Here is a 57,671-nt window from a genome sequence, read left to right on the forward strand (position 1 = left end):
TGATCTGGAGAGGAGAACAGGTAGCTGTTCACTGCCCCCGCTGTCAGGGTCAAGCTTTTATTTCCAAATCCAAAGAAGACTGTTATTACGTTGTTCGCTGCTCTCATTGTTACTACACGTATCAGCAGCCCGAATCTTATACATTCTATGCACGCGGCGTATGCAACCATTGCGAACGGTATTTTAATATCGAAATCCATGATGACCGAACGAAGCTCCATAAAAATACGAATATAAACTGTCCGCACTGCGAGACACGCAATCAGGTTCCGGTGCATCGTGTTCAATCACGCGAATGGCATACGGACGTGATCCAAAACGGAAAAGACCCTATTTTCCAGCTCCAGCTGTACTTCCTTGATTACTATCGGGGTAAACCTGTCTGGGCTCTTAACCGGATACACCTGAATTACCTGCTCTCCTATATCTCTGCCGAGTTGCGGGAAAAGCCTACATCCGGTATGATGCGTACGGCTTCCCATTCCATTCCCAAGTACATTAAGGATGCGAAGAATCGCCAGGCCATCTTAAAGATATTACAAAAGCTACAGCATAAGCCAGCGGCTAATAGAGGAGCCTCCATACATGAGCATACAAACTTTTGACAGCCTTGAAGCACTAGTTCATGCCGTTGACCAAACAGAAATCAATGAATGGGTATTTGCCAATCTGGAACGTGTTCAAAGTAATCCGCTCAATTCTACCTACTACATCATCCCCGAGGAAGAATTGTGGGAGCTGGAGGATGCGGGTCTCACCGTCACCAATCATCGTGATGAAAGTATCCCTGCATCTCTGCCAGACCATCACGTGCAATCTTGGCTGGAGGTAGCGACTGTACAGGATGTTATTGAAGTGTTACGCCACAGCGGAAGCGAGCCGGATATTGAACGCATTGCGCAGGGACTGCGATATTATCATGAATATGATGCTTTTATGGAATAAGCGTCTCCAGCAACTCTTTTACCTCAGGGACAGCCTGCTTCAGGCTGTTTTTTAGTTTCTTCGCGCCACCCCATATACGATAAACAAGCACCTCTTGTTCGTAGTCCTCCAGCTTCTCAAGCTCCTCCACCAGTACCTGTGCCTGCTCTACAGTTTCGATTCCAGATGACTTCAGGGGTTTGGCAGACTCGTTGCTTGCCAGTAGAATCCTCGTCCAAACGGGGATCGTGTCAGGTGTTAGCCCATGCGCTTCGGCAAAAGCAGCCGCGTAACCATCCTGTACGGACTGATGCTCACTGTCCACCAGCTTCATATAACGATTCACTAATGGGAAATAGTTCGTTCCTTTCAGTCCTAATCCCATTACCGCATAGGTTCCCGGCATCGCCGACTTTTCACCGGGCTCTACATCGTTATACCATTTGAATTCCTCCATCACGGTTTCGGCATATTCAGCCAGCAACGGATGCAGCGACGGATACTCAAGTGCATTGGCGAAGAAACGATGTAACGTAGATTTAGCCAACTTGGGTACAGGCAGGTAGTTTTTCACCTTGCTTTTGAACTGCATCCGATATTCCTTGGTAAAGCCCTTCTTTAAAATATCGCATAAATATACAAGTGCTTCTCTATAGCTTTCTTCTTCCTCTGAACGAATCTGAACCTCCAGCGTTTGCAAAATATCATTGGCTTGGCAGATGACTCGCTCGCTTGTATGTAGCGCTGGGATGCTTCCTGATCCGCTCTCAAGCCACACGGAAGCCTGCTCCGAGTCTAGCTGTGCAGCAATCTCCAAATATTTCTGCCGTGCATCGGCATCGGTCGAACCCACCCGCATCGCGGTAAGCAGGAACATCTCCATGGCTGGCGTGGGAATTTCCGAAGGGAGAATATCGGGCTTCACTTTATAATCCAGCCCATAGCTTTTTTCCCGATCCGCATACTTCAGCAAAAATTCATCTTCAGCCCAATGCTTTAAGCCACTGTTGAGCTGATACCTCCATGCTTCCTCACGCTTGCGGCTGACCTTCACTTTGGCATCCATTATATGGAGCAACTCATCCACCCGCTGGGCATCTATAGCGTACAAATGAGGATCAAGCAAGTGTCTCACTAAGAAGAAATCGTCCTCTTCCTTCGGGATAGCTTTACTGGAGGGGTTGAGCTTCTGCTCCACAAACTGCTGGATAGTGGCTAACAGTTGCTGCCGTTTATCTTCATTTAGGAGTGAGAATGTAAAATGATTGGCCTTATTCTCCAAGACCACTTCCAGATGAAAATCCAGCCGATAACGAAAGAACATGGAACTGAATTGTTCCGAATTAAATAGCGCCTCTATCCGTTCCCTAAACACAGGCATCCATTCGTCCTGAACCTGCTGCAGTGTTACCCCCTCCGTAAAACCAGAAATCTCCATGTCCGGTCTACGATGATCCCAATCAAACGGTTCGTAGGTATCCACCCACAGCCCATCCTTCTTACAGGTAACTTTTAAGTATTCATGAATCCCTTCGTGAAGGACACTTTTGATTTGGAATTCGGCGATGCGCTTTTGCTCAGAAGCGTACGCCTCATCAATCGCCTCAAAAATTGGATCTATGTAGGCTTGTACCCCTGATGTTGTCATAAGATGTGTTCCTCCTTCGTCCCCTCACAAATTGTAGTTCCTATGGAATTAAGATAGACTAATCTATAACTATTTTATTTCCTAATTATAGCATATCTCTCATTTACTTTTGATCTCTATCCCTATAGATAGAGTGCCGGAAAGCAGGTGTATCCTACATGTATTGGGTTTTCACACAACATACGACGGTGGCTGCCGATGAACTGACAACTTTTGAACATACCTATGGATTAACTTTACCCCCTCCCTATGTAGCATTCCTCACCCGCTACGGGCCGGGCACCTATTGCGGCCTGCTAATGATTGAAAGGCCTGATCCTCAACTATTGCAAGCCTATGCGGATTACGAACTGTGGACGCATGATGATAATTGCCCAATTACAGCGCAGCAGCTGGGTGAGTGCGTGGTCATTGGCAGCTCCATAGATGGTGACTTCCTATCGATTCACCCTCAGGTCGAAGGCTTGCTGTGGCTGCCACGACACTCGGAGATCATTACTACGAAGACTTTAGATGTTCAAGTCCCATTCACAGAAACACTGGAACATATTTTACGGGATGAATTCGGAAAGATGGAACCATTTCCCCGTTATTTCGAACCTGTCAGCCCAGACAAAGCCTCAACATTCCTACTGTTTAATCCCCCGGATACGACCGAGGCCTACAATCCAGCCCATCCGAACGAGCAAGCCCTGGATTTCGCTCCGGCATCCATACAAGCATTGGCTCAGCGTTTTAAACAGCATTTTGACTCACATCTATGGATTGAAAACGAGCATATCTGCATGGCTTTTCTTCAGACTCTAGGCGGATACGTGCGTTTTAACTATGCATATGGACGCGAAGTGGCGATCATTTATGAACCCACAGCGATAGCACTTCGTGATGAAATTCTAGCATTCTTGCAAAAAGAGCATTGCCGGGTTGTAGAGTAAGAGGAGGACAAATACGAATGACAGTACATTTTGAACGAACCTTAGAAAAGCTGGGACAGATCGCCGATCGTCTGAGACAAGGTGGGATGTCTGACGTGGTATACCAATGGTCGAAGGGGATTTCTACAAGTGAACTAACTGAGTTGGAGGAACGGCTGCAGATGCCTTTGCCTGCCTCCCTGTCTGAGTTGATAAAGCGGTGTGGCAGCTTACATTTGCTATGGTGCCTCCCCCAACACTGTATTGTAGCCGACGGACCAGAGTGTTCATATAAAAACAGCGATGATCTTGAACAAGAGCAGAGTATCCTGGACGATAGCACAGGAGAATTTGGCTGGAATCATGAGTATATTGGCTATTTTACATCCTATGGGGAAGATACCGACTCAGCTGCGGACGAGAAACGATATCTGATCCTTAATTATAATGGTGCGGGTGATCCGATACTGCTTGATATGGCGACATCCACTACAGAGCCAGCGGTGTTCTGCTATCATCACGAGTTGGACCAGTTCACGCTGCTTGCGGAAAATCTACCTGCCTATATAGACACCATGCTCACCTTGCATGGGCTATGGCTATGGGATTGGTTTAAAGTAACCGATGAGCAAGGCATTCAGCTAAACAGCCCACCACTGCAACTCTGGCTACGCTGGTTGAACATGTTTTGCACGATGAAACTGGAGGATGCGCAATCGTTGGAGACGCTGATCCATTACACCACCATGCATGGCGTAGATCATCCTGCTGTGTTGCAGGCTTTTCAAGCCTATGATCCAAAGGATATTTTTCTTGCCTGGGAGCAGCACTGGCAGAACATTCAACATAGCCAGGTTCCATTCTCTACTTGGGCCGTTTTGGTAGGGGAGACCGCGGGGATTGGGGCTGCTGATTGGGCCCGCTCCTTGTGGGAACCGGAAACCGCGCAAGCATGGACATCTTTAGCTCAAAACAATACCCTACATGCTAAGGGTGCATTTGTGTCCACACGTGCCTATCTGAGCGCCCGTTGCCTACCCGAGCAGGAAGGCTTGGTATGTGTTTGCAATCACCTGCTACAGGATTCGGTTGCAGAAGACAAATTAGAAGGATACACCGCTAATGGGCAGCTACAGCATTTTCGTTCACCACAGATCATTAACTGGATGCGGGATAAAGTCAATCATCCGGTGGATGGCTGGGCAATACTTTTCGCTCACTCCCGTCCTACAGCTGAGCAGTTGATTGAATGGCTATCCGATAGCGAGCTTCATCAGAAAATTGCAACGGAGGCGCTGGATATCATGATTCATCGGGATCTCCTTCCCGCTCTGGAAGCAGACGCTTGGGCCAATATCTCAGATCTGCTTCTTGCTTCTTTGCAGCTCGTTATGCTCAAAAAAGATAAACGTCGCATTGAAGCCGTGCTTAATCAGATTTCAGACGCGGATTCGCATGTACAGTGATGCGAGGTAAAGAAAGTTAGCCGCTGCGTCAGCGGCTTAACCCTCTGAGGAAAGTATCTATAGTGAATGCGATCAATTCATCATTGGATTTTGCCATAGGAAGTTCAAAATTCAGGAGCAAAGAAGTCAATCCGTGCAGCATGCTCCATACGGATCTGGCGATCAGGCGCTCATCTCCTTGCATGATGCAGCCTTCCTCCATAGCGGCTTTGAGCCCAGTTTCAAGCAACTCAAAGCCTTTAAAACGCCCACTGTCTATAAGGCTGACCAAGCTTACAGATTCCAGGTTGCTGATAAACAGGATGTTGTAATATTCCGGGTTAGCCGTTCCAAAACGAACATACGCATCAGATACCGTTTTCAGTGTGTCCAGAGCGTTCAATCCCGCTGCCTGTGCTTCATCCACACGCTGCTGAAGAGCCTGCAGGAACAAGGTATTTCCTTCTACCAGCAGTTCACGGACCACGGCTTCCTTATTGGCAAAATAATGATAAATAGTTGTTGGTGAATATTCGATCTGATCCGCAATTTTGCGCATGGAGACTTCGGCATATCCTTGATTCAGGAAAAGCGACCGGGCGGCCTCAATGATTTTCCGGCGGATCTCACTGCTTTCACGTTCTCGGCGTTTGATATGTTTCATGAGTAGATGTACTTGCCCTTTCTGCCTACCCCAATTTGGCGGCGATACGATCAGCTTCCATTATACCCGAGTTCATAACCCCTTGAAACCCGCCCCCAGGCTGTGTCCAGGCCCCTACCAATGACAGACGATTCACAGCTGATTTGTGCTTCAGTCTTTTTATACCGGACTGCCGGACCGTTTGTGCGTAGCCATAAACGGCCCCGTCGGGATTAGCGGTATAACGCTGCATCGTGCGCGGTGTGCCCAACTCGGCCACCACTACCTTGCTGCGAAAACCCGGATACAGCTGTTCTAGACATCCCAGTATCTGCTGTGTCACGGCTTCTTTTTTGACTATATATTCGGGACGTGCGGCAGGCCAGTTCTCCAATCTGTCCAAAAATGTAATTGCAATGACACCCTTTCCCGGTTCATTGAGCTTAGGGTCCATGGCGTTATAATTCGTGAGCATCCAGTTGCCTTTGGTATACTGGCCGCTCATCATAACTTCATAATCTATTTCCGAATCCGGCTCATTGCACAGGATTAAGTCTTCTTCGGTGATGCCAAGCTCATAAGGCTCACATGATAATCCCAGATATAGCTGGGTGAGAGACGTGCCAGTCTCCAGACTGCTGACAGCTTCCAGCTCACGACGGGCAGCATCATGGTTTTCCAGTAGGCGGCCATACGTATGATGGGGACTGATACCAGACACAATCCAGTTGGCTTTATATACATCGCCTTTTTTCAGACGGACTCCAACTGCTTTACCGCGTTCGAGTATAATCTCAGATACTTGACTGCGCAGGTGAACTTCTCCTCCCGCTGACTTAATAGCGTCAACCAATGCATTGGATAAAGCCTGTGCGCCTCCCTCAATGTAGTACGTCCCCTCCAAATGATAGCCGATCCAGGGAATAAAAAAATACAAGGCCGCAAGCCGCTTTGGAGGCAATCCATAATAGGCCCACAGCGCGGTAAAAAATTCCGTGAATCGTTCGGACAACCCGAATTGTCTTACAGCTTCCCAGGTCGTCATTTGCGTCCAGCGGAAGAAGGTTCCTGCTTTGAGCAGGCCAACCGCCTTGCGCCAGGAAGTGAGAGTAGAAAAAGAAGAAAAGCCTGTTTCAAAACGGCGAATGCCCGCGAATAAACTGTCAATGCCTGACACCTCAGCAGGAAACATATTTTTGAGGAGCTGCACATACTCCTGAACATCGGACGGAATATCAATGGTCTGTCCTTCCCAACGAATGGAGTAAGGGTGCTTTTTACGGAGGGGAACAATTCGCTGGTCCGCATTGCAGTCCTTTAACAGCCGACCGAAGCTGCCCTCCTCGAGTCCGCCGACACCGTGCAAGGAGACATCAAAGGTATATCCCTTTCTTGTAAATTCAGTTGCGAAACCGCCAGCTAAAGTATGGCTTTCAAAAACAGCTGTTCGGTAACCGAGCGCGGAAAGTCTTGCTGCACAGGACAAGCCACCCAGTCCTGCACCGATGACAATAACATCGTATTGGTTCATGATTTCATCCCCCTTTGTTAACATTGTTATATAAGTTAACACTGTTAAGTTAAGGAGATTATATACCACAATATTACCGTTGAAAAGCCCCTATGACTTGGTTTTCCTGCTATAGATGAATACCATGAGTTCGACATATCCACTTCTAATTGCAAGCTGCTTTAAGGATTTTTGTAGAATCCTACGTTGCGGAAGTAAACTTTTTTTATAAAAAAACACCCAAAAATGTAGCGCTTTCACTTGTCAAATTCCAATGAAGGTGCTATCCTTCAAGTGGGATTGTTACTGAAAAGGCAAAACCCGAGTGCACACGTGTACCCGGAGTTTGCCTTTTTTTGATTTGTATGAATTCTACAGCTTACAGTCAACCATCCCGAACATGTAGTAAGCGCTTTAAAAAATGACACCAAAGGAGATTAATCTCATGCAAAGAAGACGTTTTGTCCTTGTTTTATTATCTTTCGTGTTCCTGCTTACGATCTTTTTCCCATCCTCCAGCTCTGCCGCAGCAGCTGATGTCCCAGCGCCACAGGCTACCCTGCTTACTCAGGTACAGCCTTTGGGTGAAGTCGTTTCTGCTGTCGTACTGAAATACAGCACCAATATTGACGGGGCATCCTTATCCACGTCCAGCTTTCAGGTTCAATCTGTACTCAATGATGTATATACAGACAGAACCGTAACCGGTGTATATACCAATGATACTGGAGCCATCACCAACCGCAGTACTTATGGTAAATATGTCGTGATTGAGCTGGATACGCAAGATAAAAATGCAAGTACCCTTACTTACGATGCAACAAGCGCAGTTAACCGCATCAACACGTTGAATTATACGATTAGTCAAAAGAAAGATATTGCAACTTCAAAGAAAACAGTCATCCCAGCCTCTACACAGACTGTAAAAGCAACGGATAAAATTACACCAATCGTGGACGATTTCCAAAAAAACACCTTTGAAAATAAAGAAGGCTTCAAGCTGAACTACTTTACGTTTGAGCCTAAGGTAGAGCCTGACAAAACCTACCCGTTGGTTGTATTCCTGCACGGAAACGGCGAACGCGGTGATGGAAACGGAGTCAACCTGTTAGCGAATGCTGGTGCTGTCACTTGGGCTTCTCCTGAGCAGCAAGCCAAACACCCATCCTTCGTCATCGCTCCACAAAGCCCGATTGACCTGGAGCATAAATTCATTTGGGCGGATGAGCCACGCAACAGCGCTGTAGCCGATTTGGTACGTGATACGGCGTTAAAATACCCGATCGATACCAACCGAATCTATATTGTTGGTATTTCTCAAGGAGCCATGGGAACGTGGAGATTGTTGGAAAAAAATCTGGACTTGTTCGCTGCAGGTGTGCCGATTGCTGGTTTGACCAACTATGAAAAAGCCGTTAACATGTATGCGCCTGTTGAACCTACACACGTCGAGGCATTGAAAAACGTTCCTATTTGGGCCTTTCATGCTGCAGACGATACCACAGTAAGTCCTAAAAACTCGCAAGAAATGGTCGCTGCCATTAAAGCACAAAACGGAAACCTCATTCACTTCACTGAATACGAAGCAGGGATTATCAAACCTACAGGACACTTCTCCTGGGTTCCGGCTCTGCAAAATCAGGATATGATTGAATGGCTGTTTGCACAAAAGAAATAAGTGTAGTTTTTGTATTAAAACCGAACTTAAAAGTTTCATATTGTGCCACTACGCAGTCGGATAGTACTTCCCATCGCCACCGCCCCCGGATTTCTTGAACAAAGCCTTTTATAGAGTAGTAATCCGGGGACAAAAGTGATCGCTTCGCTTGTACAGCACTATTCCGTCTACTCCGTTTTTATGTTCATTTTGAGTTTGGTTTTTTATATCTCCAAATAATGCGCCAGAACGGTTCGATACCCGCCTGGCGCTTTTTTATTATTCAAAAAAAGACACCTACTTTCCTGTGTACCATCATCAGGAAGGCAGGTGCAATATCAAAACGAGGAGACTAAAAAATTTGACACTGGTATTGCCATTTGCAGTTAACTTGGAACCTGCTACTTCGCGCGTTTCGCAGCTTTGATCGTTCTCAAAGCTCGTCTGCGAGTTACCTTATTCGGACTCCGAAGCTGTCTTCTGGCAGTTGCCACATCTGCTTTAGCCATGTGTACATCACCATCCTATTCACTTAGGCTCATCATGGGAGTCTGCGCCTAAAGACTTAAATGATTATGATTCTCATTATCATTTAAGATTATATAATGAAATCTACTAGCATGCAAGAGCTTTGGGGGAAGTATGTATCTTTATTACGGCAGTGTCCATTTCACCCTTTTAGGCTTCTGTGTTACATTATATAAGTAAAACGAGAACAAAAATTCGAATCAGAATTTACGTTCGCCATTTTTCATAGTCCTTTATTCCGAACTAAGTCAAAGTCTATATCTTCCCGACATGTGTTCCATAACAGTTCATCTGTAAGAAAACTTAATGCATCCATGTTGCGCAATCGTTCGACCAACTCAGTAATCACATCTATGTCTTCACGTTGTACATGTCTTGCAAGAGTGATTCCTCCCGTGTCACCATCAACATATAGATGCGAATAATGCCTTTCCTTTTTTACATGTCGAAGAGTAAGTACGCTATTGTCGATCATCATGACGTATCGATCCTTGATCAGATAGCCTTCAAAAAGCTCATACATATGCGGAAGATCACAGGGACCAAGAATGACACTTACTTTTTCAAAATTACTTTTGTTCATTTAGATTTAGCTCCCTCTTATGATTTTAATTATTCAAAGCAAGAAAACTAACAACTATTCACTCGAAAAAGCGGAATTCAAACCACAAGTTTTACTCCTGTAGTTCTATTTTATTACTTCTATAGTAAAACTTCAATAAATTTTATGATTTTCTTGTACTATGAAACAAAAGGAGAATCTAAATTATGGAGATTCAAAATAGATATCATTTTAAACTTGGCGATATTTTAGAAGAACTTGATATTTCCCGAAATAAACTGGCCGTAGAAGCAAAAATACGTCCGGCAACTGTAATAGATATGGTAAATGGCAAAACCAAAAGACTTGAATTAGAAACACTTGTCCATATCCTTGATGCTTTGAATAGATTCGCCCGCCAGCGTAGATTTACAAGGACTATTACTCTTGCTGATATTGTAGAGTACATTCCCGAAGATGGAATTGAGGGACATTGAGACTACCAAGGCATGACCTCAATTATTTTTGTAATTCGTTAGAACATGGGGGTTCTGTTCAACATGAAAATGTCAAACGCACAGGGAATTGCTTTCAAACTTGAAGAATTGCTTCGAGAAATCGGGATTACTAAAAATGCCCTCGCTCGTGAGGCTAAAATCAGACCTAATACTATCTACGAAATGTGTAACAATACATCCAAGCGGATCGAGTTTAAAACGTTTAATACAGTGATGGAAACGTTAATTCGCCTTTCTGGTCGCCCGTTAACCCTGCACGATGTTCTCGAGTACATACCTGAAGATGAGGTCCATGAATATTAATTCTGCGTAGAGTGTGACGTTATTTTCAATAATCCTATACAAAGCAAAAAGACCCATTTTTTTAGAAATTTGGGTCTTTTTGCTTTAAAGGAATCCATTATGCAAATATATAGATTTACAGCACTCAGAACTTAATTACATTCCAAAATGATCATATAAACGTGTCAAACACTCTTTACTCACCCCAGATTAATCCACTTTGCCGCCCTCTACGACCAGTTGATCTGTAAAGCCTTCTCCGTAAACAGAGGTCAGTGTGTCCTTGTAGGCTTGATGCACAAAGTTTTCCTTGCCTAATGTAGCCAGCTCATTGTTGATCCAGTCTAATAACTCCTTATTTCCCTTTGCTACTGCGGGTGCAATCGTATCTTGACCACCAAAGGCCGGGATGGTTACGGTAAAGCCAGGGTTGGCCTTTGCCCAGGCGATCAGCTCTGTATTATCGTTGGCAATGGCAGCCCCGCGTTTGTCTTTGAGGGCTGAGAAGATTTCTGTATATTGGTCGAATTTAAGCAGCTTGATATCAGGGTAATTTTTCGTGAAATAGGTTTCAGCCGTTGTTCCCTTTGCGACAATCAGCTTCTGATCCGAATTCTTCAATTGGTCAATCGTGGTGATTGGAGCGCTATCAGGCGACACAATGCCAAAGGATAATTTCATATACGGGTTGGCAAAATCGACTTTTTCCTTACGCTCATCCGTCACCGTAAAGTTAGCCATGATGATATCTACCTTGTTGGATTCCAAATAGGCGACCCGGCTGGCAGCATCCACCAGAACAAATTCCACCTTGGACTCGTCACCCAAGAGATCTTTGGCAAACCGCTTCGCAATATAGACGTCAAAGCCTTGATTCTTCCCTTCCGAATCCACGTAGCCAAAAGGCGGCTTATCTGCAAATACACCTATTCGAATCTTGCCATTCTTTTTAATGTCCTCAATCGAAGCAAATTTAGCCGAGCCTGAACTACCGTTGGTATTTCCGCCTCCTGCACATCCCGCCAAACCAACAATCAGCAAGCTCAAAGCCAGTAATAACGTCGTGAACTTCATTCCTTTTCTCATCTGTATTCATCCCCCTGTTTATATCGTTTCGTACTGAAATATATCCAGAAAGTGCTGGGCACGCTCTGTTTCCGGTTGGGTAAAAAATTGCTGTGGCGTAGTCATTTCGCATATCTGTCCTTGATCCATAAAAACGATACGATCCCCTACCGACTTGGCAAATCCCATTTCATGCGTCACGATAATCATGGTCATGCCCTGCTGTGCCAGCTCTCGCATGACATCCAGCACCTCTCTGACCATTTCCGGGTCCAAGGATGCGGTGACTTCATCAAAGAGCATAATTTCTGGGTTCATACACAGGGCGCGCACAATTGCAATCCGTTGCTTTTGCCCACCTGATAATTGTCTCGGGTACGCATCTTTGCGATCCAGCAGACCCACTCGCTCCAATAGCTGCTCCGCTTGCTCAAGTGCCTCCTGCTTATTTCTCCGCTGAACTTTAAGCGGGCCAAGCAATATATTTTCTAAGACCGTCATATGCGGAAACAGCTCGTAGTTCTGGAACACCATTCCAATATGCTGCCGCACCTCACGCCAATTCACTTTCTTATCCGTCAGGTCCTGCCCTCTATAACGGATATCTCCACTCTGGACCGGCTCCAGACCATTGAGACATCGGAGGAGCGTGCTTTTTCCACATCCCGAAGGACCGAGAACGACCACGACTTCCCCTTTCGTTACGTCCAGATTAATCTGTTGCAGTACTTTTCGGTCTTCGAAGCTTTTGTGCAGCCCTCGAATTTCGAGTAAAACCTCCACAGCCTCTCCCATGACATCCACCCCATCCTGCTAATTTTGCCATCTGCGTTCAAATCTTTTGGAAAGTCTGGATAACGGATAGCATACGAGAAAATACAATATGAAAATAAAGCCGTACACCCAGAAGGATGCCGAGGGCGCCTTGATTACACCAAGCTCAATAATCTGCTGCCCCACCTTGACCACTTCCACTACACCGATCAGCACCACTAATGAAGTGGTTTTGATCATCCGTGTCGCCAGATTAATAGAACCGGGAAGCATTCGGCGCACCGCCTGGGGAATGAGCACATGGCGGTATAACTGTCCATATGTCAGTCCCAATGCTTGCCCGGATTCCACCTGATGCTTGGGCAGTGATTCCAATGCACCACGAACGATGTCACCAATCTCGGCCGCTCCCCACAGGCTGAATACGATAATTGCTGTCAATTCCCCGCTGATATTCACATTCAACAAAGGAGTAAATCCAAAATATACGACATACAACCACACCAGAATTGGAATAATGCGGAATGTCTCCAAATATAACCTCAGCACAAACCGAATCGGTCTTGATTTTAAGGTGCGCAGCAACCCCATCAAAATGCCTAATAGAGTACCGATAATAATGGAAAGTAGCGCAATCTCCAGCGTAACGAGCAATCCCCCTAATAGACGCTCGAAATTGGAACCTTCAAAAAGTACATTAATCCCCGAATTCAGCATATCTCACCTTCCTTTCCACCCATGTCAGCAGTATCGACAAAGGTAAAAGCAGAACGAGATATGCCAATACCAGCAGAATTAGGGATTCTGTCGTTTTGTAGTACATGCCGATCAGGTCTTTTGCCACATTCATCAGATCTAATAAAGCAATGGCGCCAACAATGGAAGTCTCCTTGAGCAAAAAAATCGCATTCGCTCCCAGAGACGGAACACTGATGGCAAAAGCCTGTGGCAAAATAACATATCTCGCCAGTTGTATCTTGGACAGTCCGAGACTCAGCCCGGATTCCGTCTGGGTTTTACTCACTGCTTCCATTCCCCCACGGAACGCCTCAGCCATATAACCCCCGCCCAAAAAGGTCATGCCCACAATGGCACACGTCATTTCGCTCATATGCAGACCTATTTTCGTAAACCCGTAATACAGAAAATATAACTGTACAAGCAGCGGCGTATTTCGGGAAAGCTCAATATAGGCAACAACGATGCCGCTAATTCCCCTTACCTTGTAATACAGTACTGTGCTGCACAGCAAACCGACGACTAATGAAAATAGAATAGCAAAAAAGGCGATCTTCAACGTCAACCACATAGCTTCTCCATATAACGGCAAGCTCTCTACAATAAACTCCCAGTCTAAGTTCATATGTGTATACCTTTCGATTTTCAATTATTCCTATGTACTTGCTCTGCTTAATAACAATGATTGTATTCCTGCCCAATTATTACGTCAATACTTTGATGAAAATTTGTCATATTTATCTATGATTCAGGAAGAAAAGTATTGTTTTATTTCAGAAATAAATAAAAAAAGCTTGAAATGAATAAATTTCATTTCAAGCTTTGATTTATGCTATACGATTCATCATACGAGCGGCTCGGTAACAAGAGGGCCGCCGAGCTTCTCTACAATTAAACGGCTCTCCTCATTTAATCCCCGCAGGGTGATGGATTTGCCGGATTTCGTATACTTTTGCAACACCTTGCCGATGGCAGTAACTGCGGAGTGATCCCAAATATGAGAATGACTGAAGTCCACCACGACACGTTCTGGATCATCCGAAGGTTCGAAATGATCGACAAAATGAGTCGTTGAAGCAAAAAACATCGGACCCCTGACATGGTACACCTTTTCGTCGTTGTTCTCCGTTGCGCTGATGCGAATTTTAGCCATTTTCCAGCCAAAATGCAGAGCACTCAGCAGTACGCCTACGATCACGCCCTTGGACAAATCATGCGTAGCCACTACAATGATCACCGTGACCACCATAATAAACGTGTCCGCCTTGGGTACCTTAGCAATGTTTCGGAGCGATTTCCAGTCTACGGTTCCGATACACACCATAAACATGACTCCTACCAATGCACCCATTGGCACTTCCTTTACAACCCCGCCAAGCACGAGCAGCAGAAAGGCCAAGAATACCCCAGCCGTAAAAGTGGACAAACGCCCTCTTCCACCTGAGCTGACATTAATGACGGATTGTCCGATCATGGCACAACCACCCATACCACCAAAAAAGCCATTTACAAAGTTGGCAATCCCTTGCCCGCGGGCTTCCCGGTTTTTATTGCTCTTCGTTTCGGTCATTTCATCCAAAATACTGGCTGTCAGCAGCGATTCCAGCAGTCCAACCAGTGCCATCGTAAAGGAATACGGCAACAAAATCCGCAAAGTATGCCACGACCACTCAATTTGCGGCAAATGGAATGAAGGCAGCGAGCTGGTTAGCGTACCGATATCTCCTACCGTTTTCACATTCAATCCAAATACATACGTAATGATCGTCATGATGATGATTGCCGTCAATGGAGCAGGAATGCTTTTCACAAATCTCGGTAAAATATACACAATGAGCAGCGTCCCCGCTACCATCGCGTACATGATCCAATTAGCTCCATGGAAGTGGGTGAGTTGCGCCATAAAGACGAGGATCGCCAGCGCATTCACAAATCCGGTCATAACCGGCTGCGAAATAAAGCTGATAAAGCGACCTATTTTCAAAACACCCAGCAGCACTTGAATGATTCCTGCCAAAATGGTAGCTGCAAACAGATACTCCACGCCATGATCCTTCACCAGGCCAACGACCAGTACAGCTACGGCCCCGGTTGCTGCCGAGATCATGGCCGGACGTCCACCTGCAAAAGAGATGACAATTGCCATCGAAATGGAGGCATACAGTCCGACCATGGGATTGACCCCCGCAATGATCGAGAAGGCAATCGCCTCGGGAATTAGTGCTAGCGCCACGGTCATGCCCGCAAGTATATCGGCCCGGATATTACCGAACCATTGTTGTCTAAGATTCATACTGTCTCGTTCCAGCCTCCTATATTTACGGAGAGTAGCGTGTTGACTCGTACCCCGTGTGTTTCGGGTCTCCGTCCAGCGACCAATCGCCAAGGCTCTCCTATCATTCAGCTCGTCTCTCTCAAACGAACCCGGTCCGTTACATTCAGTCCACCATTATAACGTAAGGAATTCGCAGAGACGAATGAGTTAAGAGGCTGTTTACAGAAAGAAATCATCTATTTCCTTGAAATATCGATCATTATCTTCATCTTATTCGTTTTCTTATAATTAAAATTTTCGCAATTCCTAAAATTCTAACCTGCTAAAGTTTATCACCTTAACTTCATACTCAGACTCCGCGAACTGTAGATCTTGATCCGCCGTAACCAGTACCAATTGGTTTATAATAGCTGTCGCAAGAATCAATGCATCTGGAGTCTTGAGCTTTCTTGCAAACTTATCTTTTTGTTCCCTTCTGATACGCCCCGCTTTAACTGCGATGTCTGAATTAACTGCAATAAATTCCCCGCCAAGAAAAGGTACTGAATCTAAGTCAGTATCAGTGGGCAACCCGGCTATAAACTCGGACTGAGTTATAACAGAAAAGAAAATATTCTCTTTGTCTTTCTCAGCTTGTCGTATTACTCTATCCAAAGATGAGTCAAGTCTATGAAGGGCAATAGCTGCATTCGTATCAAATAAATACCCCATCTAATCCCAATCCTCTCTGGATTGTTTAACACTCTCTTCGATCTCAAGTAATTGCTCCTTACTTAAGCTGCCTCGGGAATTTAAAACAGCTTGCAACCCTTTCGGTAACGGGGACTCTAAATCAATAACCTCAGTTTCCCCCTGTTTATTTTCTATAGTAACTTTTGATGGTTCAAACCCAATATCACGAAGGAGATTTAAGAGACGTATTCGATGTAGATCAGTTAATTTTTTTGCCACTAAAATCACTCCTTAGCAAAAGATTAGTTTCCTGTCATAGCTCATTTGATTCGTTTTCTTATGTTTAAAATTTTCGCAATTTCTGTACAAGCTCCGATAGGGATTCAGCAATCTCAGAGTCCGCATGCTGCTGAAGTAAGCCTTCAAAGTCAGGCAGTGCTTGCTTCAATAATCGATAACTATAGTCATAATAACTCCAAAAAGCTACCGGATCATAACCGCGTGCTTCTTCCTCTTCCCACTCCAGTTCATCTTCTTCTGGATCGCTGTCTGCCGGCCATAGATATTTTTCGTCCAGCAGCATGGTTAGGGATTCTACAGACTTCTGTGAATCCTCTTGTGCGTTTTCCATGTCCAATGTTCCAACAACCGCATGGTACAGTTCCAACTCACTCCGCGTGATATCATCCGAATTTCTCATATGCATATTACGCAATAAGAAAAGTAACACCCATGGCGTAACCTGCCACAATGTGCCTTGATGCTCTATCAGATCAGCAATTGCTGCGTACTCCCCGTTGGATATCAATTGTGGCAACTCCGTGCCCCTACCATAAGGAGTAGTCAGGCGGTGCCATGGCACATCTGCAATTTGGAGATTATTCATCTTATGTGTATCCATAAGTTTTCCTTTCTGGTCAGTATCTAGAATCTTCCCGATTTAAAAATGGAATATAGTAAAAAGGCAACCATTAAGAGAGCGACAACAAAGCCGATTTCAATGGCAGGTACATTCCACAGCATGGTCACCTGATGATTCAGCGATGAACCGATAATCAGTCCGACCATAATAATGCTGAACGCTAACAGCACGATACTGAATGACAGACGGTTGCTGATCTGATCCAGCCTGCGTAGAAGCATTTCCAGCTCCGGCACAGTAACCTCCAGCTTAAGCTTGCCCTTGCTGATAATCGAGGCCAAATGCCTCGCATGTCCTGGTAGTTCCATCAGCGTCTCCACCAGCTCAGTCGCACCACCCAGCAGCTTGCCTCGGATACGACGACCGCTGAAGCGTTCCTTCAACAGCTTGTTACCAAAGGGCTCAGCCAAAGCGATAATACTGAGATCGGGGTCCAGGTGCTCCACGACCCCCTCCAGTGTCAGCAACGCCTTGCCTAGCAACAGGACGTCCGACGGCAAACCAATCCGATGGCGCTGCGCTGCGCCAAATAGGTCGTTCAAAGCATCACCAATACTAATCTGTGAGAAAGGAACGTCTGAGTAATCTTCCCGTATCTTGTCCAGATCGGCACGCAGCGCATTCAGGTCGGTGTCCGGTTCGACCAGACCCAAACGTTCGATAGACCGAACCATGGCATCGGTATTTTTGCGCATCAGGGCAATAATGAGGGAAGCGAGATGATTCTTCATCTCTTCGCTCAACCTTCCCGTCATGCCAAAGTCCAAATAAGCGAGACTGCCATTTTTCAAAACGAGTAAATTCCCCGGATGGGGATCGGCATGAAAAAATCCCTCTATAAAAATTTGATGCAGCATGCTGTTCACCAGCCGCTGCGCCAGTTCTTTCAAGTTATATCCACGGCGTAATAGCTCTTCACGACTACCCAAGTGAGTTCCGTCTAGAAACTCCATAGTCAGTATACGGGAAGAGGTATGATCCCAGTATATTTTCGGAATATAGATATGTGGGTCCTGCTCAAATTGGAGCGCAATCTTCTCTGTATTACGGGCTTCATGGTTGTAATCCAGCTCCTGAATGAGCGATCTCCCCAGCTCCTCCACCATCTGGCGAAGCTGATATCGCTCTACCCACTCCCAGCGCTTGGCTGCCATAGCGGTCAGTTCCCGCAAAATGTCCAAATCTCGCCGAATAATGCGATTAACGCCAGGACGCTGGATTTTAATGGCGACCATTTCGCCGCTGTGCAGCTTGCCCAGATGCACTTGCCCGATCGAAGCAGCGGCCAGCGGAACATCGTCAAAACGAACCAGTATGTCCTCTAATGACGTGTCCAGCTCTTGCTCCAGAATGCCACGCGCCGTTTCAGATGAAAACGGTGGTACCTGATCCTGAAGCTTAACCAGCTCACGGATAATAGGCTCCGGCAGCAGGTCAGCACGTGTGCTTGCCAACTGTCCAAGCTTGATGAATGCAGGCCCCAGATCCTCCAGCACAAGTCGAATCCGTTCACCTAGCGTTTTGGACTCGGGAGTTTCTCTCGTCAGCCACTTGCGAGGCAATGACAGCAGCTGGAACAGTCCCATTTCTTCCACCATATAGCCAAAGCCATGACGCGCCAGCGCCATGGCAATTTCCCGGTAACGACCGGCGTGCTTCATACGAACCGCCATTTTAATCCAGCCGGTTCGCTTCTTCAGCGTCGCTCGAACCCGTAAGCGCCGCCTTTTCTTTTTCCAGCTCCGCTACCTGTTTTTCCAACAATGCCACACGCTGCTCCAAACTTGTAACATCGTTTTCGGTAGGGACTTCCAGCTCCTGCAAAATGCGGCTAACCTGTTCGCGGATCACTGTTTTGAATTGTCCCTGTTCCTCTGCCCCTCGTTCGATCAGACGATCGACCAGCGCTTTGGATTCCGAGGGCGCAAGTTCTCCCCGGTTTACAAGATCCTCGACGGCTTTCTCCACCTTTTCTTTGCTGACAACGGTGAGGCCCCACCCCAATGAGATGGCTTTTTTGAACAAATCGCTCATAATATATCCTCCCCTACCTGTGATTACCTATAGTATAACCTGAAAAGGGGAGCCGCATAAAGTTCGCAGCTCCCCTTCCTCAATGAATGGAATGATCTATGTTTAACCCGGAAAGCGTCCAGCCCACTTGGCAGCCTGAAGCAGCAGCTTGCGGTATCCCTCGTGTTGGAAGCTTGGCTGATTATGTCCAGGCATCAAATAGACGACCCGACCCAAGCCATAGGACAGTGACCATGCCGCCGGCCACCACTGGCCTTCGTGTTCATATTCCATCAATAGTGTTTTTTCAGTGAAAGGATCAAAATCAAAACGATACGGCTCCTCTTGCATCTCGAACGGCTCGATTCCTTCCATAATCGGATGATCCGGCTCCGTTACTTTGAAGGAAAGTGGACCTGCAGCCGGGTGTCGCAAGAAACGTGCCCCCATTAACTGTGCAATTTCATACCGTCCTTGCAATGTGATTCCGTTATGCAGCACAAGCAATCCACCCCCGCCACTAACATAAGACAGCAATCCTGCTGTTTGTTGAGGTGACAGAACCTCCTTGCGGCTATCGCAGTACGAGATACATAGATCAAATGAGGTTAGATTTTCCTTGAGCAGCATTTTACGATTCTCACTGCACTGTACGGTCATCCAATCCTGTAAAATATGGCTAATCTCTTCGTCCACCCCTTGCAGCGGGTGAAACTCCGGATACGAATAATCTCCTAACAACAATGCTTTTCTTTTTTCCATGATAAATCCTCCTTGCCTGACTTGTATATAAGGACTTTAAAGGCGGGGCCCGTGTCATTTATTCTTGTTTGTGGGGTCAAAACGCTCAGAAAATTCCGTTTGGCCCTTATCCATTTCTCATAACACCGCCATCATTGTCCGAGCTACGGCATATATAAATAATTCTACAGACGGCCTATTAAATCCTTTAGCAGACGATTATAGCATATATGTTCGCTCGCAATAAACTTATTAAAACTTATTCAAACTTTATAAATCTGAACGATGGCGATTCGGCCTGTTTATGGTATACTCGTAAGAAAAAAAGTGCGTCCATGCTTGATTAACAATGAAGGGCCGCTTTTTGTAAGAATTTATGCTTGCGGTTATAGAATTGATAAGAATTGCCTCAAACCTTATACATTCTATAAATCTTAAAAAACCGGGGAGGTTGCATGAATGAAAAGGACTGGAATGACCCGGCCCTTGGACAGCTTGGGGCGAATTGTGCTTCCTAAAGAGTTGCGCATGACGATGGAGATTGACATCGGCGATCCATTAGAGTTTTTTATTGAAGACCAGACACTCATGCTCCGTAAGTACAAATCAACCAACTGTATATTTTGCGGTGCGGTTGATACCAACACCTACTTTAAAGATCAGTTTATCTGCGATGAATGTGCAGCCTCGATGAAAACGGAAGATTTAATTCCGGTCACAGCGACTGAAACCCATTCACCTCCACTTAAGCAAAATATGCATATGAAAAAAATTTATCAGCGCACAGACGTTATTTTGGAGAAAATGAGAGAGCTTATGGAAGAACATCCAGCATCTTCACAAAAACAACTCGCCTCCATGCTTGGCGTGAGTCAGGGAAGGATTTCCCAACTGAAAAAACTCATGTAAGCGAATCACCAAAAAAGTAATGTATACGCTTCCATACTATGTAAGGTTTAAATCTATTGAATTTAGAAAAGCCGGGCCCTTTAGGGGACTCGGCTTTTTTCGTTTATATGAAGTAGTGGACTCGTTTGCAAACCTATTGACCGTAAGCCCGGCATTGTTCTACCCAGCGTGCTGCCGCCTTGGGAAGAGATGCAAGATGAATATGCGTGTAGGCTGCCAAAAGGTTCCCTTTCGCATAACCCTCACTCTGGAGACCACGCATCCCCTTGGTTTGATAGGCGTAGGAGTAGGGGGCGGATGATTCATCATAGTGCATGACAGAATAATGAAATTCATGTCCCCGAATGGTCTCTCCAGCCTCCAGCAGCAAGCAATCCTGCAAAGCGGTTGCTTCCCGGTATCCCAGTGCAGCCCGTTTCTCCTGCATGCGGACGTCCGACGGAATAACCCCGGCCATGTGATAGGCATTCCCCATACGATCCGTAAGTGTCCGTGCCAGTACCATATAACCGCCGCATTCGGCGAATACTGGCATATCCTGGCTTACCGCGTTGCGGATATCTTCCAAAAAGCCCGTATTTGCAGCGATATCTGCGGCAAACTCTTCGGGGAAACCGCCGCCCAGGTATAGGCCGCTTGCCTGCTCAGGTACGCGTTCTCCCGCCAGCGGACTGAAATAGACAATCTCTGCTCCCGCCTGACGTAGCAAATCCATATTTTCCGGGTAGTAAAAATTGAACGCCGCATCTCTGGCGACGGCGATGACGGGACGTTCCCCGGTATCAGCTTCATGCCCTGCTGATGGAAGCCAATCCGGGGAAAACAACGGTTGTGCGGGCAGAGACAACGGCGGAGCCGAATCCGCCAATGCCCGCAGGGCATCCAGATCCGTACCCGCGCGGATCAGCTCTGCCGCCCGTTGGAAAAGCGGCTCCAGCTCGCCGCGTTCCACAGCGGGTACTAAACCCAGATGACGCTCAGGAATATCCAGCCCGTCATCACGCTTTAACCAGCCGAGCACGGGGATGCCGCACTCCTGCTCAATCGCCTTTTTGACGATGCCATAGTGCCCTTGGCTACCGCAGCGATTCACAATTACGCCCACAATGCGCAGCTTGGGCTCCAAGCGCTGAAAGCCGAGCACAATAGCGGCGGCGCTTCGTGCCATACTGCGCACGTCGACCACCAGCAATACAGGGCTGTCCGTCAGCATGGCGATCTCAGCGGTCGAGCCGGTGTTACTGAGCGGGTCCTTGCCGTCATACAGCCCCATGACGCCTTCAATCACGGAAATATCCGCGCCTTCGGAAGCACGGATAAAGGTTTCACGCACCGTATCCGGTGAGGTCATCCATGAATCCAGATTACGGGAAGAGGTCCCGGTCGCGGCAGTATGATAGGTCGGATCGATATAATCCGGCCCGCACTTAAACCCTTGCACTCGCAGGCCGCTGTCGGCGAACGCCTTCATCAGCCCGAGGGTAACCGTCGTTTTGCCTGCGCCGCTGCCTGTTCCGGCAACAACAATACGGCTTCTGCGCGTAGCAGCAGACGGATCAGACTGTACAGCCTGCTTCATGATGTCAGTCATAGGAAACCCGCGCTACAGACAGCGTCATATTGCCGCTTTTTTTCTTCTCCAGCAGCCAATGGTCTGCACCAGAAGACAACAAGGCTGAAGGTTCACTGACCCCATATGCGCCAGTGTATTTGAAGACGGTTTCCGATGGATTGGGAAGCTGCACCGTATTCAGCTCTGACGGAGTATACGTCACCAGTTCCCAACCGTATTTGGCGCAAAGGGCAAGTAAGCCCTCTTCGTCCTTTTTCAGATCAATGGTGGCAATATTCCGTACGCTTTTCACGGACAAACGCAGCTCTTGCAAGGTGTCCAGCACACCCGCCTCCAGTTCCTCCAATGCAGTCCCGCGGTTGCAGCCGATGCCGAGCACCAAGCTTTTCGGACGGTACAGCACGCCATTAGAAAGAAGCTGCTCCTCTTCCTCCGGCTCCAATAAACGGTCACTCACGACCAACGCGGCGTTAAACGGTTCTTGTAATGCTTCTGCCGTCGAAGCATATACCTTGATATGTCCAGGTACAGGCTTGTCATAACGCCACCAGTTCCGTTCGCCTGTCTCTTGTATGAGCGCAACAGGCTCCTCGTTCACAACAGCGGCGCTCACAGGAGTGGCCTTGTCGAAGCTATCGACCACCCAACCCAATTCCCGACCAAACATGTCCACCGGGATCGTGCCCTGCACGTCCGATGCAGTCGTGATTACAGCACGTGCGCCTAGTACAGCCGCTACATGGCGGGTCAATTCATTGGCGCCACCCAAATGGCCAGACAATACGCTAATGACATGCTCGCCACGATCATCAATGACAACTACCGCTGGGTCTACCTTTTTATCCACCAAAATTGGTGCAATCATACGAACCACTGCACCGAGAGATATAAACAAAATAATACCGTTATATTGTTTAAATAAATCCGGCAAAATCAGCTTGACCGAGCCTTCAAACAATTGAATGCCACGCTGCTGCTCGTCGCCACGCTCAAACTTGGACATGTAATACACATCCGTGCCCGGAAAGCTGGCTCCCAAATTGCGGACCATTTCCACTCCATGCTTCGTGATCGCCACAGCGGCAAATGGATTACTCACCGGGCTTCACTCCCTTCCGGTAGCCATGGGTGAACGACTTGTCATACAGCTTGGAACGATGCGCGTCCTTATCCACCAGTCCCGGATCGAGCGCCCAGCCTGCCAAAATCATGGCATGCATCGTTATGCCTGCTGCACGCAAATCGGCGGGTAATTGACCAAGCGTCGTGCGTACGATCTTTTGGTCCGGCCAGGTCGCGCGCTGCACAACCGCTACAGGCGTGTCCTCACTCCAGCCTGCTGCCAAAAACTCAACGACCACCTTCTTTGCCAACGTTGCGCTGAGGAACAGTGCCACTGTACAGTGATGGGATGCCAAGTCACGCAGCTTTTCCCGATCCGGTACAGGTGTACGGCCTTCGGCACGCGTCAGAATGACCGTCTGCGTCAGGTCAGGCACAGTTAGCTCTGCACCCAGCACCGCCGCAGAAGCAAAGACCGAGCTGACGCCTGGTACGATTTCGTATGCTACTCCGCGCTGCTTCAGCAACACCATTTGCTCCAAAATCGCACCGTACACTGCCGGATCACCTGTATGTACGCGAGCTACACTGCGTCCAGCCTGCACAGCCTCGCTCATAATCTCGACCTGCCGCTCCAAATCCATGCCTGAGCTTTGCAGTACCTGCGCCTCTGGCTTGGCCGTGGCAATCAGCTCGTCGTTCACGAGCGAATCTGTGTACAATACCACATCGGCCGTGCGTAGAATCCGGGAGCCTTTGACAGTAATCAGCTCCGGGTCGCCGGGACCTGCTCCTACGATATACACTTTGGGCTCCAACGTCATTTGCTCACCACCATTAAACTCAAATATTCAAGCTCCTGTCCGCGCAGCTCACGTGCGTCGCGCCATACCATTTCATAAGGAGAAGTGACCTTGGTAATGACTGATGCACGGTCCCCAAGATGGAGTTCATCCAGCACATCCAAAATCAAATCCAGCACCTTGGCAACCTTGATAAACACGACCGTATCGTGATTCTCAATCGCCCGCTTCATCGCTTCCCGATCATCCGTAGCCGGAATAATACCGACCTGCTGATCTCCGTCTGCCAAAGGCAATTCCAGCGCTGCCGCCGCTCCCAACACAGACGAAATGCCCGGAATAGATACAATCGGCACCTCAGGATGGAGATCCTTCATGAGCCGTGCCAAATGAATAAAGGTACTGTACAGATTAGGGTCTCCCTCTGTGACAAAGGCTACATCCTTGCCTTGGCTCAGTGCCTCCCAGCAAGCAACCACCGTTTTGTTCCACTCACGCTCCAGTACAACCGGGTCCTTGGTCATTGGAAAAATGAGTCCCAGCATCTCCTTTTCCTCCGGGTTGACGTACAACTCCACGATTTCGTGAGCATACGACTTACCTCCCCGGCGTTTCTTCGGATAAGCCACAACTGCACATTCCTGAATCATGCGATACGCCTTGACCGTAATCAGCTCGGGATCACCCGGCCCCACGCCTACGCCGTAAAGTGTTCCTGTTGCTGCCGTATTCATGCTGTCTCTCTCCCCCTCTTGAATTACCAGCTTACTCCCCTGCTACTTCGTCAGCCACGTCCACCGACGGCTGTCCTGTAATAACATATATCGGATTGAGTCCGTCAAAACGAGTCATATTCAAAATCGGCTTGCTGCGCGCTGTTTGCAATAACGTCACCGAAGTATCGAGACCTGCTGCTTGCATCGCCTTCATCCCATCATGCAGCGTCTCAATCGTTGCAGCATTCACTACAATTCGTCCATCCTTCCGCAGACGGGAAGCACACAGACGAATCAGTTCGGCCAATTCTCCCCCGCTCCCACCGATAAACACCGCATCCGGGTCTGGCAGATCTTCCAGTCCGGCAGGCGCTTTGGCATGAATAACCGGGAAATCGGTACGGAATTTGATTTTGTTTGCTTCGACATTAGCCAGATCGCCTTCGTTCTTCTCAATGGCAAATACTTGCCCATACTTGGCCAGCCGCGCACATTCCACCGCTACAGAGCCAGAACCTGCGCCGATATCCCATACGATGCTTCGTTCGGTCAGACGCAGCTCGGACAAGCTGAATACGCGTACTTCACGCTTCGTGATCAGTCCTTTTTCTGGCTTACGCTGGTGAAATTCCGCATCCTCGAAGCCAAATCCCCGACGAATTGCAGGCACGTCTTCTCCCTTACGGCGGCGCAAAATAACCACATTCAGTGGTTGGAACGTTCTCTGCGCCATCTCATCCAACGTATAATGCTGATACGCCTCATCCGGTCCGCCCAAATGCTCGCCGACAAAGGCATCATATTCCGTCATGCCATAATGCAGCAGATAGGCAGCGACTGCGGCGGGATGATTGCGGTCGTCCGTCAGCAGCGCGACCTTGTTCTGGCCATCGATTCGCTGCGCCAGTCCGGTCATCGGACGGCCGTGTACGCTTTCCAGCACCGCATCCTGCCAACTTTCACCTAGACGCGCAAACGCCAGCTGAACCGAGCTGAGATGCGGCAAAATATCCAGATGTTTCGACCCTAGCTTGGCAGACAAATAACCTGCAATTCCAAAAAAAAGCGGATCGCCTGACGCAAGCACGACAATATCCTTGTCCTTGCGCAACCGTCCCAATTCTTCTACCACGGCAGATAAGCCGCTCTTTAATGTTTGTTTTTCCCCTGCGAATGCCTTGAAAAAGGCTAGCTGGCGTTCTCCACCAACCAGCAGGTCGGCACGCTCAATGTGCTCCAGCGTCTCCTGCGACAGACCTGCCGCTCCATTTTCACCGATACCAATGACACGAATCACTCTACTCACCGACTCTCGCCCTCCCCAGCACGTTCCCTTTCATCGTTACCAGTACCATTTCCACGACAATTCCACCACCTGCATGGTCCAGACAATGCTGACATCCATAGGTACACAGCTTTTCAAAAAAGCTAAGCGCATTCGCTTCGGTCATCATATCCGCCACCTGCGTAGCTGTATTGGCCTCTGCCACTGCCGCTGCAAGCGACTCATCCACCCCCGCTTCACGCGCGACCTCAGCCAAAAAACCAAAATCCACCGGAGCGCTCTTGGAGTGAACCATCATGACACCTTGAGCTACCTTCGACAGCTTGCCAGGCATACCGACGAGAATAATTTTTTTCATTCCCAATCGTTTGCCATGCTTAACTGCAAAGCCGACAAAGTCGCCCATCTGAATAAAGGCTTCTTCCGTCAGCTGATCATACATTTGCATGGCATATTTTTCACTGCTGCCGCCTGTGGTCAGGACTATTTCCTGGCAGTTCATCGCTTGTGCAACCGATATGGCCTGCACGACGCTGGCTTTATAAGCTGACGTGGAAAACGGAACGACCACACCGCGTGTACCTAGTATGGAAATACCGCCAAGAATGCCAAGACGCCCGTTCAGCGTTTTCTTGGCGATTTCTTCGCCGTCCGGTACGCTGATGACGACACGGACACCTTTGGCCGATCCGTGCTCTTCAAGCACGCCTGTCACAGCCTCCGTAATCATCCGTCGCGGCACGGGATTAATCGCTGCTTCCCCGACAGGCACAGGCAGACCGGGCTTCGTTACCCGCCCTACGCCGATGCCGCCATCCAGCACAATACCTGGCTCCTCACGCCAGCTAACAGAGGCGATAATTTTCGCCTGATGCGTGGCATCCGGGTCATCGCCACCGTCCTTGATCGTCGTGCAGGAAGCTTCGTCCGCATCCAACACAGGCTCGATCAGCTCAAACGCATGATCGAAGCCCGCGGGTAGCGATATCACCGCTTCCTTCGGCGGTATGCCCGTAATAAGCAGTTGTACCGCTCCTTTGGCTACTGCAGCCGCACAAGCCCCCGTCGTAAAGCCTGACCGCATTGGCTTGTCCGGCGCGGGAGCTTCACCACTTTTCATCCGTTTGGGCCTGTTGGCGGACGCCGCTTCCTTTTCCATGCCAATTCCTCCTTAACCTCTTCTGCTGATCATGTTCTAATTCATTTCATGATACAGCAAACGGACAACCGCATCTAGCGGACAGCCATTAAGGAGATCGCATTCAATGCTGCTACGACAATTGTACTGCCGCCCTTGCGTCCAATATTCGTAATGAACGGAATATCCAGCTTGCGCAGCTCGTCCTTGGATTCTGCTGCCGATACGAAACCGACGGGCATGCCAATCACCAGTCCGGGCTTAGCCGCTCCTTCTTTTACCAGACGGATCAACTCCAGCAACGCTGTCGGCGCATTACCAATGGCATAGATACCACCTTCGCCCGCCTGAATCGCTTTGCGCATGGAAATAATGGCGCGTGTCGTATTCAGCCTTTTCGCTTCTTCCATGACGTCAGGGTCAGATATGTACACATGCACATCCCCGCCAAATTGACGGATACGATCCTTACTCAGCCCCGCTTGAATCATCTGCACATCCGCCACTACCTGCTGTCCTGCACGAATAGCTGCAATCCCGGCTTCAATCGCCTTTGGATGAAACACCATGCTGCGGCCCAGCTCAAAATCAGCAGATGCATGAATGACACGCTGTACAACGGGATATTGCTCTGCTGTAAAGGGATGCTCTCCCAATTCTTCTGTGATCATCTCGAAGCTTTTGCCCTCAATTTCCTGCGGCTGCACCGTTAGCGGTTTAAATTCTGTTTTAAAATCCATCGTATCGACCACTCCCTTATGGAAAATTAGAAAATAGTTTAGGAAAATGACAATTCATTGCTACAAAATCATAGATACCTCTTAAAAACACCTGTTTTAAGATGACTATATTTTAAATACATGCCAGAAGTCGTTCCTGATGGACTGGACTCGCAGGGGTAAGGCTCAACTCAAATTGAAGTTCTCTCTTTTGCTATGCGCAGTGCGTCGATGACTCCGCCGAAATGATCAAATACTGTGCCAAATTCCACTTCCGGCCTGGAAATCAAAAGTACGTGAATCCCCAGCTCCAGGGCAGATTGAACCTTTTCATCCACTGCTCCCGTGCGTCCGCTTTCCTTGGTGACCATCACGGTCGTGCCATAGTGCTTGTACAATGCTTCGTTCATCTCGCGGGAAAAGGGTCCCTGCATGGCAATAATATTCTTTTGCTCCATGCCCAGTTCGCCGCATTTTTCCATATTGTCTAGGCGCGGCAGCATGCGTGCAACCAGACGAATCTCCGGGTCTCCGAGTAAATGCTTGGTGAACGTGCCGAGCGTCTTACTGCCTGTCGTAAGCATTACAGAGCCTTTGAGTTGCTTCGCTTCTAATGCGGCCTCTTCATAGGAAGACACGATGTGGAGCAATGGATGATTGTCATACACCAGTCCCGCCCGCTCGTAGCGAATATAAGGAACTCCGGATTCGCGAGCGGCTGTCATTGCATTCGCATGTGCTTCTTCTGCAAAAGGATGACTGGCATCAACAACCGCCTGTATTCCCTGCTCCCGAATCATTGCACTCATTTCATCGGCTGTCATTCGGCCTGTACGTACGTCCAGCCCTGCTTCGGACAAGCTGGCTGCCGCGCTTTCAGTTACAACCGAGGTCAATACGTTGAAGCCATTGTCACGGATTTGCAGCGCCAATTCCCGAGCATCGCTCGTTCCACATAGCATGAATATCATGAGCCCTTCACCTGCCCGCTTCCATTCACTACAGATGGCGTATGAGAATGCTCGTGATGGTGATCATGGTCATCATGGCTGTGAGCATGGACATGCTCATGAGTGTGATCGTGGCTGTGTGTATGGTGATCATGATGATCGTGCTCATGTGCATGATGATGGTGATGATGCTCATGATCGTGATGGTGGTCATGGTCGTGGTGATGATGGTGGTGCTCCTGCGCCTCCAGACGGAACTGGCAGTTATCACAATTGGCCGTAACCTTGCCGAACAAGCCTTCCTTAGCTCGCTCCAGCACCAGTTCAATCAATTGAGGATGAAAACCAAAATATCCTCCCATCTCCACTTGTAATGTAGGGTGAGCCTCGGCAAATTCCTGGGTCATTTCTCCGATGCGCTTAATCAGCACACCCGTGAACAGAAAATAGGGAAGCACGATAATCTTTTTGGCCCCCAGTCGTACACAACGCTCCAATCCATCGGGAAAAGAAGGCTGCGTCACACCGATAAAGCTGCTCTCTACCCACGTATAAGAAAGCTGTTCCCATAGCATACGGGTGATTTTGAAAAAGTCACTGTTCGCATCTGGATCGCTACTTCCGCGTCCTAACACAAGTACCGCCGTTTCTTCGTCGGATACCTCGGCAAATGCCTCTACAGCGCTATTCATTCCCGCTGGAACTGCAACCGGACGGGCCTCTTTCAAGCGGCTTTGCAGAATGCTGACGATTTTCTCGTGAACGCCAATCGGGCGTCCATATACAAATTCCACCTGTGGATATTTTGCTTTTGCCCGATCAATAGCCATCGGAATATCAATTTTGGCATGTACCGCTGCGAACAAGATAATCGGAATGAGAACGACACGCGTCGCACCTTTCTCCACACATGTTTGCATCCCATCAGCAATGCTGGGACGTGCCAACTCCAAGAAACAGGTTTCCACGCACATATCCGGTACCCGGTCTGCCACTGCCTGTGCAAATTCCAGCAGTTCCTGGTTCCCCTCCGGGTCCCGACTTCCATGTCCAACTAACAATATTGCATCCACTGCTGTTTTTTCCTCCTCTTTAATAGGGATAGCCTGCATGACGCCCTATTTTATATATATGCTTGTATCCAGTTCATCAGGCCTTCAGTCATTAATCACCACAAACCGCATTCACTTCTACCGTTGCTGGTGCATCTTCATGCCGGAAACCCGCAACGACGCCTACACGTTTAAAAAATTTATGAAAACGCTCGTTCGGATGCCCTTTTTCCTTATATTCAGCGATGACGTTCTCCACAATGTCAGTAATTTGATCACCCGGAATCCCTTCCGCTACGGGCTGAGCGGCATGAGCATTGCGACCGAATTTTTTGCCACCAAGGAAGAGATCGTATCCTCCCTTGCGATAGACGATGCCGATATCCTCCAGCACCGCTCCATAGCAGGCCATACCGCATCCGTTCAATGCAATGCTCGTTTCCTTGGGTGCCTGTAATCCGCCAAGTACAACCTGTAGATGCTCAGCCACAGGCACAGCGTCATCCTTCTCCATATTGCAGAAGTCGCACGCCTTCACCTTAAACACATCGCCAATCGGCATGACAATGAATCGTTCATCCCGCAGCCGTCCGACCAGTTCTTCGGGGTCTGCACACGGTACGCGCAGCACGATCTGATGATCTGGCGTGTATTCCAGCTCGCCGTCATCACCCGCTACCTCGGCGAGCAGCGCCATCTGGCGAGCGGTGAACTTCTTGTTTCCCACACCCGGGGAAACGCCCACCTCAAATAGCGCAGGCTTGCCAAAGCCGCCTGTCGCCATCCCGGACGTGGCCACCGCTGACGTTCCGGCGGTGCTCTCCGCGGCAGGCGCTTGCCCGCTCCAGCGAGCGTTGGCTGCGTCGGGCAGCTTGCCGCCAACAGCGAGGCGGCTTAGTGCCTCTGCCGCCAGCGATGCCGGGGTTGCGCCGGTTTGCACAGCGGTCGTTGCCTGCACGGCAGCCATCGCTTGCGGGCGTGCCTGCGTCGCAACCGCAGCGCCGCTCGCGGAGGATCCAGCGGGCGTAGTCGGGGCTGCGCCTGTCTGCGGTGCGGCCTCTTGCGCGCCCAGCGACCACGGCTCTGCTTCCGTACGGAGACGCTGATGCGGCTTGAGCGCTTGCTCGGTCGCATCCAGCGTGTATTTGCGCTGATATCCGCGCGGAGTCACGATCAAGCCGTCATACACCGTTGTCGAGGAATTGCCGATGATTACAGTTGTCAGCATCCCGATGTCATGATTCAGCATATCTTCCAGCGTCGTTACAATAACTTGCTGACGTTCACGATAAGCACTTTTCACCAACCCAACTGGAGTTTGCGGATCGCGGTAACGCAGCAAAATGGACTGCGTCTCCACAATCTGGCGGGTACGCCGACCACTGCGCGGGTTGTATAATGCAATCACAAAATCGGCCGAAGCCGCTGCTTCTACACGCTTCACAATCGTTTCCCATGGGGTCAGATGATCACTCAGACTGATCGTGCAAGCATCATGCATCACTGGCGCCCCCAACAGTGAAGCACAGGACTGAATAGCCGAGATCCCCGGCACGACTTCTACCTCAACCCCGTCCTCGCGTCGCCAGCCTTTTTGCATCAGCACTTCGTACACCAGCCCTGCCATACCATAGACTCCTGCATCTCCACTGGAAATGACAGCTACCTTCTTGCCCATCTCTGCTTGGCGAACCGCCTCCTGCGCACGGCTCACTTCCTCTGTCATCCCTGTGCGTACAATCTCCTGTCCGTTCAACAACGGACGGATCAAATCAACGTAGGTATTGTAGCCGATAATGACCTCACTTTCGGCCAGCGCATCCAGCGCCCGTTTTGTGATATGTTCCATATCTCCTGGTCCAAATCCAATCACCAGCAATTTTCCTAATGGGCTCATCGTGCTCCTCCTATTCACCCTTTTCAGGGTAGCTATCCTATCTATTTCAATGATTTATGCACATCGTGTAACTCAAAAAACCCCATCCTGCCCGGATGGGGTTTCTATGTACGTATCTCTCATCAGACGAAAAAACAGCGTAAGAAGACACTATTTGTCTTCCTCCAGCCTGCCGTTGTTTTCCACCTGTCTGTTTACGCTTCAAACGCTGCTGCACGTTCATATCCACGCAAACCTCTAACCAACATGGAAAAAGCAACGTGTGCCTGATTTCCTGATTTCGTACACCCATCCTCTCCGCGAAGGTTAACGGTGCATACAGATCAAGGTAGGTCTCCTGGCTTGGCATCAACAGATTCTTTCGTCTTCCCCGTTTTTCACGAGTGACCATTTAAAAAAATCCTCTTCCTTACAGTGGCGGGACCGCTCGGGATTTGCACCCGATTCCCTGTTACCCTTTGCTCAACCGCAAAGGCACCTTGTCTGTCCGCTATTTGATTATGGGTCTTATCATAACCTTGCCTCAATCAGTTGTGCAAGCACGAAAAACGCTTTATTTCAAGTTCTCTGCTTTATTTTTTAACATATGTAGCAATTCGTCCGGGTCCGCAGAGATACTTAATAACGCTGGATGCTCAGCCCCGGTAAACCCTTCTTGCACGCTATGACGCACCATTTCTACTAACGGGTCAAAATATCCATTCACATTCAGCAGCCCAATCGGCTTGCGATGAATGCCGATTTGCGCCCAGCACAATACCTCGAACAGCTCCTCAAAGGTTCCCAAGCCACCCGGAAGGGCAATAAACGCATCGGCCATCTCGCTCATTGCCGCTTTACGCTCATGCATGCTTGCTACCTCAATGAACTCGGTAACTCCCCGATGAATGATCTCTGCATCAAATAACAGGGTGGGCATAATGCCAGTGACCTGACCGTCACCCGCCAGTATTCCATCCGCCACCTCTCCCATCAGCCCCCTACTGGAGCCACCGTAGATCAGACGGATATGATGGCGAGCCATGGCTTCTCCCAGCTTGCCTGCCGCTTCAACATATACCGATGAATGTCCAGGTCTGGACCCGGCAAATACACAAATAGAATTCATTAACGTCTCAGCTCCTGTCCTAAGTATCATGCATCGAAACTTATTCATTATATTAGCTAAATATTTTCGCTATAACAAAAATCTTTGTCGATGCATGTCCAACAAAAAAAAAGATAAAGACCTCGCAGGCCCTTATCTTTATTTTACGCTTTATCCAAAAATATAAGTTCATTTTTAGCATACTATATTTATAATTTCTATCTCATTTCCATCTCATTTCAATGACCATTCATGATCTTCAGACCACAGCCATGCACCGAATCGTTATGCTCAAAATATTTGCCCAGCTCCACCATCATCGCGCCCATGCGTTCTTCGGTTGGAAACACGACTCGATCAATCCCTTCTTCCACAATGGACTGTGCAGTCACCTTCCCTACTGATACAGCAATCACATCCTCACGGAAAGCCTCCAGTAAATCCTCGATTCGATTTTGCTCTCTCGCATATTGGGCTAAAAATCGAATTTGCGGACCACTCGTGAACGTAACAGCATCAACATTACGATGGATAACATCCTCCAGTAACGCCTGCAATTTTGCTTCCTCAGGTGGGATATGCTTATAAGGAAGTACCTGGCGGGTCACTGCCCCCTGCTCGTCCAGCCACTTTACCAACCGTGGGGCTGGATCGCCATGCAGTTGCAACAATACTTCTTTTCCCTTCAGATCGTATGGGGCGAAAGCTCCTGTCAATCCGATCAAACTTCCGTCCTCGTCTCGTACTGCTGGCGTAAAGCCACGCTTTTTGAGTCCATTGACCGTCTTGTAGCCCCGCGCTGCAATGTTGGAAGATTGCAGCAGCTCCATAATCTGCTCAGCCACGCCCATATCCTCTGCCATATCGAACAGGGCATCCAGCCCCATACCTGTCGTGAAGATGTACCAGTCCGGAGGGTGCTTCACCCACGATACAACAGCGTTGCGCAGCTCGATATCATCCAGAAAAACGGTACCCTGGGCCGGGCGCTGTACTGGCTCACCCCCCATCTTCACAACTAGCAGCGCCATTTCTTCTGCTTTACGGGGACCAGCAAGAGCGACTCTCTTGCCTGCCATGCGTTGTGCCATTCTGTTGCCTCCCTTGTAGATGTCGTATTTCTTTCTACCAAGTATACAATCAGAGGGGTAAAAGACAAATAAGAATTACTTTTCCGATGAATACAGTAATCTTATAAGTGGCCGTGTCCTGTTCTGCCTTCATGCTGGCTTTCTTTCTGACTACTGCTATCCCGCTCTCCGTTAGATGCCCTATCATCTCCGCCTTTCCCTTTAGATTTGGGTCGGAGCAACATCCATAGCAACAAAGGCATGATAACAAAAAAAATAATCATCACCGCGGTCCACTCCCGGCTGAACTCATAAATTTGCACAATGTTGGAGAACAGCATAAACGAACAGACATAGCCTAACAAACCTACGGGCCAAACCATCAGGCTCCCCCAGGCTTGGGCAAACATCCGTTTTACCGCCAAACTGGTAACGTACAGATCAACCCCAATCTTCGTAAGAAAGGTCGGTACGGTCAGTACTGCCACGAACAAATCGAACCGATCCAGAAAGTCCGTTAGCTGCAATTGACGCACCAGTTCATACGCTGGATAAAACAGCCGTGACAAGATAGGAACACCAATAACCAACTCGGATAGCAGCACCAGCATGGTCAGAAAAGCGGTTCCGAGCAAATGCCCAAACCACGCACTACGCCCATTATAGCTCTTCCCAGAAATCACAAAGGGGACTATCATAATATCGGCCATATAACCCAGCATGCGCCAACTCCCCTTGATTACTCCCTCTACTTCTGGATGTAAGTAGGGTCTCAGCATCGAAAAATCCATATTACGCCCAAAAAAAAGCGGCATGGTCAACAGCGTCACAATCAACAGCGGTATAAAATTCTCGGTCATATTCACGATGGTGCTTATTCCGCCTTTAGCCATAAATACTAGAGTCAACAGCACAATAAGAGAAGTGACCACAATCGGAGTCAGCGGCAAAAGCACCACCTCCACCAGATCCGTAATAATCCTCAAATCCCGTGCAAAGATGATCAGGAATAAAATAAGGTAGATTGCAAGCAGCACACGGCCCAGCATAGGGTGAGAGCTCACCATCGCCTGCATCAGATCCTGATCAGGGAACCGTCGTTTAAGTTTCAACATCGCCCAGATCGGCAAGCATAGCACGATAGCCGCAATTATACAGGTCCAGTAAGCATGCTGATTCGCGTGATCCGCTGCCTGCGCCGGAGCATGTATAAGGGTAATACCGACCTCCATCAATACACCAAGCAGCACAATTTGTCTGGTTGTGAACTGTTTCATGCAGGTACATCCTCCTTTTGCCCGCAGGCATCCATTACACGATTTACAACGTAGGGGGGAGCCACATGTCAATAAAACGGGTTAGCCATGTAGCCACATAAACGGTGCTCTTCGTTGATGTTCCGTAAATCCAGATACCAATGCTAATAACATACATTACGCGGGAGACCCAGCGATTAATGGCTGGTGCATTGTGAATATTTTTACGGTCCATCAGATACATGAAGAGCATAACCAGCACCAAAGGTAACAGAAATACTTTATTCATTGGATTTGCTCCTTTTTGACCCCGAATGGTTTGGTGACCGCACCGATATTCTCAATATGCACGACCGGATTTATGGTGACCTTCACCTTGGGATACAGTTGTTCCCATTGGGGTTTGATCCGTTTCCATTCATCCGGTTGACTCGTAATAATAGCCCGGCCCAAACCAAGTACGTCTGAACGATACTTTTGCTGAATCACCTGAACAGCCTGTCCCAGCTCCCTCTTAATTTCCTCGGCTGTCTGCTGCTCCAGCCACTTCAAATTTTCCTCGTTGGAAATATCGAATCTCGTCTCATTTTCCTTCACATTCCCATTGCAGTTCATATGAATGGTCATTCGAATCTCATCCCCTTGAATATGGGGCTTAATTTGGACTTTATTTTCGATGAGGTGTACAGATATGTAACCTCTACCTTTGGGAGGGGGAATAAATATTTCTGTCTCCTTGGCTTGCTCCATACCCAAAAGCAGAAACCGACTGAGGTGGTTATCAATAATTCCTGTTAACCTGTCTTTGCGAAACACACCCAGTCCATCGACCTGAATATTCGTTTTCTTGTCTTTAAGGTTAGGGGGCCCATTCTTCACCAGAGACATTACTGGTACCACCGGGTCAACGCCTTCCAGCAGGACGGAATTCATCAACAGCTTAACGGAACGAGGTTTTTTCATATAGGAAATATTGAGCTCACGCACCATTTCTGCTGGATATTGCTCTATCGGAGCATCTGCCTGAAGCAATTCCATCGTTGAACCCTTCGTAATAACAACCAGGGACGACAGACGGTTCTGCGGAACACGTGCCAGTACATCCATCATTTTGCTAATCCCTTCTCGTGCCAGCGCCTCGCCGAACAGCAGCACCCGCCGATGGGAGTAATTGAGTGTTCGCGAAACTCCGCGCTGTTCCTCGGTACTTGCTCCTCGAAAGCTTGGGCCTATTTTGGACTCCAGATAGTAGGATTTCGTACCACTGGTACCTCCCCCTCCTCCTGTACTGCCCGAAGATCCGAGTTGTCCGGGTAGAGCGATTTGCATCGTTACCCGGTATTGATCGCCTTCCTTGTCCAGCCCGGTACCCATCACGAAAGCAACATCATTCACTTCACGGCGATCCCAGCATCCTCCCAAGAGAACAGAGCATAGCAGCAGACAACAGAGCACAGCGACTTTACGTATTTGTTGTGTATTCGATTTGGGCTTCATCACCATCCCTCCTCGCTTTTGGGCGTTCCATTCATCTTTTCCTTCGCTCGTTTGTTGTTGTCTTTACCAATCCAGGAAGGACGTTTGGTCATTTTCCACCAAGGCGCGCGGACGACGATATCCTTTTGATCCATATGGTTGTATGGGCTATATCCACTCATATAAGGGACACCAAACGAGGTTAGCTTGGTTAGATGCGTAGCAATCAGCGTTGTCGCAATAATGATCCCAAACAATCCGAATAAACCCGCCATCAGCATGATGGGAAATCGCAGCAGACGAACCGTGATGGCAAAGTTAAAACGCGGTATGGTAAACGACGCAATACCTGTGAGCGACACAACAATGACTATGGGCGCCGATACGATTCCTGCTTGTACTGCGGCCTGCCCAATGACGAGCGCACCAAGAATACTGACGGCCTGACCGACCGTTTTGGGGAGACGAATCCCTGCTTCCCGTAATGCCTCAAAGGAAATCTCCATCATCAATGCTTCCACCAGTGCTGGAAAAGGGATGGATTCGCGAGCCGCCGCAATACTCAGGATGAGCGTCGTCGGCAGCATATCATGATGAAAGGTCGTCACCGCTACATATAATGCAGGCAGAAAGAGAGCCATTATGAGAAAAAGAAAACGAATCCAGCGCACCATATTACTGATGAAAAAGCGCTCGTAATAATCTTCGCTCGCTTGCATCATCTGCCACATGGTGACTGGCCCAATCAGAGCAAAAGGCGTTCCGTCCACAAAAATGGCAAAACGTCCTTCCAGTAACTGCGCAGTGACGGTATCCGGACGTTCAGTGTATTCCATTTGCGGAAACGGTGAAAACGGATGATCCTCAATCAGTTCCTCAATATACCCCGTCTCCAGAACACCATCAATTTTAATATCGCTGAGCCGTTTTTTTACATCCTCCACCAGCTTCGAATCTATGATCCCTTCAATATAAGTAAGGACGACGCTCGTTTGAGTTTCTGTTCCGATGGTCATGCTGTACATCTTGAGCTTGGAGGTCTTCAGCTTGAAGCGTAACAGTGCCGTATTAACGCGAAGAGTCTCAGTGAAGCCCTCACGCGGACCTCGAATAACCGCTTCTGTCTGTGGTTCCTCTACGCCACGGCGAACGCCCCCCTTGGCGCTAAAAATATACGCACGAGGCGTGCCATCTACAAACAAGGCGGCATTGCCGTCCAGTATCGCTGCCGATACCATCTTCCATTCGTCCATCGTTTTGGTCTGGGACATGGAGATACGAGTTTCATCCAGCGGCTCCAATTTGCCGTTCACTTCAGGGTCCTTGAGCATCATACCCAGAATGACAGGCCGCAGGATATGATCCTGCAAATCCTCCGATTTTACCGTACCTTCAAAATAAGCCAACAACCCTTTGCGTTCAGGGGAAATCATGAGCTCTCGATAGACGATATCAGAGCAATCCTTGAAAATATCACGCAAAGCAATCAAATTGTCTTCCACACTGCTACGTAGCGGCTGTTCCAGCCACGAAGACTCAGGCAGTCCTTTAGGCACATTGGAATTTCGTGTCTTGCGGTCTGCGGCTGGAATCGCTCTCCGGCTCCACGGTGGCTTCGGCAACTTGGGAAAGCGCCCTTTCTTCATCGTTATTCCCCCTTTACGAATGAGCCGAACAGATAATATGACATATAGGATGTACCAGCCTGCAAAGGATTATGTATCCAATGAACTCAACATATTGAACGGATAACAAAAAGACCCTGCAATGATGCAGAGCCTTCGAAAATCCATCATATATCTGAAAATTTATGATAAAGGAATGATTAATCTCCCCAATACTCCTCGGGATGGTATTCAATCTCAGAACCAGCTTCGAACGTAAGCTTATCTGTCTGATCATGATATTCCACACTTTCCGGGGTGACGTAATACCAATGCTTCACCACGGGTCCGTCGTCTACCGGGGTTACAAAACGAAATACGTTCAACTCCCCGCTATAACGCACAATCGCCTCCGCCGTCTCACGCGGCAACTCTTGAAGCGTAAAGCGAAACACACCGTCCACCGATTCAAAATGACAATCGAAACTCTGCTTGCGGCTGTCAGCAAAGCTACGTCCCGTGACGGCATGCTTGATCAGCCATGTTTCCTGCTGCGCCATTGTGCGCACCTCCTTTTAGGGCAAATCAATCAACATATAAAAAACAGAATCTTCTGCTTTCAGTGAGAGCTTCGGCTCCTGCTCAATACGAGCGGAATCGCGTCCTTGCAGAATATGTTCACCGTTCACACGCAGCGAGCCTTCGATGACGAACAGGAACACGCGCCGACCCTCGGCCTGTGTGAATTCTACTTGTTCTCCAGGCTGAAGCTTGCTTAAATAAATCGTTAAATCCTGGTTGATTGCAGCTATTTCACCCTCCGTGCCTGGTACGCGCTTTCCGGCAACGACAGGCAGAAGCTGACCGTGAAGACGCTCAGGATTGAATGCTGTAGCCTCATATGACGGTTTCAGTCCTCTCGTATGCGGGCTAAACCACAATTGCAGCAGGCTGACATCCTCCGTTTGTGAAGCGTTGTGCTCCGTATGAATGATGCCGTGGCCCGCTGACATTCGCTGAATGCCTCCAAAACGGGTTACCGCTACATGTCCACGGTTGTCTTCATGACGCAGTTCCCCATACAGCACAATCGAAACAATCTCCATATCACTGTGCGGATGCGCCCCAAATCCCCGTCCCGGTGCGATGACATCGTCATTACAGACACGCATAGGACCAAACGCTGTATTGTTCTCATCCTGATACTCCGCGAATGAAAAGCTGTGACTTCCCCGCAGCCAGCCCTTATCGAAGCTGAATCGGGAAGCCGCCGGATATATTGTAAACATAATAGCCCTCCTTCAGGAAGAAAAATGAGATCAAATCCCTCTCATTGTAACTGAGCCCAAGCGATAAAGCTACGCCTCTGTCTGAGTGATAATCTCATCTATAAAAGACTGCAAAGTACTGGTAACAAAGGCTTCCTTACGCCGGATAAACACCGTTGTTACTTCATTGTACGGCTCAGGCATCGCATGACCGCATACAAGGCCTTGAGCCACCAGCCCGCTGATCGACGATTCGGGAAAAACAGTCATTCCAATACCGGCCGCCACACTGCCGATAATTGTCTCAAATGTCCCAAACTCCATAATCTGCTTGGGAATAATCCCCTCCATCTTGAGCCAAGTTTCCAGCCGTCCCCGGTAGCCGCAACCTTTTTTATACAGCAGGAGTGGACGGGTTGTAAGATCCTCGACAGAAAAGTCATCTCCTTGGGATACGAGGACCAGTTTTTCCTGAAACACATCAAACTGTTCAATCAGCGGATGCTTGACTGGCCCGGTCACAAAAGCTCCATCCAGCCGCATTTCTGCAACCTCCTGCACCAGAGACTCTGTAACCCCGGCCTTGAGGGACAAATCGACATCCGGGTACTTGCTATAGTAAGCATGTAAAATGGCCGGGAGGGCAATGACAGTCTCCACAATGCCAATCTCCAGTACCCCCGAAGGTGCAGAGGTATTCTGAAACGCATGTTTCATTTCCTCAAATTGCGATAAAATGCTTTTCGTATATTGCAGCAGACGCTTGCCCTCTGCATTGAGGATCATTCCCCGCTTATGTCTATTAAATAAAGGCGTTTGCAGTTCCTTTTCGAGCAGCTTGATTCTGGCCGTTACATTGGACTGGACATAGCTAAGCTCGGCTGCAGCCTTGCTGACACTGCCATGCGCAGCCACCGTCTGGAAAATGTTTAAATCGTTCAGATCCACTACTGCTCCCCCTTATTGTGAAGGACAAGGGGCCATCAAAATTGACGCGCCTTGTCACTTATTATCATTTTAAATGATCATAATGTTTATTTTCAATCATTTTACCAACAGCTTCCTATCCTTTATGATGTGTCCATAAGATATGTCCGCTGAGACCGGCAAGGAGGAGCTTTTGTACACCATGAACAGACAAATCATGACCGGATCTTTATTATGCCTAATCGCCAGTATGTCCTGGGGGGCGATGTTTCCGGTTTCGCACATTGCATTACAACATATCAATCCACTGTACTTTTCATTTTTGCGCTATTTATCGGTTACACTCATTTTAGTCGTGCTATTGTGGCTCAAAGAGGGACGGACGGCATTTCGCTTTGAGGGCAAGGGCAAGACGTTGTTATTCTTTGGGACCATGGGATTCACCATTTATAATATGGCCGTTTTCCAGGGACAGCACGCGATGGGGGCAGCAGGTACTCTGGTAGCTTCTATAATGGAAGTGCTAATGCCGATGATTTCCATTGCGATGGTGTGGATCATGACCCGTAAAATGCCTCCGAAATATACACTAATCAGCATGGTGATTGCGCTGGCTGGGGCTTTACTTGTGATCACGAACGGAAAATGGACCTTTTTCACACTTGCCGGACAACATTTACTGCCGCTGCTGCTTATTTTCGTAGGCGTCGTCGGATGGGTCGTATATTCCATGGGAGGCAGCCACTTTGCAGGATGGTCTACTCTTCGGTATTCAACCCTAACCTGCCTGCTGGGAACTCTCGTCTCCTTCGTAGTCGTCACATTTGCCTCTGCTTTCAACTGGATTGTGGTGCCGGACTGGCAGGCTGTGTGGTCAGTTAAATACGAAATGAGCTTTATGATCCTGCTTCCAGGGCTAGCTGCCCTGCTTAGCTGGAATGCCGGAATCCGAAAGCTGTCTCCACTGAACGGAATTCTATTTATTAACTTTGTACCGATTACCACGCTGGTACTCATGTACTTCCAAGGTTATGTCATTAGCCGTTTTGAACTATATGGGACAGTGCTAGTCATTTTCGCACTGATTCTGAACAATATGTTTCAGAGAAGTTCGCTGCATCCTTCCGACAGCTCACGGGATGTCCGTTTCCGCCTGGATCGCCGCAAGTCTTTCCAACGTTAACTTCTAACCCTGCAAACCAGAAATTATGCTAAACACATTAAAAGAAGCGCCTGGATACAGAGTACAATCTCCTGTATCCGGGCGCTTTTTATCATTTTAGGATTTTCCTTCAACCTGAAAACGTCCAACCAGTTCGCGCAATTCCTCTGCCATTTGGCTCAGGTCCGCTGTAGATGAAGCAATTTCCTCAATAGAAGCGAGCTGTTGCTCAGCTGCCGCTGAGATCGACTCGGTATTGCTCGCTGCCTCGTCCGAAATGTGGGCAATATCGCTCATAATATCTACGACGCCTACAGTCCCTCGTGCCATTTCCTGAGTCACTCCGGTAATGTCATTGATATGTACCATAGCTCGTTCCACGGCCTGGCTGATTTCCGCAAAGGATTGCTCAGACGTGGTTACCGAATCAATGCCTTCCGTCACCCGTGTCCGCGCTTGATGCATAGCACCCAGAGCATGATTCATATCCACCTGCATCGCTTCAATACGCTCCGAGATCAAGGTAGCCGATTTCGCTGATTCCTCAGCTAGCTTACGTACCTCCGTAGCGACCACGGCAAATCCCTTACCATGATCCCCAGCGCGTGCGGCCTCAATGGACGCATTCAGAGCTAACAGATTCGTCTGTTTGGCAATACCGGATATAACGCTGATAATATTCACGATTTCACCGGAGCGCTCATTGAGAGAGTCCATGGCCTGTCCGAGATCGTTAACGGTCTCATCGATGTCATGCATCTTCTGGACAGCCTGCGTAGCAGCCTTGCTGCCCTCCTGAGCCGACTCGGCGTTCATCTTCACATGTTCAGATACGCCCACCATACGCTCGGATACGTTCGCTGCTTGCTGAGCAAGCTCCTCCATATTTACGGAGCCGTGCTTGACGCTCTCCACCTGACGTTCGCTGCCCACAGCTACTTCCTGGATAGCAATGGTGACATGCTCAATCGCTTGGGTTGTCTGATCTGCACCCGCAGCCAGCTCCTCCGCTGAAGAACTTACCCGATCTGTCGTTTCGTGTACGCTTCGAATCATCGTGCGCAAACTATCCACCATGGTTTGAAAGTGAGCAGACAATTCGCCCACCTCATCCGTTTTTCCAGTTTCCAAATCGCCCGTCAAATCTCCTTCACTGATTCGTTCTGCTGATTTTTGCAGCTTACGAATCGGTACCAAAACAGAACGGGTAATCAGGAAAATCGCGATAAGCGCAATCACCAGTGAGGCAGCCAGCACGAAAATGGTTACATAACGCATGGCAGCGGTGGCATCGCTAATCTCGGATTGATAGAAGGTACCTGCAATTTTCCAGCCGGTATCCGTATTCGTTACATAGGTCAAATATTTCTCGCGACCTTCATGCATATAGTTGAAGTTCCCGCTCGGCGCAGTATACAACGTATCAAGCGAATTCTCCTGAGGAGATGAGCCCGCTTTAGCCGTAGGATGGACTACGAATTTCTTCGTATGATCCAAAATGATGATATACCCCTCCTGGCCCACTTTGATAGAGGCCAGTTTACGTACACTCTCCAGATTTAGAGAAATCCCGATAACCCCGGACTTGTCGGAAAGCGTCTGAGATACTACGACAACAGGAATACCCGATGAATTGATGATCACAGGCGTAATTGCAACCTTACCGGGCTGCTTCATCGCTTCGATGTACCATGGACGTGTGCGAGGGTCAAATGTCCCTTCATCCTCCTTGGGCACCCCCCGGATCATCAGCCCCTCCGGTGTACCAACAAAAATATCCGTTGCATCTTCGTGCAAACCCTTGTATTGGATCAACTTGGGCTGAATCAAAGGGCTGTTTCGACCATCTATCATCGAACCGTCCAGACGCTCCGCCAAATAACTCGCATCTTTAATTTTACTGGCGATTGCGTATTCAATAATGGAGTTAGCTGTCGCTACCCCCTGATTCGCACTCCCGTGGAGCTGTTTCTCCATAGCATTATATGATGATTTATAGGTCGCAGTGGAAATACTTAAGCTCGGAATCAGCAAAACAAGTAAAAAGCCTAAACTTAGCTTGCTCCTGAGTGTCCATATCGTTTTTCTCTTTCGCGTTGTTCCCATGTTTTTTCCCCTTTGCTCATAAAACAATATATTTGAATTACATTCCGTGTTAGTTATATCGGTTGAAAGTAGCAAATGATTTACAATAAAATTTCACAAAGGAGAAAAACAAAAACCGCGCCCTATAAGACTAAGGACGCGGTTATATGAATATTTAGACCTGTACGTTACTGTTTTCAGCCTTTTTGCGGCCAAATAACTGATCCACTGCCAGAAAACGTCCACCGACAAGCGCTTGCTGAAGGCTGGTGAACAGAATCAGCAGATCAAATTCAATCGAGCCAAAAGGCTGTCCTTTTTTAGCGGTTAGCAATACACCAATCATAACAATGGTCAATGCCGCTCCAGCCAGTCGTGTTCCGATACCCAGAACCAGTGCAATTCCCCCAACCAGCTCAACCGTAGCGACCACAGGGGCCATCCAACCAGGGAGTCCGATACTTTGGAAGAAGCCGGAGGTTCCGTCTAATCCCTGAAACTTTTGTGCACCGTGAACGATAAAAATAACCCCTGTAAAGATTCGTACCAACAATAATCCAATATTCATAAGCGTTTGATTCATTTGCTCATCTCCTTTTAAATTGTATAAAAATCCTGCAACAAACTACATAGTGTAGTGTATTGCACATCGAGAATCGGGAGCGCGAAAAGCGCCACCCGTAAGAAACATCTTGTCCAACTAGATTAGCGCCAGTGCGAACATAAGTGTCAGCATCACTAGCACATAGCTGGAAAACATAATCGAACGCCAAGGCATTTGAATGACAGGTTCTTGCTGAGGGTCTAAAATACGTGAGATACGATAATTAATGGACGTTTCTGCAAACGAGGAACAAGCGGCCGAGTTTACCAGGCGAGTATTGGCAGGTGTCATACTCAGAAGCTTGAGCAATGCGCTCCCAATCCCAACGGGTGAACCAGCTCGATGGATCGCTTCGTTATCAGCCAAAATTTCACGGGCCGTCTTATAATGATTGGTAATGTGACGCAGCACCGGCAAGTAAAACAGCTGTTTAGCACACACTTGCAGCAACCAGGTCTTCAACGGATCATAATGTTTCATATGATAGGCTTCGTGGTATATGACAGCCTCTTCCTCGTGCTTGTCCAGTACGGACAATAGTGCAGAGGACAATACAATGCGTGGCTTCCATAATCCCATGGTAAAGGCGGCTGGCTTGGCATAATCAATGACCCATATCCGATCGGTCCCGAGTTCACGATATCGCTCACCCAGTGCCTCGGTCAGAGAGAGGTCACGCATTCGGTGCAGTCTGCGAAAGGCTGCCCTGGTAGCCATACACTGTCTGACTGCTTCTCCTCCAGCGATAGCAAAGGTAACGAAAACCAGCCCGCTGAGCGCATCCACCATGTAGCCAATTCCGTAGTGCTGCAACAAACTTCTGCAAATTTGAAACACGTTATAATTCAATTTCCAGCCGAAAACATGCTGCCCGGCGTACATACCCATCTGTATAAGGGCGAAACCCGAAATCAAGGCGCCTGCTGTAAACAGTAATTTAGAACGTGTTTTCCACATCGCTACATATCCTTTTTCCATTGTTTAATTTTTTGTTCCAGACGTTCGATCAACTTCGGATCGGCCACCTCCAGAGCATCAATCATATGATTGACAGCAAGCGGACCAAATTCATCCACCAATTCGTGACTGAGTCCCTTGGATTGCTCATCCATGAACTCTTCCCTACTTAAAACTGGACGATATAAAGACGTTCTCCCACGTATACTCTTACTCAGTATCCCCTTGTCCACTAAACGGTTCATCACGGTCATTACCGTATTGAAGTTAAAGTCCCGATCCCCCTCCAACGCGGTCTGCACTTCTTTGATACTCCGATCCGAAGTGGACCATAAAATATCCATAATCTTGGCTTCCAGAGGCCCGAAAAATCGGTTAAGCCCAGTTTCGCCAGCTTTAAAATTCAGTCGTTTCATAAGAAGCACCTCACACTACCGATTGTAGTGTATATATCCGGCTAAAGTCAACCGTCACACCTAATGTCAGTTTCTTCATGGAATCATATACAAACCGCCGAATGTCTCCATCCGGCGGAAATTCATCGGTATTCATAACTTTCAGGTCAATCTGCCAATCTGTATCCTACACCTCTTACGGTTGCAATATATTCAGGTTCCGCAGGTCGATCATCTAGCTTCTTACGCAAACTTTTGACATGCACATCTACAACGTTACTGCCGCCTACAAAATCCGTCTCCCAGATATCGTGCATCATTTGCTCGCGAGAGATCACTTTGCCTTGAGCATCAATCAGCTTCAGCAGCAAATCGTATTCTGTTTTAGTCAGATTCAGTTGACTCTCTTCTTTATATACCAGCATTTTATCTCGGTCAATCCAGATGTCCTTGAACACCGTACGACGGCTGGCTTGCGTCGCCTGACGGGAAACGGCAGGATGGCGTACAATCATCCGTTCAATGTCATGCACCATATGATTGGAAGCCAGCGGCCACACCAGCACCTCTTCTGAAGGAAGCAGCTCATTCGCATGTACAGACACCCGATCCTGAACCACGTACATAACCGGTGTGTCTTTCATGTGTTCTACCTCCAGACGATTGCGGATATCCAGTAATTCACTCTGTGGTTCGGTGGCGGTCAAATCGTAAATCAACAGATCGCTTCCCAGATGACGCTGCACTTCAGGCTCCCAGCGATGAAAAACCATCACATCAAAACACGCATCTGACAACGTACTCACCAACCCGTGAACTACACCCGGTACCGAACTGATTAGAATGATACGACGTGTGGTCGGACAATACAAAGGCTCATTGGAGGGAACGGTCTGCACCGTAGGTGTAGAGGGAGCTGCTAACATCGATGTCCAACTCCCCTTCACCCTTCTAGGCATGTCAGCCACTTTGAAACGATTCGTTATCTGATTCGCTTGCTTTGACATTCCTTACACACTCCTCCGAATACGACATGGGCATGGGCAATAGTATACCCCGTTTCATGCGCAACCGTGTCAATCCAATCATGTGGGACTTCACTCATCACTTCATCTACCCGGCCGCATACCTGACAAATAATATGCTGATGATCGTCCATCCGTCCGTCATAACGACTAGCAGCTTCCCCCAGCTTCAATTCACGGATTAATTCCTTATCCGTCAAATAACGCAGTGAATTATATACCGTTCCATAGGCCAGATTATATCCGCGCTCCATCAACCGATTCATAACATCGGCCGCAGTAGGATGATCGTGGGCTTCACGAACCACATCATATACCGCTTGGCGCTGCGAAGTTAAATTTAAAGTTCTCATGCCGCATCTCCCTTAACCAACGCAGATTATATTAATTACAAACTTACAATCATAATAAAGATCAATTTAGAATAAGTATAAATCTTAATTTATTTCAAGTCAATGGGATCGGATAAATTGAACGGCTTTGCAACACAATGTATACATGGTACATCTCAGCTCATACACATCGGAGGAATATTTTATGAAAATACTGTGGATATTCACACTCTTTATGATGCTTATGCTTGGCACCAATCTGCTAGTGAACTGGCTATTCAGTACTCATACCCCGTGGGAGCCGATGGCATTGGCTTTTAGCACTATGCGTCCATCCGAATATATCGTCTTGGCAGGAATGCTGCTCGTATTCTTTGTGACCGTGGCAAAAAAACAAATTAAATACGGATTTCACTTCCTTTTTTCACGATGGTCCCGTTTTCTGAAAGTTTCCGCTTCTTCCTCGGGTTCTAACTCTGCTTCGATGCAAAAGAGCGGCCAAAAAGAGCAGCAAGGGAAAGATGTAAACAAATAACGGATGAATATAAATAAACGATAATCGTCCAAAAGCAAGGTGCTCAATCATGCTGGGTGTTTGTACCTGTGACCACAGTAAGACAATGATTCCGACAAAAAGTAGTGTTTTCCGGTAGGGGAGGCTAAAAATATCGGAGATCCCGAGCACCGCAGCATAGAAGAACAGGGCAATTTTGAAAAAATCGCCCACAATCATCGTCATCAGAACAATCACATCCAGACGTTGTAAATATTCTGAAAACTGTACATTCCCAAAGGTGCTGAGTAAAGGAAAGATGGAGCGCTGTGCAATGTCAGTGCCCATAACAGCCACATTTAGTATTGCGGCTTCAGCTAAAACGAAACCACCTACGATAATGCCCGCATAGCCTGTTCTGGCCATCTGCGACGTTTTTTCCAAATGGGGCACGAACATCATAAAACAAATCATTTCTGCGTATGGAAATGCCAAATGTTCCCGAATGGCTGAATGAAGCACAGATTTAAAACCATGCTCCATCACCGGCGTCAGCTCATGCAAATGAATGCTGTCCGATAAAATCAACAGTACATTTCCCACAAAAATGACGGTCACCACTGCAATAAGCATGATTTGTCCTGTTCGAGCTAATACTTCAAATCCTAACCAAAGGACATACATTACGCACAAAACCATAAGGAAGGCAACGACGAGGTTGGGCGTTTGCTCCAGTACGGAAATACGAATTAGCTCTGTCTCATCGCGCAAATTCCCGCCTGTTAGAAATAAAAAAAACAAAATATATAATACTCCCATGACTGTTCCACATGTATGACCGACCAATTCGCTAGCATAGGTTGTGAGAGGCTTACCAGGGAACGTTTCAGCTGTGTAGCAGTACATTCGGAACAATACCATACCCAGAATCATAGCAACGAGTTGGATAATCCAGGTGTCCCGCTGCATATAACTATCCATATTAATGGTAATTGCGTTGCCTGTAAGAAAATGAAACATAAGAATGAGCAATTGCCCCGTGCTGATGTATGTTTTGTTTTCAAGACGATGACTCACGAGGCATACTCCTTTCTTTTTTTGTTGCGAAACTTTTTCAGCCATGACACCATAAGCAACAAGAAAGGAAAGAACACAGCAAATATCGGAAACACCCATTTCAGTACAAACTTGCCTGTTGTAAGATGTTCTTGATAGCCCTGAGCCATCAACACGCAAGAAACAAGCATGATAAGCCCAAACGGCAGAATCAGTTTATGGTATGAAACACGTAATACATCTTCAGCAGCCTTAACCGCCGCATAATAGAAAATAAAAATTTTGAAAAAATCAAAAATAATGACAGTCATGACCCCAATTACATCCACTCTATCGACGAAATCTGATATTTCCACCTTGCTGATCATAGAAAGCAGCGGGTAAGTGGCCCGTTTGAATACGTCCTCCCCAAGCACAACCACATTTGACAGTGTAACAAAAGACAGGATTGCGCCTCCCAACAATACAGCGGTGACCCCAACCCCGTTGGCACGGTAGCCTTTCTTTAATGTGGGAAGGATCATCGCAAACGTGACCATCTCACCGTATGGCAACATCAAGGCTTGTGAATAGACAACCTCCCATACCGGCTGCCAGCCATGCTGGGCAATAGGAAATATATTGCTCATATGAACAATGCCTGACAATAAAATCATGATATTCGTAGCGAAGCCCAGCAGCAGCAGCAAAAATAACAGCATAAGTCCCGTGCGGCCTGCGACCTCAATTCCCAAATGCATCACATACATAACAAGACCAATCATCAGGACACAGACGATAGTTAACGGCGTATGCTGTAATGTCCGGTCGGCAATCAGTATTCCAGTATCTCGAAGATCGCGTGCTCCACCGTAAAGAAAAAACACAATATATAAAAAGGCAAGCACGCTCCCAGCAGTTTTGCCCAGGAGCACCTTGCAGTACTGTGTCATGAGTAGGTCGGGAAAGTGGCGGTGAAGGCTGCCGTAGCATAGAAAAAGTAGGGCTCCCAAACCTGCGGCGATAAGAATAGCAATCCACGCATCCTTGCCCGCATCTCGTCCGGGAATAGACATCATGGACGTCCCCAACTCAAACAGCATCATCAGGGAAATCATCTCTTTTGCGTCGATTTGTATCTTTTTCAATGCCTTCCCTCCTTTCCCGATTTCACTAATTGGACTCTCCCTTTGAATAAGGGCTAGTCCGTGACTGTGTATGCTTCAGTACCGAAGTCACCTGAACACGAACGGTGCTTTCTGCAAAATAGCGGCTCCATTCAGGTGAGAGTTTTTTCCACTGTTCAGGATGGCTTTTCTCCAGTGCATGGCCTAGGCCGAGTACATCACTACGGCTACGCTGAACCTCCTTAACCGTTGAAGTAATCACTTTTTTTGTTTCTTCTCCCCACTGTTTCTGCAAGCTATACATAACCTCTGGACTTTTTAAGTCAATCGAGCACTCGGCTTCCTGAATCGTCCCGGTCTGCTCCAAATTAATAACAAATACCGGCTTCCCTTGCTCGATCAGACTGTGTACATGTGTTTTAGAATACAAGGTTTCGATTCCAATGGTTTCACCTTTTTTGCCGCAGCTCAACGCGGTTTCAGCACTTTTCACTTTATTGTTTACTATAGATAATCCAATAGCTCGGTTATCGTCCAGCCAATGGACGAGACGATCCTTACGGAACACACCCATACCGTTAATGCGAACAACCGCTTCGGGCAAAATAGTATCCACGTTAGCCTTAAGGGGAGCCTGCTCCAAATTACCTTCTACTTCTACACCAGTAAGGACAGGCCCACTACCTTTATTGGACATACTCCGGATAACATCGTCTAGACTCACTGCGTAATCCCCGGCGTACATACGCTGGGACGCTTCCAGCTTACCCGAGATATCATTAGCAGGAATACGACCGATTGCAGTCATGGATGCCAGTACGTTCTTGGCCGTTTCACCGCGTGCTACCAGCATTTTCATCGTTAGTCGGGGCTCCGCAGCCCTTTCCAAATAATCCAACGTATCCCCGATACCACGTCGAGCCAGCTTTTCTCCAAAAACGACAATCCTCGCATGGGCCAGAGAAACTACCCGCGGAATCTTCTGTGAAGCTTTGCGAATCACTTGAAAAAGGTTGCTTCCCTTTTGCTGATACAGCACAACTGGGGTATTTCCTCGGGCTTTAGCCCCGGCAATTTCATCCGCTACGATAATCTGTAGGGAAACCACATAATCGGATTCACCGTCCGCATCAATGCCTATAGCCGCGACTACTGCCCGCTGGTTCAACTCCACTGAATCCCAGCAGCCAGAGAGAAGCGGCATGACTAGTAGCCCCACCAAACTCAGCATCCATATTCTCCATTTAAAGGTTACCGTGCTTCGTTCACTCCCCTTCTCCAGATGCACCCTGAGCGCCCCCCTCCCGCATTGGTGAAGTTTTATCGGAAGGGGAAATCCCGCTTCCATCCTTCATTCGTGTCTGATTCGTTGATGTAATACTTTTAGGACGTTTCCGCATCATCCAAAATGGCATTCGCAATACCGCATCCTTTTGACTCTCCAGCACAAAAGGACTGAAAGGGGCCATGTAGGGCACCCCAAAAGAGCGAAGACTGTTCATATGGGCGATCAGCGCAATGAGCCCCAATGTAATGCCATACAGCCCCATAAATGCAGCCAGCACCATAAAAACAAACCGGAACAGTCTCCCGGCTACCGCCATGTTATATGTCGGAATCGCGTAGCTGGCAATCCCCGTCAGCGCTACTACAATCGTGAGCAGCGGGGTGACAATTCCAGCCTCCACAGCCGCTTGTCCCAATACAAGCGCACCGATAACGGATACCGTTTGTCCGCCCACACGGGGCATTCGAATACCTGCTTCTCGCAAGATTTCAAAGGTGATTTCCAGAATAAACGCCTCCAGAAATGCCGGAAAAGGAACGGATTCCCGCTGCGCTAGTATGCTGATCAGCAGTGGGGTTGGTATCATTTCATAATGATAAGTGGTTAAGGCGATGTAGAGAGAAGGCCCCAAAATCAGAATAATAAAGCTGATATAACGTATGACTCGGATGACAGTTGCCATGTCATAACGTTCCGAATAATCGGAAGAACTTTGAAAAAATTGAGCAAATACAGTAGGCATCACCAGTACAAATGGATTTCCATCCACAATGAGTGCCACCCGACCCTCCATAATGTTGCTGCTAATCGTATCCGGTCTTTCCGAGTTATAGATCGTTGGAAATGGTGTGAGATTTTGGTCCTGTATCATCTCTTCTACCATGCCGGATTCAAATATGGCGTCAATATTGATGGCTTTTACCCGTTTACGAACTTCATCTACGACACTTGAATCTGCAATATTTTTCATATACAGTATGGCCACATTCGTGAGGGACGTACTTCCCACTTTGAACATCTCCATCGTAAGATCGGAGCTTTTAATCCGCCGACGTACAAGAGAGACGTTCGTGAACAGGGATTCCACAAATCCATCCTTCGGCCCCTGGACGACAGACTGTGTGGAGGGCTCGTTAACCCCCCGCGTCTCTCCTCCGCGTGTGCCGCATGCGATGGTTTTTTTACAGCCTTCCAGCAGAATGATCGTATCTCCCATTAAGAGTTGTTCCATCATGGAATTCCAATCATCGCAATCCTTCACTTCACCCAGTTCCAGCGCATGGGCCTGTATCCGATTGTAAAGCTCTTCTGCACTTTCTACCTCAGCAGCCACCTCGGCAGATGGGCGGCTAAGCAATGATTTCATGACGAGCTCATTCACCGTGTCCGTCTTGACCATACTATCTAGAAATACAATGGCGGCAGGAACATCCGCCTTTAGTCCGACATTAAAACGGCGAATCAAGAAGTCTGGGCTGTTAGACGTCGATTCCTTAATTTGCTGCAAGTTGGTATCCAAATGAGCCTCGATCTTTAAAGAACGTGAAGAATTTTCTTTATTCCTGTCCGCACCCGACTTTTTATTATGTTTGCGATAGGGATAGCGAATCATGAGCAAACCTCATCTCCAGTAAGGCAGCAATAGCTACCGCCCATTTTTCCTTATTCTTGTATCTTTGGAGTATGCTCAATCTATTCCCAGTTATGCACCAAACATGTGAACGAAACGCTATAAGCGCACCCGCGTAATAAATTTCAATAAATTCTTCATTTGCAAGCTTAATGTCAGTTTTTTTGATAAAATGAAGGAATATGCCTCTCGGGAGGGTTAGCATCTTGTTCAGTACGTTTTTTGTAAATACCTGTATCCTTGTCACCTTTTTGTACATAACAGGCCTTATATCACAAAGATATAAAATCCGACTGCACACCTTGAAACGTAAGGTACATTGGATTGGAGGCGCCCTTTTTGGGTGCTACGGCATAGTTATGATGTACTATTCAATTCCAGTAGGATTTAATACGATTGCCGATCTTCGTCATTTGGCCATCGTAGCTACCGCAACGTATATCGGCGCCCCAGCAGCACTCATGGCTACCCTGTTTATATGTGTAGGTAGATTATTACTGTTTGGTATTAACACTCAAGCCATCGTAGGCGCTGTTTTTATGCTGTTTGCCGGTCTGGGGTGCGCTATACTGTCACATTTGTCGTGGTCACGTTTGCCCAAGCTGATTATGATGAACATTTTTGCTTTGGGCTTTATATTTTGTTCCCTGATGGTTAATTTAAAAGATCTTGATGATGTTCTGCACGTGTATCCGCTCCAATTCTTCATTTCCATGGTCGGCGGATGTCTTCTGTACCTCATTGCTGAATCTATCAACACATCCAATGAGCTGTTACTTCGACTGGAGCATACCTCCTACACAGACCATCTCACTAATTTAAGCAACAGAAGACAGCTTGAGTTTTCATTGGAAGAAAAGCTCCCTCAAGCTCGCCAACGTCATGAGCACTTATCTGTACTGGTGTTGGATATTGATCACTTCAAGGAAGTCAACGATACCTACGGACATGCGGCAGGAGATGCAGTGCTGCGCCAGCTTGGGCAGATTTTAATGGAAAAATGTCGTCCTAATGATGTAGTCACCCGCAGCGGGGGGGAAGAATTCACTGTGCTTTTGCCGAATTGTGCTTTTCGGCAAGCGCTGCACATAGCTAATCAGATTCTAAGTGGAGTAAATCAGCACGAGTTTATTTTAGCGGACGATCTTGTTCTTAAAGTCACGGTGTCCATCGGCGTGACGACCTTTCCTGGTACCGGGGAAGATATGTCCGGGGCAGCCCTGCTGGAGCAGGCAGATAAAGCACTATACGAAGCTAAAAATGCAGGACGTAACCGGGTTTGCTCATATGAAATATAATTTGAGGCATGACCATTTCATAGAAATAGCCGATACAACCCTCTCTTGAGAGTCGTATCGGCTATTATCATTTTGAATCTTCATTATGATTGCATTTCCCCACCACGAGTGATGTACGATTGGCAAGCGAAGCCAGCGTATGGGACCCCCATACTTCTAGCATACGTTGTTCGCTCTCGGCTAAAATTTCGGATACGGCTATCGCCAACTCCTCACAAAAAGGATTGGTTTCCGGTTCATGCATCATACCCGGGAAAATTGGATCACATATTTCAATGGCGTGGTATATATCGGCAAGTGTAATATGGTCGGCCGAACGGGTAAGCACATAGCCTCCCTCACGACCTTCGCGTGCTGCAATCAAATCTGCCTGTACAAGTCGTGTCAGCACCCTGCGCACCAAAGTGACTTCACAGTCAATGGAACGGGCAATAGAACCGCTGGCACAGAGTTCTCCGTACTTTTCCAAATAGACAAGCGCCTTTACCGCCACCCCAAGCCATTTGGGCGTTGCGGTGCGTAGTCGTTTTTCACTATTCAAATGAGATGACACCCCTAAGCTGTAGAAACTTCGTTGAATGCATTGTACGTGATGTCAGAAGTAAGTTCAAGCCTGAAAGCCGGAATCCTCTGTAGCATTAGCGCCCAAAGTAAAATGAGCTAGCCGCACTTCCCCGCTCAACAACAGGTATACATCACGTGTGCCAGAGACTGAATGTACCGCTTCCGCGAGCGTAATCCATGCTTGCGCCCCTCCTGTATTGCCCACATTCACACGTGCCACAGCTTCGCTGTCCGGCGCATCCAAACGCAGCTCAATTGTGGCATCGCTGCTGTTGCCTGACACGCGGCACTGAAGCTCGACCACACTCACCACCGTATCCATGTCTACGCCATGAAAGGCAATCCAACCGGAACGTTGAGGTGTCCGCGGACGTACACAAGCCTCCCTTTGCTCCTTGCTTTCATCCAATACGATGTCGGAGCAATCATCAAAGTTTTCAGCGCGGATACTTCGTCCGGCTTGGCGTGGCGGAATAACTTCGCCACGAACGTACACAGGGTGCTCCAATCGGATATCCGCTGAGGAAGCGCCCGCCAGCAGTGTATATTCACCCGATTCAACGCAATAGCAATCCCGTGTGACATCCCAAATCGCCCAATCCTTCACCCGAATCGTAAAGGAAACCGTTCGCCTCTCACCTGGCTCTAGGCGAATGCGTTGAAATCCGCACAATGTCTTCAGTGGTCGCTTTACTCGTGAGGCACCGGGACGTACATAGAGTTGTACAACCTCTTCACCAGCAGCCACGCCCCGATTCGTCACCTCTACCCACACCTGGAGCGTATCCATGGCATTCAGTGCAGCAATAGACTTTACGCTATCCTTTGGGGCATCCGTACGCAGGTCATTATATTCAAAAGGCGAATACGTCAATCCATGGCCAAACGGATATAAAGGTTCACCTTCAAAATATTGATAGGTACGACCGCCGCGAATAATATCGTAATCTTTAATGTCGCCCAATTGATCCTCGCTCTGAACCCAAGTCATGTTCAAACGCCCCGCTGGCGCGTAGTCTCCAAATAACACATCCGCTATTGCTGTACCATGCTCTTGTCCCGCATGAGACGTGTATACGATCGCTGGAATATGCTCCTGAACCCAAGGGATGGCAAATGGATAGCTGCCCGTCAGAACCACAATCGTATTCGGATTGACGCGATACACTTCCTCGATAAGCCGTTGCTGGGAAGCTGGCAGTTCCAAGCCTGGACGGTCATTCTCTTCCTTTCCATTGATGAGCGGGTGATTTCCAACAAATACAATTGCTGTATCTGCCGCTTGCGCAGCGGCTATCGCTTCCGCTAAACCATCTGACACCGTCTCTACATGGAATGTTGTATGGCTCTGTCCTGAAACTGTCGAGGCTGTCGAGGCGTTACTCTCTACAGCGTGAAGTACAGATTTTTCAGCCTCCACTACCTTTAATGAGCCCTCCGTTCCGGCAATCACTGAATTGCCATTCCATGTTGTCCACAGATGCTCTCCTTGTTCAACAGGAGTCAGCCCAAAGACCTCTTTGACATACCAGCCATACGCTTCATCAGCTGTCACACGGAGCGTCTCCTCATCACTCGTCACGTAAGTACCTAGATGCTCATCATGTAACGTCACACTGCCATAGCCCCAATCCGTCATCGTCAATATCGTGGGCTTTCCATCCTGGGACAGGCGCATCTCACCAGAAGAATCGACTGTGAGCTTCGCTCCGTCATTCGCCGCCGTCAAGGTCACGCGATTATTGGCATCACGGTACACGACGCGTTCCTTTGCGTCCTCACCTTCCAGTTTGGCACGAATCGCCTCCAGCGGTGTAACCCGGTAGGGCAGCGTACCGGAATACCAGTCGCGGTACACCTCATTGCCATGCGTACCAATGACCGCTACTTTGCCGCACCGGGCAGGGTTCAAAGGCAAGAGTTCATGCTCATTTTTAAGCAATACGATCTGCTCCCTCGCCGCACGCAACGACAATTCACGGGCTTGCTCTGTCAGGAGAGCTTCCTCTCCGATTGAGGCATAAGGATTGTCTGCCGCCAGATCAAATTCCCCCAAACGAAAACGGACGCGGAACGTATGGAACAGTGCCCGATCCAAGTCTTCTTCTTGTAGCGTTCCTTGCGCCAAGGCTTCACGAATCGCCTGTTTGGAGAGCTCTGCATCATCTGTAATGCTGTCAATTCCCGCCTGAATAGATTCGGCCACACCTGGCGTGTGGGAATCGTAATACTGATGATCGTTGACAATCCCCATGATATCCCCCGCATCACTTACAACAAAGCCGTCCATCCCCCATTCGTCCCTGACAATATCGTTAACCCCATGATATAACGTAGCAGGCGTTCCATTAATCAGGTTGTAAGAAGTCATCATCGACTGGGCGCCGCCTTCCGTAAAAGGCTTCTCAAAGGCTCTTAGGTAATATTCTCGCAGGTTTCGTGGATCTATACTGGAGGAGCCACTTCCCCGATCCACTTCATTATTGTTACCCAGAAAATGTTTTAAAGTGGCAACCGCTTTCAAATATACCGGATGATCCCCCTGTATCCCCTTGACTAACTCCTTTGACAGCTCTCCCGTCAAATATGGATCTTCGCCGTAAGCTTCCTCATTGCGTCCCCACCTCGGGTCACGCTCCATATCCACTGTAGGTGCCCACAGGGTCAGACCGTTTAATTTGGCATCACGACGATAGTAAACACGCGCCTCATCTGCGATAACAGAGCCGATGAGGCGCATTAATTCCGTATCCCAAGTACATGCCAATCCTACAGGCTGAGGAAATGAAGTCGCCTCACCCAACCACGCTATCCCGTGTGCCGCTTCTGTACCGTGCTTATAAGCTGCGACTCCCAATCGGTCAATGGCCGGCTGGTATTGCAACATGGATTCAACCTTTTCCTCCAAGGTTAGTCGCGACACAAGATCCCGTACACGCTCATCCAGATGAATCTTCGGATCTTGAAATAAATATTCGATACCCGTTGTTTCATGACTCATATCCGTCATCTCCTTGGCTTAATTAAGATGATTAAAAGTTCATTCATGAAAGCGTTTTAATATATCATAGCTA

The 57,671-nt window shown here is 48.1% G+C and carries 58 protein-coding genes and 1 riboswitch (1 of these 59 cut by a window edge); of the genes, 10 read left to right on the forward strand and 48 right to left on the reverse strand.

Annotated elements, in window-relative coordinates; genetic code table 11:
• Together AOU00_RS10680 and AOU00_RS26575 are read left to right on the forward strand one after the other, a co-directional pair.
• A protein-coding gene (locus AOU00_RS10680; RefSeq protein ID WP_069290575.1) for a hypothetical protein crosses the window boundary here: on the forward strand, window positions 1-605 show its 3' portion. 55 nt of this gene lie to the left of the window's left edge; 605 of the gene's 660 nt are visible here — the last part of the coding sequence; the start codon falls outside the window, past its left edge; the stop codon is at window positions 603-605.
• On the forward strand, window positions 586-945 hold the full coding sequence (locus AOU00_RS26575; RefSeq protein ID WP_172828236.1) for a DUF7716 domain-containing protein: 360 nt from the start codon (window positions 586-588) through the stop codon (window positions 943-945). Before AOU00_RS10680 ends, AOU00_RS26575 begins: the two co-directional genes overlap by 20 nt.
• Here the strand turns inward: AOU00_RS26575 and AOU00_RS10690 are convergent.
• On the reverse strand, window positions 935-2,572 hold the full coding sequence (locus tag AOU00_RS10690) for a DUF6138 family protein (protein WP_069290577.1): 1,638 nt from the start codon (window positions 2,570-2,572) through the stop codon (window positions 935-937). The genes AOU00_RS26575 and AOU00_RS10690 overlap by 11 nt on opposite strands.
• Before the next feature lie 158 nt (window positions 2,573-2,730).
• Here AOU00_RS10690 and AOU00_RS10695 point away from each other — a divergent pair, with 158 nt between their 5' ends.
• Window positions 2,731-3,507 carry an SMI1/KNR4 family protein gene (locus AOU00_RS10695; RefSeq protein WP_069290578.1) on the forward strand — a complete coding sequence of 259 codons (777 nt, stop codon included), beginning with the start codon at window positions 2,731-2,733 and terminating at the stop codon, window positions 3,505-3,507.
• A 17-nt stretch (window positions 3,508-3,524) separates the two neighbouring features.
• Complete coding sequence (locus AOU00_RS10700) at window positions 3,525-4,952, forward strand: SMI1/KNR4 family protein (RefSeq protein ID WP_069290579.1); 1,428 nt, start codon at window positions 3,525-3,527, stop codon at window positions 4,950-4,952.
• Window positions 4,953-4,980: 28 nt separating this feature from the next.
• Here AOU00_RS10700 and AOU00_RS10705 read toward each other — a convergent pair whose 3' ends face one another.
• On the reverse strand, window positions 4,981-5,595 hold the full coding sequence (locus AOU00_RS10705) for a TetR/AcrR family transcriptional regulator (protein WP_069290580.1): 615 nt from the start codon (window positions 5,593-5,595) through the stop codon (window positions 4,981-4,983).
• Between the two features lie 25 nt (window positions 5,596-5,620).
• Complete coding sequence (locus tag AOU00_RS10710) at window positions 5,621-7,105, reverse strand: phytoene desaturase family protein (protein ID WP_069290581.1); 1,485 nt, start codon at window positions 7,103-7,105, stop codon at window positions 5,621-5,623.
• Between the two features lie 424 nt (window positions 7,106-7,529).
• Between AOU00_RS10710 and AOU00_RS10715 the strand changes: the two genes are divergently transcribed.
• Window positions 7,530-8,762, forward strand: coding sequence for a PHB depolymerase family esterase (locus AOU00_RS10715; protein ID WP_069290582.1), 1,233 nt, complete (start codon window positions 7,530-7,532; stop codon window positions 8,760-8,762).
• 380 nt (window positions 8,763-9,142) lie between these two features.
• Here AOU00_RS10715 and AOU00_RS26580 read toward each other — a convergent pair whose 3' ends face one another.
• Window positions 9,143-9,250: a putative metal homeostasis protein gene (locus tag AOU00_RS26580; protein WP_158451783.1), complete on the reverse strand. Its 108-nt coding sequence runs from the start codon at window positions 9,248-9,250 to the stop codon at window positions 9,143-9,145.
• 242 nt (window positions 9,251-9,492) lie between these two features.
• Entirely contained in the window at window positions 9,493-9,852 is a 360-nt protein-coding gene (locus tag AOU00_RS10720; protein WP_061831998.1) for a hypothetical protein, read from the reverse strand.
• 185 nt (window positions 9,853-10,037) lie between these two features.
• On the opposite strand from AOU00_RS10720, the gene AOU00_RS10725 reads away from it, so the two are divergent.
• Both AOU00_RS10725 and AOU00_RS10730 read left to right on the forward strand, forming a co-directional pair.
• Window positions 10,038-10,307, forward strand: a complete 270-nt coding sequence (locus tag AOU00_RS10725; RefSeq protein ID WP_010347197.1) for a helix-turn-helix domain-containing protein — start codon at window positions 10,038-10,040, stop codon at window positions 10,305-10,307.
• Window positions 10,308-10,370: 63 nt separating this feature from the next.
• Window positions 10,371-10,631 carry a helix-turn-helix domain-containing protein gene (locus tag AOU00_RS10730; RefSeq protein WP_053326298.1) on the forward strand — a complete coding sequence of 87 codons (261 nt, stop codon included), beginning with the start codon at window positions 10,371-10,373 and terminating at the stop codon, window positions 10,629-10,631.
• Between the two features lie 189 nt (window positions 10,632-10,820).
• Here AOU00_RS10730 and AOU00_RS10735 read toward each other — a convergent pair whose 3' ends face one another.
• The 11 genes from AOU00_RS10735 to AOU00_RS10785 form a co-directional block, all read right to left on the reverse strand.
• Window positions 10,821-11,696, reverse strand: a complete 876-nt coding sequence (locus AOU00_RS10735) for a cysteine ABC transporter substrate-binding protein (protein ID WP_069290583.1) — start codon at window positions 11,694-11,696, stop codon at window positions 10,821-10,823.
• An 18-nt stretch (window positions 11,697-11,714) separates the two neighbouring features.
• A complete protein-coding gene (locus AOU00_RS10740; protein ID WP_029518574.1) occupies window positions 11,715-12,470 on the reverse strand; it encodes an amino acid ABC transporter ATP-binding protein in 756 nt (251 codons plus the stop codon).
• Window positions 12,471-12,488: 18 nt separating this feature from the next.
• A complete protein-coding gene (locus AOU00_RS10745) occupies window positions 12,489-13,166 on the reverse strand; it encodes an amino acid ABC transporter permease (protein ID WP_069290584.1) in 678 nt (225 codons plus the stop codon).
• Entirely contained in the window at window positions 13,147-13,812 is a 666-nt protein-coding gene (locus AOU00_RS10750; RefSeq protein WP_039271644.1) for an amino acid ABC transporter permease, read from the reverse strand. Before AOU00_RS10750 ends, AOU00_RS10745 begins: the two co-directional genes overlap by 20 nt.
• Window positions 13,813-14,031: 219 nt before the next feature.
• The gene (locus tag AOU00_RS10755) at window positions 14,032-15,480 is read right to left on the reverse strand and encodes a SulP family inorganic anion transporter (RefSeq protein WP_039271645.1); all 1,449 of its coding nucleotides are present in this window, start codon (window positions 15,478-15,480) and stop codon (window positions 14,032-14,034) included.
• A gap of 288 nt (window positions 15,481-15,768) precedes the next feature.
• Entirely contained in the window at window positions 15,769-16,173 is a 405-nt protein-coding gene (locus AOU00_RS10760) for a PIN domain-containing protein (RefSeq protein WP_069290585.1), read from the reverse strand.
• The gene (locus tag AOU00_RS10765; RefSeq protein ID WP_069290586.1) at window positions 16,174-16,413 is read right to left on the reverse strand and encodes a hypothetical protein; all 240 of its coding nucleotides are present in this window, start codon (window positions 16,411-16,413) and stop codon (window positions 16,174-16,176) included.
• Between the two features lie 64 nt (window positions 16,414-16,477).
• A complete protein-coding gene (locus tag AOU00_RS10770; protein WP_081330700.1) occupies window positions 16,478-17,035 on the reverse strand; it encodes a hypothetical protein in 558 nt (185 codons plus the stop codon).
• Window positions 17,036-17,058: 23 nt separating this feature from the next.
• On the reverse strand, window positions 17,059-18,729 hold the full coding sequence (locus AOU00_RS10775; RefSeq protein WP_039271646.1) for an ABC1 kinase family protein: 1,671 nt from the start codon (window positions 18,727-18,729) through the stop codon (window positions 17,059-17,061).
• A 1-nt stretch (window position 18,730) separates the two neighbouring features.
• A complete protein-coding gene (locus AOU00_RS10780; protein ID WP_013312404.1) occupies window positions 18,731-19,090 on the reverse strand; it encodes a phasin family protein in 360 nt (119 codons plus the stop codon).
• A 102-nt stretch (window positions 19,091-19,192) separates the two neighbouring features.
• Window positions 19,193-19,831 carry a ThuA domain-containing protein gene (locus AOU00_RS10785; RefSeq protein ID WP_039271649.1) on the reverse strand — a complete coding sequence of 213 codons (639 nt, stop codon included), beginning with the start codon at window positions 19,829-19,831 and terminating at the stop codon, window positions 19,193-19,195.
• A gap of 438 nt (window positions 19,832-20,269) precedes the next feature.
• Between AOU00_RS10785 and AOU00_RS10790 the strand changes: the two genes are divergently transcribed.
• Window positions 20,270-20,719 (forward strand): AbrB/MazE/SpoVT family DNA-binding domain-containing protein, encoded by a 450-nt coding sequence (locus AOU00_RS10790; protein ID WP_039271650.1) that lies wholly within the window; start codon window positions 20,270-20,272, stop codon window positions 20,717-20,719.
• Window positions 20,720-20,852: 133 nt separating this feature from the next.
• Here AOU00_RS10790 and AOU00_RS10795 read toward each other — a convergent pair whose 3' ends face one another.
• The 19 genes from AOU00_RS10795 to AOU00_RS10885 form a co-directional block, all read right to left on the reverse strand.
• Window positions 20,853-22,310 carry a cobyrinic acid a,c-diamide synthase CobB gene (locus AOU00_RS10795; RefSeq protein ID WP_069290587.1) on the reverse strand — a complete coding sequence of 486 codons (1,458 nt, stop codon included), beginning with the start codon at window positions 22,308-22,310 and terminating at the stop codon, window positions 20,853-20,855.
• Window positions 22,303-23,391, reverse strand: coding sequence for a cobalt-precorrin 5A hydrolase (locus AOU00_RS10800; protein ID WP_039271653.1), 1,089 nt, complete (start codon window positions 23,389-23,391; stop codon window positions 22,303-22,305). Before AOU00_RS10800 ends, AOU00_RS10795 begins: the two co-directional genes overlap by 8 nt.
• On the reverse strand, window positions 23,384-24,178 hold the full coding sequence (gene cobM, locus AOU00_RS10805; protein ID WP_069290588.1) for a precorrin-4 C(11)-methyltransferase: 795 nt from the start codon (window positions 24,176-24,178) through the stop codon (window positions 23,384-23,386). Before cobM ends, AOU00_RS10800 begins: the two co-directional genes overlap by 8 nt.
• Complete coding sequence (gene cobI / locus AOU00_RS10810; RefSeq protein ID WP_039271654.1) at window positions 24,175-24,891, reverse strand: precorrin-2 C(20)-methyltransferase; 717 nt, start codon at window positions 24,889-24,891, stop codon at window positions 24,175-24,177. Before cobI ends, cobM begins: the two co-directional genes overlap by 4 nt.
• A 31-nt stretch (window positions 24,892-24,922) precedes the next feature.
• Window positions 24,923-26,179 carry a bifunctional cobalt-precorrin-7 (C(5))-methyltransferase/cobalt-precorrin-6B (C(15))-methyltransferase gene (locus tag AOU00_RS10815; protein WP_069290589.1) on the reverse strand — a complete coding sequence of 419 codons (1,257 nt, stop codon included), beginning with the start codon at window positions 26,177-26,179 and terminating at the stop codon, window positions 24,923-24,925.
• Complete coding sequence (locus AOU00_RS10820) at window positions 26,172-27,317, reverse strand: cobalt-precorrin-5B (C(1))-methyltransferase (protein WP_081330701.1); 1,146 nt, start codon at window positions 27,315-27,317, stop codon at window positions 26,172-26,174. Before AOU00_RS10820 ends, AOU00_RS10815 begins: the two co-directional genes overlap by 8 nt.
• Before the next feature lie 74 nt (window positions 27,318-27,391).
• Entirely contained in the window at window positions 27,392-28,036 is a 645-nt protein-coding gene (locus AOU00_RS10825; RefSeq protein ID WP_039271658.1) for a precorrin-8X methylmutase, read from the reverse strand.
• 170 nt (window positions 28,037-28,206) lie between these two features.
• A complete protein-coding gene (gene cobK / locus AOU00_RS10830) occupies window positions 28,207-28,986 on the reverse strand; it encodes a precorrin-6A reductase (protein ID WP_069290590.1) in 780 nt (259 codons plus the stop codon).
• On the reverse strand, window positions 28,983-30,038 hold the full coding sequence (locus tag AOU00_RS10835; RefSeq protein ID WP_069290591.1) for a sirohydrochlorin chelatase: 1,056 nt from the start codon (window positions 30,036-30,038) through the stop codon (window positions 28,983-28,985). Before AOU00_RS10835 ends, cobK begins: the two co-directional genes overlap by 4 nt.
• Before the next feature lie 91 nt (window positions 30,039-30,129).
• The gene (gene cobJ, locus AOU00_RS10840; protein ID WP_069290592.1) at window positions 30,130-31,914 is read right to left on the reverse strand and encodes a precorrin-3B C(17)-methyltransferase; all 1,785 of its coding nucleotides are present in this window, start codon (window positions 31,912-31,914) and stop codon (window positions 30,130-30,132) included.
• A 309-nt stretch (window positions 31,915-32,223) separates the two neighbouring features.
• Window positions 32,224-32,411, reverse strand: a riboswitch (cobalamin riboswitch).
• A 56-nt stretch (window positions 32,412-32,467) separates the two neighbouring features.
• Window positions 32,468-33,022, reverse strand: a complete 555-nt coding sequence (locus tag AOU00_RS10845) for an LOG family protein (RefSeq protein WP_069290593.1) — start codon at window positions 33,020-33,022, stop codon at window positions 32,468-32,470.
• A 218-nt stretch (window positions 33,023-33,240) separates the two neighbouring features.
• Entirely contained in the window at window positions 33,241-34,092 is an 852-nt protein-coding gene (locus AOU00_RS10850; protein ID WP_069290594.1) for a uroporphyrinogen-III synthase, read from the reverse strand.
• Window positions 34,093-34,193: 101 nt separating this feature from the next.
• The gene (locus tag AOU00_RS10855; RefSeq protein WP_069290595.1) at window positions 34,194-35,348 is read right to left on the reverse strand and encodes a GerAB/ArcD/ProY family transporter; all 1,155 of its coding nucleotides are present in this window, start codon (window positions 35,346-35,348) and stop codon (window positions 34,194-34,196) included.
• 43 nt (window positions 35,349-35,391) lie between these two features.
• On the reverse strand, window positions 35,392-35,616 hold the full coding sequence (locus AOU00_RS10860; RefSeq protein WP_069290596.1) for a hypothetical protein: 225 nt from the start codon (window positions 35,614-35,616) through the stop codon (window positions 35,392-35,394).
• A complete protein-coding gene (locus AOU00_RS10865) occupies window positions 35,613-36,824 on the reverse strand; it encodes a Ger(x)C family spore germination protein (protein ID WP_069290597.1) in 1,212 nt (403 codons plus the stop codon). The genes AOU00_RS10860 and AOU00_RS10865 overlap by 4 nt, the downstream gene beginning before the upstream one ends.
• Window positions 36,824-38,449, reverse strand: coding sequence for a spore germination protein (locus tag AOU00_RS10870; protein ID WP_069290598.1), 1,626 nt, complete (start codon window positions 38,447-38,449; stop codon window positions 36,824-36,826). Before AOU00_RS10870 ends, AOU00_RS10865 begins: the two co-directional genes overlap by 1 nt.
• A gap of 179 nt (window positions 38,450-38,628) precedes the next feature.
• Complete coding sequence (locus AOU00_RS10875; protein ID WP_069290599.1) at window positions 38,629-38,967, reverse strand: hypothetical protein; 339 nt, start codon at window positions 38,965-38,967, stop codon at window positions 38,629-38,631.
• 15 nt (window positions 38,968-38,982) lie between these two features.
• Window positions 38,983-39,696 (reverse strand): pirin family protein, encoded by a 714-nt coding sequence (locus AOU00_RS10880; protein WP_028540748.1) that lies wholly within the window; start codon window positions 39,694-39,696, stop codon window positions 38,983-38,985.
• Between the two features lie 69 nt (window positions 39,697-39,765).
• Window positions 39,766-40,623 carry a LysR family transcriptional regulator gene (locus AOU00_RS10885; protein WP_069290600.1) on the reverse strand — a complete coding sequence of 286 codons (858 nt, stop codon included), beginning with the start codon at window positions 40,621-40,623 and terminating at the stop codon, window positions 39,766-39,768.
• Between the two features lie 181 nt (window positions 40,624-40,804).
• Between AOU00_RS10885 and AOU00_RS10890 the strand changes: the two genes are divergently transcribed.
• The gene (locus AOU00_RS10890) at window positions 40,805-41,785 is read left to right on the forward strand and encodes a DMT family transporter (protein WP_237166344.1); all 981 of its coding nucleotides are present in this window, start codon (window positions 40,805-40,807) and stop codon (window positions 41,783-41,785) included.
• A gap of 96 nt (window positions 41,786-41,881) precedes the next feature.
• On the opposite strand, the gene AOU00_RS10895 is transcribed toward AOU00_RS10890, so the two are convergent.
• From AOU00_RS10895 to AOU00_RS10940, 11 genes are all read right to left on the reverse strand, one after another.
• Window positions 41,882-43,870: a methyl-accepting chemotaxis protein gene (locus AOU00_RS10895; protein ID WP_069290602.1), complete on the reverse strand. Its 1,989-nt coding sequence runs from the start codon at window positions 43,868-43,870 to the stop codon at window positions 41,882-41,884.
• Between the two features lie 154 nt (window positions 43,871-44,024).
• Entirely contained in the window at window positions 44,025-44,432 is a 408-nt protein-coding gene (locus tag AOU00_RS10900; protein ID WP_028540751.1) for a DoxX family protein, read from the reverse strand.
• Between the two features lie 117 nt (window positions 44,433-44,549).
• A complete protein-coding gene (locus tag AOU00_RS10905) occupies window positions 44,550-45,410 on the reverse strand; it encodes a M56 family metallopeptidase (protein WP_069290603.1) in 861 nt (286 codons plus the stop codon).
• A 2-nt stretch (window positions 45,411-45,412) separates the two neighbouring features.
• Window positions 45,413-45,826: a BlaI/MecI/CopY family transcriptional regulator gene (locus tag AOU00_RS10910; protein WP_039271686.1), complete on the reverse strand. Its 414-nt coding sequence runs from the start codon at window positions 45,824-45,826 to the stop codon at window positions 45,413-45,415.
• Window positions 45,827-45,836: 10 nt separating this feature from the next.
• On the reverse strand, window positions 45,837-45,962 hold the full coding sequence (locus AOU00_RS27460) for a hypothetical protein (RefSeq protein ID WP_257785376.1): 126 nt from the start codon (window positions 45,960-45,962) through the stop codon (window positions 45,837-45,839).
• 10 nt (window positions 45,963-45,972) lie between these two features.
• Window positions 45,973-46,812 (reverse strand): response regulator transcription factor, encoded by an 840-nt coding sequence (locus tag AOU00_RS10915; RefSeq protein WP_069290604.1) that lies wholly within the window; start codon window positions 46,810-46,812, stop codon window positions 45,973-45,975.
• The gene (locus AOU00_RS10920; protein WP_069290605.1) at window positions 46,788-47,183 is read right to left on the reverse strand and encodes a Fur family transcriptional regulator; all 396 of its coding nucleotides are present in this window, start codon (window positions 47,181-47,183) and stop codon (window positions 46,788-46,790) included. The genes AOU00_RS10915 and AOU00_RS10920 overlap by 25 nt, the downstream gene beginning before the upstream one ends.
• 403 nt (window positions 47,184-47,586) lie before the next feature.
• Window positions 47,587-48,732 (reverse strand): GerAB/ArcD/ProY family transporter, encoded by a 1,146-nt coding sequence (locus tag AOU00_RS10925; RefSeq protein ID WP_069290606.1) that lies wholly within the window; start codon window positions 48,730-48,732, stop codon window positions 47,587-47,589.
• The gene (locus AOU00_RS10930) at window positions 48,729-49,838 is read right to left on the reverse strand and encodes a GerAB/ArcD/ProY family transporter (protein ID WP_069290607.1); all 1,110 of its coding nucleotides are present in this window, start codon (window positions 49,836-49,838) and stop codon (window positions 48,729-48,731) included. Before AOU00_RS10930 ends, AOU00_RS10925 begins: the two co-directional genes overlap by 4 nt.
• 25 nt (window positions 49,839-49,863) lie before the next feature.
• Window positions 49,864-51,105, reverse strand: a complete 1,242-nt coding sequence (locus AOU00_RS10935) for a Ger(x)C family spore germination protein (protein WP_237166348.1) — start codon at window positions 51,103-51,105, stop codon at window positions 49,864-49,866.
• Entirely contained in the window at window positions 51,083-52,717 is a 1,635-nt protein-coding gene (locus AOU00_RS10940; protein ID WP_069290608.1) for a spore germination protein, read from the reverse strand. The genes AOU00_RS10935 and AOU00_RS10940 overlap by 23 nt, the downstream gene beginning before the upstream one ends.
• A gap of 224 nt (window positions 52,718-52,941) precedes the next feature.
• Between AOU00_RS10940 and AOU00_RS10950 the strand changes: the two genes are divergently transcribed.
• Window positions 52,942-54,033 carry a diguanylate cyclase gene (locus tag AOU00_RS10950; RefSeq protein ID WP_069290610.1) on the forward strand — a complete coding sequence of 364 codons (1,092 nt, stop codon included), beginning with the start codon at window positions 52,942-52,944 and terminating at the stop codon, window positions 54,031-54,033.
• A 67-nt stretch (window positions 54,034-54,100) separates the two neighbouring features.
• Here AOU00_RS10950 and AOU00_RS10955 read toward each other — a convergent pair whose 3' ends face one another.
• Both AOU00_RS10955 and AOU00_RS10960 read right to left on the reverse strand, forming a co-directional pair.
• Window positions 54,101-54,574, reverse strand: a complete 474-nt coding sequence (locus AOU00_RS10955; RefSeq protein ID WP_069290611.1) for an Rrf2 family transcriptional regulator — start codon at window positions 54,572-54,574, stop codon at window positions 54,101-54,103.
• 66 nt (window positions 54,575-54,640) lie between these two features.
• A complete protein-coding gene (locus AOU00_RS10960) occupies window positions 54,641-57,598 on the reverse strand; it encodes a glycoside hydrolase family 3 protein (RefSeq protein WP_069290612.1) in 2,958 nt (985 codons plus the stop codon).
• Between the last annotated feature and the right edge of the window lie 73 nt (window positions 57,599-57,671).

Source organism: Paenibacillus polymyxa, from assembly GCF_001719045.1.
Lineage (GTDB): Bacteria > Bacillota > Bacilli > Paenibacillales > Paenibacillaceae > Paenibacillus > Paenibacillus polymyxa_B.

Excerpts from the sequence above, each read along its gene's own strand:
- AOU00_RS26575 (WP_172828236.1), top strand. The coding sequence starts at position 586 with ATGAGCATACAAACTTTTGACAGCCTTGAAGCACTAGTTCATGCCGTT.
- AOU00_RS10845 (WP_069290593.1), bottom strand. The coding sequence starts at position 33,022 with ATGAATTCTATTTGTGTATTTGCCGGGTCCAGACCTGGACATTCATCG.
- AOU00_RS10825 (WP_039271658.1), bottom strand. The coding sequence starts at position 28,036 with ATGGATTTTAAAACAGAATTTAAACCGCTAACGGTGCAGCCGCAGGAA.
- AOU00_RS10900 (WP_028540751.1), bottom strand. The coding sequence starts at position 44,432 with ATGAATCAAACGCTTATGAATATTGGATTATTGTTGGTACGAATCTTT.
- AOU00_RS10905 (WP_069290603.1), bottom strand. The coding sequence starts at position 45,410 with ATGTGGAAAACACGTTCTAAATTACTGTTTACAGCAGGCGCCTTGATT.
- AOU00_RS10915 (WP_069290604.1), bottom strand. The coding sequence starts at position 46,812 with ATGTCAAAGCAAGCGAATCAGATAACGAATCGTTTCAAAGTGGCTGAC.
- cobI (WP_039271654.1), bottom strand. The coding sequence starts at position 24,891 with ATGAATACGGCAGCAACAGGAACACTTTACGGCGTAGGCGTGGGGCCG.
- cobM (WP_069290588.1), bottom strand. The coding sequence starts at position 24,178 with ATGACGTTGGAGCCCAAAGTGTATATCGTAGGAGCAGGTCCCGGCGAC.
- AOU00_RS10850 (WP_069290594.1), bottom strand. The coding sequence starts at position 34,092 with ATGGCACAACGCATGGCAGGCAAGAGAGTCGCTCTTGCTGGTCCCCGT.
- AOU00_RS10880 (WP_028540748.1), bottom strand. The coding sequence starts at position 39,696 with ATGTTTACAATATATCCGGCGGCTTCCCGATTCAGCTTCGATAAGGGC.
- AOU00_RS10890 (WP_237166344.1), top strand. The coding sequence starts at position 40,805 with ATGAACAGACAAATCATGACCGGATCTTTATTATGCCTAATCGCCAGT.
- AOU00_RS10700 (WP_069290579.1), top strand. The coding sequence starts at position 3,525 with ATGACAGTACATTTTGAACGAACCTTAGAAAAGCTGGGACAGATCGCC.
- AOU00_RS10720 (WP_061831998.1), bottom strand. The coding sequence starts at position 9,852 with ATGAACAAAAGTAATTTTGAAAAAGTAAGTGTCATTCTTGGTCCCTGT.
- AOU00_RS10745 (WP_069290584.1), bottom strand. The coding sequence starts at position 13,166 with ATGCTGAATTCGGGGATTAATGTACTTTTTGAAGGTTCCAATTTCGAG.
- AOU00_RS10785 (WP_039271649.1), bottom strand. The coding sequence starts at position 19,831 with ATGGAAAAAAGAAAAGCATTGTTGTTAGGAGATTATTCGTATCCGGAG.
- AOU00_RS10705 (WP_069290580.1), bottom strand. The coding sequence starts at position 5,595 with ATGAAACATATCAAACGCCGAGAACGTGAAAGCAGTGAGATCCGCCGG.
- AOU00_RS10790 (WP_039271650.1), top strand. The coding sequence starts at position 20,270 with ATGAAAAGGACTGGAATGACCCGGCCCTTGGACAGCTTGGGGCGAATT.
- AOU00_RS10795 (WP_069290587.1), bottom strand. The coding sequence starts at position 22,310 with ATGACTGACATCATGAAGCAGGCTGTACAGTCTGATCCGTCTGCTGCT.
- AOU00_RS10960 (WP_069290612.1), bottom strand. The coding sequence starts at position 57,598 with ATGAGTCATGAAACAACGGGTATCGAATATTTATTTCAAGATCCGAAG.
- AOU00_RS10875 (WP_069290599.1), bottom strand. The coding sequence starts at position 38,967 with ATGGCGCAGCAGGAAACATGGCTGATCAAGCATGCCGTCACGGGACGT.
- AOU00_RS10920 (WP_069290605.1), bottom strand. The coding sequence starts at position 47,183 with ATGAGAACTTTAAATTTAACTTCGCAGCGCCAAGCGGTATATGATGTG.
- AOU00_RS10910 (WP_039271686.1), bottom strand. The coding sequence starts at position 45,826 with ATGAAACGACTGAATTTTAAAGCTGGCGAAACTGGGCTTAACCGATTT.
- AOU00_RS10860 (WP_069290596.1), bottom strand. The coding sequence starts at position 35,616 with ATGAATAAAGTATTTCTGTTACCTTTGGTGCTGGTTATGCTCTTCATG.
- AOU00_RS10730 (WP_053326298.1), top strand. The coding sequence starts at position 10,371 with ATGAAAATGTCAAACGCACAGGGAATTGCTTTCAAACTTGAAGAATTG.
- AOU00_RS10865 (WP_069290597.1), bottom strand. The coding sequence starts at position 36,824 with ATGAAGCCCAAATCGAATACACAACAAATACGTAAAGTCGCTGTGCTC.
- AOU00_RS10755 (WP_039271645.1), bottom strand. The coding sequence starts at position 15,480 with ATGAATCTTAGACAACAATGGTTCGGTAATATCCGGGCCGATATACTT.
- AOU00_RS10715 (WP_069290582.1), top strand. The coding sequence starts at position 7,530 with ATGCAAAGAAGACGTTTTGTCCTTGTTTTATTATCTTTCGTGTTCCTG.
- AOU00_RS10725 (WP_010347197.1), top strand. The coding sequence starts at position 10,038 with ATGGAGATTCAAAATAGATATCATTTTAAACTTGGCGATATTTTAGAA.
- AOU00_RS10895 (WP_069290602.1), bottom strand. The coding sequence starts at position 43,870 with ATGGGAACAACGCGAAAGAGAAAAACGATATGGACACTCAGGAGCAAG.
- AOU00_RS10775 (WP_039271646.1), bottom strand. The coding sequence starts at position 18,729 with ATGGCGGTTCGTATGAAGCACGCCGGTCGTTACCGGGAAATTGCCATG.
- AOU00_RS10770 (WP_081330700.1), bottom strand. The coding sequence starts at position 17,035 with ATGGATACACATAAGATGAATAATCTCCAAATTGCAGATGTGCCATGG.
- AOU00_RS10870 (WP_069290598.1), bottom strand. The coding sequence starts at position 38,449 with ATGAAGAAAGGGCGCTTTCCCAAGTTGCCGAAGCCACCGTGGAGCCGG.
- cobJ (WP_069290592.1), bottom strand. The coding sequence starts at position 31,914 with ATGAGCCCATTAGGAAAATTGCTGGTGATTGGATTTGGACCAGGAGAT.
- AOU00_RS10750 (WP_039271644.1), bottom strand. The coding sequence starts at position 13,812 with ATGAACTTAGACTGGGAGTTTATTGTAGAGAGCTTGCCGTTATATGGA.
- AOU00_RS10780 (WP_013312404.1), bottom strand. The coding sequence starts at position 19,090 with ATGAGCGATTTGTTCAAAAAAGCCATCTCATTGGGGTGGGGCCTCACC.
- AOU00_RS10760 (WP_069290585.1), bottom strand. The coding sequence starts at position 16,173 with ATGGGGTATTTATTTGATACGAATGCAGCTATTGCCCTTCATAGACTT.
- AOU00_RS26580 (WP_158451783.1), bottom strand. The coding sequence starts at position 9,250 with ATGGCTAAAGCAGATGTGGCAACTGCCAGAAGACAGCTTCGGAGTCCG.
- AOU00_RS10855 (WP_069290595.1), bottom strand. The coding sequence starts at position 35,348 with ATGAAACAGTTCACAACCAGACAAATTGTGCTGCTTGGTGTATTGATG.
- AOU00_RS27460 (WP_257785376.1), bottom strand. The coding sequence starts at position 45,962 with ATGAATACCGATGAATTTCCGCCGGATGGAGACATTCGGCGGTTTGTA.
- AOU00_RS10690 (WP_069290577.1), bottom strand. The coding sequence starts at position 2,572 with ATGACAACATCAGGGGTACAAGCCTACATAGATCCAATTTTTGAGGCG.
- AOU00_RS10695 (WP_069290578.1), top strand. The coding sequence starts at position 2,731 with ATGTATTGGGTTTTCACACAACATACGACGGTGGCTGCCGATGAACTG.
- AOU00_RS10735 (WP_069290583.1), bottom strand. The coding sequence starts at position 11,696 with ATGAGAAAAGGAATGAAGTTCACGACGTTATTACTGGCTTTGAGCTTG.
- AOU00_RS10740 (WP_029518574.1), bottom strand. The coding sequence starts at position 12,470 with ATGGGAGAGGCTGTGGAGGTTTTACTCGAAATTCGAGGGCTGCACAAA.
- AOU00_RS10710 (WP_069290581.1), bottom strand. The coding sequence starts at position 7,105 with ATGAACCAATACGATGTTATTGTCATCGGTGCAGGACTGGGTGGCTTG.
- cobK (WP_069290590.1), bottom strand. The coding sequence starts at position 28,986 with ATGATATTCATGCTATGTGGAACGAGCGATGCTCGGGAATTGGCGCTG.
- AOU00_RS10820 (WP_081330701.1), bottom strand. The coding sequence starts at position 27,317 with ATGGAAAAGGAAGCGGCGTCCGCCAACAGGCCCAAACGGATGAAAAGT.
- AOU00_RS10940 (WP_069290608.1), bottom strand. The coding sequence starts at position 52,717 with ATGATTCGCTATCCCTATCGCAAACATAATAAAAAGTCGGGTGCGGAC.